We start from the raw sequence: 42,174 nt of genomic DNA, 5'->3' as shown, positions 1-42,174 counted from the left end.
CCGGCCGGCATGCCGGCCGCGGGCAACGCCGCGCCGGCTGCCTCGGGAGCGCCGCTTGCCGGCGCCGCCGGCGGCTCGGCCAGTCCCGGCGGCTCGGGCAGCGCCGCCAGCTCGGGCGGCACCGGCAGCACCGGCAACAGCAGCGTGAACAGCACCAACTCCGAGCTCGAAAGCGCGATGGCGCAGACCCAGCAGAAGGATCCGACGCTCTACGCGAAGACCATGAAGGACGCCCAGAGCGGCAACGGCAACGAACTCGTCAAGGACGAGCTGCAGGCCTACAAGGAAGGCGCGATCAGCAAGGACCAGGCGATCAAGGAGGTGCAGGGCGCGCAGGGCCTGGCGAACCAGAACGGCGGCGGCAAGATCAACAAGGACGTGCGCAACCAGGCCGAGCAGGCGCTCGGCGGCAACTACATCGGCAAGGGCCAGACGCGCGTCGAGCACGCCATCGTCAAGGGGCTGGAGAGCTTCACGCCGCTGGGCGCGATCATCAAGGGCGCCAAGGACAAGACCGCCAAGGCCGGCCCCGAGAACATCATCCAGGCCGGCCAGGCGGTCACCCAGCAGGCCTCGCAGACGGCCATCCAGCACATGCAGGAAGCCGATCCCGAACTCGCCGCCAAATTCCAGCAGGATGCGCAGAAGGGCGACGGCAACGCGATGGTCGACGACATGGTGCAGTTGAAGGGCGAGGAGCAGGCCGGCCAGGTGCCGAACAGCTTCAGCGACCAGGACGCGCAGATGCTCGGCAGCCAGGTCGGCAACTACGGCAAGGGCAAGGTCAATGCGCAGGAAGAGCAGAAGTTCACCGACACGTTCGGCGCCGACACGCTCTATCGCGGCTCGACGCGCGGCGCGAAGCTGTTCGACAAGGTCGAGAACACGGTGGGCGGGATCATGGGCAAGGTGGTCGAGCCGGTGACCGATACCGTGGGCGGGGTCGACAAGCTGGTGCATGGCGACATCAAGGGCGCCTTCAAGGAGTTCGGCAACGCGCTGGGTGCCGCCGCCACCGACGCGGCCATGGTGGTGGCGCCGGAGGCGGCGCCCGAGCTGGAGATCGGCGCGATGGCGGCGGAGGGCGCCAGTGCCGCGGCCAGCGCCGATCGCGTGCTCGACCCGATCCTGGGCGGCGCGAAGGCGCTCGGCAAGGCGAACGACCATGTCAACGACGCGAACAACGCGCTCAACATGATCACCGGCAACAACAACGGCAATCACGACGGTCTGGCCTGAGGCGCGCCGGCGGGCGGCGCGCGAGGCGGGGGCGGCCTGCTCCGGCACGGCGCGCGGCGCCTGCCGCGGGCCTCGAACCACGCGAGCGCGGGGTGTTATCGCGCCGGCCTCACAGCACGTTGAGCATCGCCAGCGCGGTTTCCTGCAGCGAGGGCAGCACGCGTGCGAGGGCGGCCTCGGCCGTCTCGCCGCCGATCGGCATGTTGGTGCTGAGCGCGGCCACCACCTCGCCCTGGCGGTTGCGCAGCGGCACCGCCACGCCGCGCACGCCCACCTGCAACTGCTGCTCGATTACCGCGTAGCCGTCGTCGCGGGCCTGCTCGATCTTCTGCCGCAGCCGCGTCTTGTTGGTCAGCGTGTGCGGCGTGTAGGGCGGCAGCTCGGTGGTCGCGAGCCAGGCCGCCACCTCGTCCGGATCGTGCCGGTGCGCGAGCAGCACCACGCCGGCCGAGGCCAGCGGCGCCGGCACGCGCGCGCCGAGCACGAAGCCGGTGCTCATCACGCGCGACACGCCGTTGCGCGCGATCACCACCAGCTCCCAGTCGTCGAGCACGCTGACATAGGCCGATTCGTTGAGCGTCGCGCTCAGTTGCTGCAGGTAGGGCTGCACCATGCGCGGCAGCCGCGCCGAGTCGAAGTAGGACCAGCCCACCCGCAGCACCCGCGGCGTGAGGCCGTAGAGCCGCCCGTCGGTCTGCACGTAGCCGAGCGACTCGAGCGTGAGCAGGTAGCGTCGCGCGGCGGTGCGCGTGAGGCCGGTGCGCGCGGCCGCCTGGGTGGGCGTCATGCGCGCGTGCTCGCTGTCGAACGCCTCCAGGATCATCAGGCCTTTTTCCAGGCCGGCGATCCAGTCGCGTTTGTCGAGAGGGGCTTTCTTCATGGGCCGGGTCCGGGAGAGGCACGGCGGCCGGTGCGAGGCCGGGCCGCCGTGGCGGGCGCGCGCGTTTCAGGCGGCATGCAGGCTCGCTTCAGGCGTGCTTCAGGCCGGGCGCATGCGCGCCGCGACGATCACCGAGATCAGGCAGCCGGCGGCCAGGTAGCCGGCCACCAGGTGCCAGGAGCCGCCGCCGACGCTGACCAGCGCCACCGCGATGAAGGGCGTGAAGCCGCCGCCCACCACGCTGGCGAACTGGTAGCCGACGCCCGCGCCGCTGTAGCGGTACTCGGCGCCGAACAGCTCGGTGAAGAGCGGCTGCTGCACGCTCACCACCATGTCGTGCGCGATATTGGCCAGCATCACCGCGAAGATCACGATCCACACCGTGGCGCGCGCCTCGAGCGCGACGAAGAAGGGCACCGCCGAGGCCAGCCCGATCAGCGCGCCGGTGATGTAGACGCGACGCAGGCCGAAGCGGTCGGCCAGCCAGGCGAAGCAGGGGATCGTCACGCAGCTGATCGCGCCCACCAGCAGGCCGATGTTGAGGAACAGCTCGCGCGACATGCCGAGATTGGCGGTCGAGTAGCTGAGCGCGAAGGCGGTGACGATGTACATCGTGAACAGCTCGGCCAGGCGCAGCGCGACGATATAGAGGAAGGCCTTCGGGTGGCGCGTGAGGGCCTCGATCACCGGCATCTTCAGCTTGCGATGGCCCTGCTCGACCTTCTCGACGAATTCCTGCGACTCCTCCATGCTGGCGCGCACCCACAGCCCGATCAGCACCAGCACCACGCTCATCAGGAACGGGATGCGCCAGGCCCAGGCGCGGAACGCCTGCTCGCCGAGCGTGTGGTTGAGCAGCGAGACCAGGCCGGTGGCCAGCACCAGGCCCACGCCGTAGCCGACCTGCACGCCGCTGCTGTAGAAGGCCTTCTTCTTCGCCGGCGCGCTTTCCACCGCCATCAGCGCCGCGCCGCCCCATTCGCCGCCCACCGCGAAGCCCTGCAGCGCGCGCAGCACCACCAGCAGCACCGGCGCCCACCAGCCGATGGTCTCGAAGGTCGGCAGCAGGCCGATCGCCACGGTCGAGATGCCCATCATCATCACCGTCAGCACCAGCATGCGCTTGCGGCCGAGCCGGTCGCCGTAGTGGCCGAACACCACGCCGCCGAGCGGGCGGAACAGGAAGCCCACGCCGAAGGTCGCGAACGCGGCCAGCGTGCCCATGGTCGGGCTGACCTTGGGGAAGAAGGCCGCGTTGAACACCAGGGCGGCGACGATGCCGTAGAGCAGGAAGTCGTACCAGTCGACGACGGCGCCGACGAAACTGCCCAGCGCCGCCTTGCGCGCCTGGTTGCGGGCGCGGCGCGCGCCGGCCTGATCGAGTGAATCAAAAGCGGGGGTCATTGGCTGTCTCCTGTCGTCCCGGGGCCGGCCGCGGGCCTGGCCGGCTGCATCGCGTCGCGCCTGACTGTCGTCGCGACGAAAATGCTCGCAGCATAGGGGCGCGGCGTGCTCGCGACAATGCGTGGCGAACGCCGGCGCGCGATTATCGTTCAAATCCGTGCGATGATCGATCGTTTTCCGGGTTAGCACTAGGCGCGAGAGAGCGGGCCGCCGATGCTGCTGGATGCGCCCGATTGCCGAGCGACGCCGGTACATCGCAGACTGGCGGTTGCGCGAGGCGCGGCCCGATTGCCGCGAATGTTTGGGCAGTAATGAACTATCTGGTTAAAATCGCGGCTGCGACGGAACCAGCCGTCGCGCCACGCAGCCCCGCAACACTGTCTGTTCCTGGAGACCACGGATGTCCAGCCACTTTCCCGCGTCGACGGCCTCGGCGCGCCCCGTCCCGTCGGACGCGAACCCGCTCGGCATGGCGGGGCTCGAATTCATCGAGTTCGCGGCGAGCGCGCCCGACGCGCTCGCGCACTGCTTCGAGCAACTGGGTTTCAAGGCGATCGCGCGGCACGTCAGCAAGGCCGTCACGCTGTACCGGCAAGGACAGATGCACTTCCTGCTCAACGCCGAGCCCGATTCCTTCGCCTCGCGCTACGCCGGCGAATACGGCATGGGGATCTGCGCGATCGGGATCCGCGTCGACAGCGCGCAGCGCGCCTTCGACCGCGCGCTCGAGCTCGGCGCCTGGGCCTTCGAGGGCGAGCGGATCGGCCAGGGCGAGCTGGCGATCCCGGCGATCCAGGGCATCGGCGACTCGCACATCTATTTCGTCGATCGCTGGCGCGGCCGCGGCGGCCTGTCGGGCGGCGTCGGCGACATCTCGATCTTCGACATCGATTTCCGGCCGATCGACCCGGCCACCGCCCAGGCCGACCTGCAGTACGCCGGCACGGGGCTGGTCCAGGTCGATCACCTGACCCAGACGGTCGGCGCGGGGCGCATGCAGGAATGGCTCGATTTCTATCGCGACCTGCTGCATTTCCGCGAGATCCACGAGATCAACGCGAACTGGCATGTGTCGGAGGAATCGCGCGTGATGGTGTCGCCCGGCGGCGAGGTGCGCATTCCGCTCTACGAGGAAGGCACGCGGCGCACCCAACTGATGCACGACTACCTGCCCGATCATCCGGGCGAGGGCGTGCAGCACATCGCGCTGGCCACCGACGACATCCTCGCCTCGGTGGATGCGCTGGTCGCCAACGGCGTGAGCTTCGTCGAGCCGCCGGCCGCTTATTACGACTCGATCGATACGCGCCTGCCGGGCCACGGGCTCGACGTGGCGGCGCTGCGCAAGCGCGGCATCCTGGTCGACGGCGAGATCGTCGACGGCGTGCCCAGCCTGTTCCTACAAACCTTCGTCAAGCGCCGGCCCGGCGAGATCTTCTTCGAGATCGTCCAGCGCAGCGGCCATCATGGTTTCGGCGAGGGCAACCTCGGCGTGCTGGCCAGGGCCAGAAAGGCAACGGGCGCCTGAGGCGCCCGTCGACCGGGATTTCCGCTACCCGGATTTCCCGCTTCATGGCGGCGCGCGGTTCTCGCGCGCCGTTTCGTTCTTCTCGCCCGGTTTCCCTCGGCCTTACGCGACCTGCTTGTAGCGCGGCGCGGCGTGCACCTGCGAGATGTTCGGCAGGATCGCCTGGCGCGCGCCTTCGTAATTGCGCCACTGGCCATCGTCGTGCAGGGTCGGGATGGTCACCGCCTCGCGCAAGTCGTAGCCCGCCAGCGCCGCGTCCACCAGCTCGTCCACTTCCATCACCGCCTGCAGCGAGTTCACGTCGGTCCCGGCGTGATCCCAGATCTCGGTGCGCGTGGCCGCCGGCAGCACCGCCTGCACATACACGCCCTTCGGTTCGAGCTCGAGCCGCAAGCCATGCGACAGGTAGGTCAGGAAGGCCTTGGTCGCGCCATACACGGTCAGGCCCAGTTCCGGCGCGAAGCCGACCACCGAGCTGATGTTGACGATCGCGCCCTGGCCCTCGCGCGCGAAACGCGGCGCGACGGCCGCGGCCAGCCGCGCCGGGGCGGTGGTGTTCAGCGTGATCAGGGTTTCGACCGCGTCGGGCGTCTGCTGCACGAAGCCGCCCGGGATGGTGGTGCCGGCGTTGTTGACCAGCACGCCGATCCTGGCGTCGTCGGCCAGGCGCGCCTCGACGCGGCGCAGGTCCTCGGGCTTGGTCAGGTCGGCGTTGAGGATCTCGACGTTCACGCCGTATTCGGCGCGCAGGCGGTTCGCGACCTCGGTCAGGCGCGAGAGATTGCGCGCGACCAGCACCAGGTCGTGGCCGCGTTTCGCGAACCGGTCGGCATACACGGCGCCAATGCCGGTGGAGGCACCGGTGACGAGCACTGCGGGAAGCTTCGACATGCTGTTTCTCCAGGAAGGAAATGGGGGTAAGACCGGCATCGATTTATTCATGATGGCCGTCATGTTTTTAATCATGATGTCGATCATGTATCATGTCAAGCATTGGATGGGAGGTGCGTATGAGAGTGAGTCGGGAGCAGGTCGCCGAGAATCGGCGGCAGATCCTCGCGGCGGCCAGCCGGCTGTTCCGCGAGCGCGGTTTCGATGCGGTGACGGTGGCCGAGGTGATGAGCGCGGCCGGGCTGACGCACGGCGGTTTCTACGGCTACTTCAAGTCGAAGGAAGACCTGATCGCGCAGACCCTGGCCGAGGTGGTGAAGGGCAGCGAGGACCTGCGCGGGCTGAACGTGCTGGAGTACGCCGCTACCTACCTGACGCCCGACCACCGCGACCATCCGGCCGCCGGCTGCCCGCTGGCGGCGCTCGGCGCCGAGGCCTCGCGCCAGGCGCCCGAGGTGCGTGGCGCGCTGGGCGGCGGGCTCGGTCGGCAGGTAGCGCGCTTCGCGGCTAGTATCGAGAGCGCCGACGAAACGCTGGCACGACGCGCCGCGATCGGCAGTTGGGCGGCCATGGTGGGCGCGGTGATCCTGGCGCGCCTGTCCGACGATCCGGCGCTGTCCGACGAGATGCTGCGCGAGACGCGCGCCTGGATCGAGCAGAACGTGCCGCATGCCGGGCCGGTGCCCGAAGCGTCGCCGTCGGCTGTTTGAGATCTGGCAGGCAGGCCGTCATCCCTTGCGGATTGACGGCCTTATTTTTGTCCGGGTAATATTCTGCGCTAATCCGATCACCCTGCCTGGCAACCAGGCCTCGATGTAGACGCCATGTCCGATCCAGTCTTTCTTCCACGCTATACCGGCTTCGATGGCGTGACCCATCTCGTCTCCGGGGATCTCGCCACGGTAGCGGTGGCGATCCGGCACGCGACGCGGGCGCCGGCGCCGGGCCCGGTGCTGCTGTTCGACAACGCGACCGGCCGCTCGATCGACGTCGATCTGCGCGGCAGCGACGAGGAAATCCGCGCGCGTTTCGCCGCGGTGGACAAGCAGCTCGAAGGGAGCGCCGGGGTGGAGCCGCCGCCGGGACAGCCCGAGGCGGCTGACACCGGCGAGGCCGGCAACGCACCGCGTGGGCGCGGACGTCCGCGGCTCGGCGTGGTGGCGCGCGAGGTCACCTTGCTGCCGAGGCATTGGGACTGGCTGGCCGCCCAGCCGGGCGGCGCGTCGGTGGCCTTGCGCAAGCTGGTCGACGAGGCGCGGCGCGAACATGGCGAGCGCGATCGCCGGCGCCTCGCCAACGAGCGTGCCTACCACTTCATGTCGGCGCTGGCCGGCGATCTGCCCGGCTTCGAGGAAGCCTCGCGCGCGCTGTTCGCCAGCGACATGCCGGGCTTTCGCGATCGGATCGAGGCCTGGCCGCGCGACCTGCGCGAGCATCTGCTGCGCCTCGCCGAGCCCGAGGCGCAATGGCGCTGAATCCTCAGTAGCGCGGCGCGGCGGCGGCCGTCAGCGGCCTCGGCTTCAGGCCGTCGCCAGCGTGGCCGCGAGCCGGTCGAACTCCGGGCCCCAATCGGCGCGCCAGGCCTGCCGCGTCGCCTCGTCCACCCAGGCGCCGTCGATCCCATTAAGCATGAATTCGCGCAAGGCCTCGATGCCGAAGCCGAAATGGCTGTGCATCAGCTCCCAGGCCTCGCTCGGGTTGACCTTGTGCAAGGTCGGGTCGTCGGTATTCGGGTGGATCTTCAATCCGAGCCCGGGCATCCGGCGGATCGGGTGCTGCTCGGCCCACTGCTCGGGCGCCAGCGTGCGCAGGTAGTAGGAATTGGTGGGCACCACCGTGAACACCGTGCCGCGCGCCGCATGGCGCTCGGCCAGCGCCGGGTTGTCGACGATCGTGTAGCCGTGGTCGAGCCGGTCCACCCGCAGCAGCTCGAGCGCGGTCTCGACGTTGCGCCAGGGCATGCCGAACTCGCCGGCATGCGCCGTGGTCCGGAAGCCGGCTTCGCGCGCCTCGCGATAGGCCTTCCAGAACAGCTCGGGCGGCCGGTCGTTCTCGCGGTAGTCGATGCCGATCCCGGCCACTTCCTCGGCGCGGCAGGCCTTCATCCAGTCCACCATCTGCACCGCCTCGTCGGGATCGGCCTCGCGGTCGATGCTCGGGATCAGCCTGGCGCTGATGCGAAAATCGCGCGCGGCGTCGCGGATCGCGGTGACGATCGCGGCCTGCGCGTCGGCATAGGCGATGCCCGACACGCGCACCGTGCCGGTCGGATTCCAGAAGAACTCGCTGTGGCGCACGTTGTGCGCGGCCGCGTCCTCCAGGTATTCGTAGGCGAGGCGGCGCAGGTCGTCGGCTCGCGTGAGCAGGTGCTGGTCGAGCGCGCGCAGCACGCGCAGCACGCCCACCGGCTTCTCGCCGCGCGTGTAGAAGGCCTCGATCTCGGCGCGCTCGATCGGCGCGCGGGTGCGCTCGGCCAGCTCGATGAAGGTCTCGCGCCGCACCGCGCCCAGCAGGTGGCAGTGCAGCTCGACCTTGGGCAGGGCGCGGAAGAAGGCGCGATGGGCCGGCGTCAGGACGATGCCGGTGCGCGCGGCCGGCACGTTGCCGGGTGTCTCGTTCATGGGAATCTCGTTTCTCGTTATCGGTATTGCCTGGATCCTGCAGCAACAGCGGGTGATGAAGGTCGTGAACCCGCAGCTCTCAATGCGGCTTCACGACGGTCCAGAAGTAGTAGCCGAGCGGGACCGCCAGCAGCACCAGCCCCACCGGCACCTCGCGAAAACGCCCGGCCAGCAGCTTGACCAGCACGTAGCAGAGCAGCCCGCCGGCGATACCGGTGCCGAAGCTGTTGGCCATCAGCGTGAGCAGCACCATCGACAGCACCGGCAGCGCGTCGGTGAAGTCGTCGAAGCGGGTCTGGCGGATGGTGCCGAACATCGACAGGCCGATCAGGATCAGCGCCGGCGCGGTGGCCTCCTTGGTGACCATCAGCGCGACCGGCACGAACAGCAGCATCAGCGCGAACATCGCGGCGGCCGCCAGCGAGGACAGCCCGCTGCGCCCGCCGGCCTCGACCCCGGCCGCCGACTCGACCAGCGCCGTCAGCGCCGGAATGCCGAGCAGCGGACCCAGGGTGGCGGCGATCGAGTCGACCAGGAACGGGCGATTGATGTTGGGCAGGTTGGCGTGTTCGTCGAGCAGGTTCGCCTTGGCGCCCACCGCCAGGGTGGTGCCGAGCGTCGAGAAGAACTCGGCCGCGAAGAAGGCGAACAGGTAGGGCAGCGAAGCGAGCGTGAGCGCGCCGGGCAGGTCGAGCTGGAACGCCACCGGGGCGATCGAGTGCGGCCAGGAGAGCCAGGCCGCCGGCAGGTGGGTCACGCCGAGCGGCACGCCGGCCGCCGCCGCGATCAGGATCGCCCACAGGATCGCGCCGGGCACCTTGCGGCCCTGCAGGACCACCGCGGCGGCCAGGCCGATCAGGGCCACGCAGGTGCCGGGGCGCGTGAAATCGCCGAGCGCGAGGGTATTGGTCTTGGCGTTGACGATCACCATGCCCGCGTTGCGAAAGCCCAGCACGGCGATGAACAGGCCGATCGAGGCGCCCAGGCCGAGCTTGATCTGTGCCGGCACCAGCCGCATCACCAGGCTGCGCGCGCCGGCCAGGGTCAGCGCCAGGAACAGCAGCCCCGATACGCAGGCGATGCCGAGCCCGGTCTGCCAGGGCACGTGCTCCGCGCCGGCCAGGGTGACGCCGACGATCACCGAGCCGCCGATGCCGGGCCCGACCAGGAACGGCAGGTTCGCATACAGCCCCATCAGCACGCTGGCCAGCACGAACACGATGATGGTGGCGGTGGTGGCGGCGCCGCGATCCATGCCGCCGCTGGCCAGCAGCGAGGGGATCACCACCAGCAGGTAGGCCGCCGCCAGGAAGGAGGTGAGGCCCGCCAGCACCTCGGTGCGCACGCTGCTGCGGCGCTCGCGCAGCGCGAAGCGCCGTTCGAGCCAGTTGTCCGGCGCCGCTGCCCGCGGGCCCTTGCTTGCTGCCATGTTCGTCTTCATCCTGTCTGAATTATTTGGCGCCGCCCATCCCGCCTATACTGCGGCCCATCCCGTTCAACCGCCGGCCTGCCGCGCTTTCCCGACGATGCCGTCCAACCGTTCTCCGCTGCTGCCCGCGCTGACCCTGCGCCAGGTGCAGTACTTCGTGGTGCTCGCGCATGCGCGCAGCTTCACGCAGGCTGCGCAGTCGCTGTCGCTGACGCAGCCGGCGCTGACCGCCGCGATCCGGCAGATCGAGTTCCTGCTCGGCGGCCCGCTGTTCGCGCGTTCCTCGCAGGGGCTCACGCTGACGGCCGCCGGCGCGAGCATCCTGCCGCTGGCCGAGCGCCTGCTGAACCAGGCGCGCGGCAGCTTCGACGACATGGCGCGCACCTTCAGCGAGCGCACCAAGACCGTGCGCATCTCCTTCATTCCTTCCGTGGCGGGGCGCCTGCTGCCCGCGCTCAAGGCCTTGCGCTCGCGCCATCCCGAGCTGCGCTTCGCGCTGACCGACAGCCCGAACCCGGCGCTGACGGCCGCCGTGCGCGACGGCTCGGCCGATCTCGGCATCGGCGTGCACGAGCCCGAGGACAGCGACGAGACGCTGCGCTACGAGGACCTGTTCGAGGACGAACTGGTGGCCGTGCTGCGTCGCGACGATCCGCTGGCGCGCCGCAAGTCGGTGCCCTGGGCGCGGCTGGCCGATCGTGAGCTGGGCGGCTTCGTGCGCGGCAGCGTGATCGACGCGCTGGCCCGCACCGGCGGCGCGCAGAAGCTGCCGCTGGAGCTGGCCTACCGGATGGAATACACCGAGCCGCTCTATGCGCTCGCGCGCAACGGCCTGGCGGTCGCCATCCTGCCGAGCCTCTACACCCTGCACCTGCACGATCCCGAGCTGGTCGCGCTGCGCCTGGACAAGCCGCGCGTGACGCGCGCGATCTCGCTGATCTCCCTGCCCGGCGACGATCGCGGCCCGCACGTGCGGCTGTGCCGCGAGTGGCTGCGGCGCGGCTTGTAGCGCGTCGGCTGGTTCCTTGCGGCGGTCCACATGCCGAACCGTGCAGATCGCCGAAGCCAAGCCTGCGGCCGCCGCCGAGCGGCGCCAACGACCCGCGAGATGCTCCCCACGTTCCGCGCGACGCGCCCTCAGGGAAGCGTCGCGATCTTCTCGCGCAGCGTCGCGTAGAAGCGATCCGCATCGACCTCGGTGATCCAGGTCGCGTTCGGCTTGCGGCCGCTGTGCCCGCTCCAGTCCACCACCGTCTCGCCGAGTGTCCACTGGCCGGTGGTCTCCACCTCGACATTGACCAGCTTGCCCTTGAACAGCGAGGGATCGACCAGGTAGCCGGTCGCGCTCGGGTCGTACATCGGCGCCGACTCGACGCCGCGCCGCTTGTTCTGGTAGGCCACCTCGGCCGCCATGATGTCGGCCACGACCTTGCCGCAGCGGTTGCCGAGCGCGCGGAACGGCTCGATGCGCGCCGGCGTGATCGGCGCCTTGACCGCCACGTCGCGCGGCAGCACCACGATCGGCACGCCCGAGGCCAGCACGATGCGGGCCGCTTCCGGGTCGACATAGACATTGAACTCGGCGGCCGGCGTGATGTTGCCGCGCTCGAAGAAGGCGCCGCCCATCAGCACGATCTCGCGCAGCGCGTCGCGGATCTCGGGCGCCTCGGTCAGCGCGGTGGCGAGATTGGTCAGCGGGCCCAGCGCGCAGATCGTCACGCTCTGTTTCGGCGCCGCGCGCAGCGTCTCGACCAGGTACTGCACCGCGTGCTGCGGCGCGACCGGCGCCTGCGGCTCGGGCAGCTCGACGCCTTCCAGGCCGGTCTTGCCGTGCACGTTGGCGGCCGTGATCAGCTCGCGCATCAGCGGGCGCGGGCAGCCGGCGTAGACCGGCAGCGACCGGGTGCGTCCCGCCCAGTCGCGGATGATGCGCGCATTGCGTTCGGTCAGATCGAGCGGCACGTTGCCGGCCACCGCCGTCAGCGCGCGCACGTCGAGCCGGTCGCTGGCGCCGAGCGCGAACAGGATCGCGATGGCGTCGTCCTGGCCCGGATCGCAGTCGATGATCACGCTGCGCCGTTCGCCGGCGGCAAAGCCGGCGAGCGGCAGCAAGGTGCCGGCCGCGAGCGCGGTGCCGGTCTTGAGGAAGGAGCGCCTGCTGGTGTTGGACATGGTTTTCCGGAGTTAGAAGACGTGACGGATGCCGAGCGTGGCCACCATCTGGCGATTGGTGGTCGAGCGCGCGAAGGCGAAGATCTGCGCATGGGACGCGTCGCCCGCGGCCTGCTGCACGATCACCGTCAACGCGATGTCGGTGGCCTTCGACAGGAAGTAGTCGGCCTGCAGGTTGACCTGGTGCCACTTGGGCTTCTGGTTGATCACGTCGTAGGTGCCGCGCGTGAAGCCATAGGCCGCGCCCAGGAACAGCGCCGGCGTCATGGTGTAGACCACGTTCACGCCCATGTTCTGCAGATGCAGGTGCGAATTATCCAGGTAGTCGTAATGCACGTCGGTAAACAGCGCGGCGAACTGCGCATGGCCGATCGTGTAGAAGCCGCCGGTGCCGGCGATGCGCTGGCGCTTGGCGAAGACAGACGGGTTCGTCGCGCTCTTGTCGAAGATCAGGATCGGCGAGGCGTAGTCGTTCGAGATCGCGCCGTCCGGGTTGCTCGGGCTGAACGGGTTGTTGTACTGCGCGTAGACGGCGCTCCAGCGCAGCGGGCCATGCTCGTAGCCGAGCCCGAAGCTGTAGGCGTTGTTGTTGGCGAAGCCGGTGGCGTTGCTGAAGCCGTATTGCGCGGTGCCCTTCAGGCCGAACCATTCCGGGCTCACGTACTTCACCGAGTTCTGCACGCGGATGTCGTTGTAGCCGTTGTCGTTGTCGCCGATGTTCACGCCGTTGCTGGCGATGATGATCGGGCCGATGTAGTCGTGGATCGCATCGTACTGGCGGCCGAAGGTGAGGGTGCCGTAGCGCTTGTCCGCCAGGCCCACCAGCGCGGTGCGCCCGAACATGCGGCCGTTCTGCGAGGCGGTGCCGGTCATCACGTTGAAGCCGTTCTCGAGCTGGAAGATCGCGCTCAGCCCGCCGCCCAGATCCTCCTTGCCCTTCAGGCCCCAGCGCGGATTCTGGTTGGTGCCGGACAGGGCTTGCCAGGCGTTCTTGCCGCCCTGGTTGGTGGCGTAGCCGACGCCGGCCGAGATCAGGCCGTACAGCGTCACGCTGCTCTGCGCCGATGCCTGGATCGCGACCGCGCCGAGCACCGCGAGTGAGGCGAGTTTGAGAGAGGTCTTCATGCGTGTGGTGGGTGCGAGTCGTTCGAATGATTGGGATTGCTTGGGAACGGGCTCGACTATACGAAGCCGGGATGAATAAAAAAAGTTTGTGATTTTTATGAATCCATCAATTCGATTTATGGGGATGGCGGAGGATGCACGGTGCCGGGCATGGCGACGTCGTGCCGGCGCCGGACCGCGCGAGCGAGGCCCGGCGCGCGCTTGCGGGCGGCGCGGCGGTTCGCGGGGAGAGGGGGGAGCGGGCGCGCCGGCGGCTTGGCCGCTGCCGCGCGCCCGAGGATGGTGCGCGGCGCACGTGGATGGCGCAGCCAGACGCGTCGGGCCGGGGTGCCCGACTGTGGTTCGATGACAACGCCCGCCGACGGCGGGCATGCACGATCTTCGTCGATGCCGGAGCGAGGCAGCGGGCGCCGCCTCGCCATCGCGGTCAGTTCAGGCGCTTGAGTTCGCCGTCGTCGGCATACCAGTCGACGGTCTTGCCGCTGGTGTTGACGGTCACCGCGCGCGGCTCGCTGAACTGGTCGAAGGACTCGATGCCGGTCTCGCGGCCCACGCCGCTGTTCTTGAAGCCGCCCCAGGGCGAGGCCGGGTCGAGCCGGTGGTGATCGTTGATCCACACCATGCCGAATTCGAGCTTCGAGGCGACCCGGTGCGCCCGCGCGACGTCCTGCGTCCACACCGAGGCGGCGAGGCCGAACTGGGTGGCGTTGGCGATGCGCAGCGCGTCGGCCTCGTCGTCGAAGGGCATCACCACGGTCACCGGCCCGAACACTTCTTCCTGGCCGATTTCCGAATACGGGTCGACGTCGTACAGCACGGTCGGCTCGATGAAGAAGCCGGCGTCGAGCCCGGCCGGCGTGCCGCCGCCCGTCAGCAGCTTCGCGCCGGCCTGCTGCGCGCGCTCCAGCATCGCCAGGATGCGCTGGCGCGAGCGCTCGGAGATCACCGGCCCGAGCTGGGTCTTCAGCTCGGCCGGGTCGCCCACGCGAATGCCGGCCGCCTTGGCGCGGAAGCGCTCCAGGAAGGCCGCGTAGATCGACTTCTGCACCAGGATGCGCGCGCCGCACACGCAGGTCTGCCCGGCGCCGATGAAGGACGCGAAGGCCGCGCCGTTCACCGCGCGCTCCAGGTCGAAATCGTCGAACAGCATCACCGCGCCCTTGCCGCCCAGCTCGAGCGTGGTCAGCGCGAAGTTGCGCGCGGCCGCCTCGCCGATCGAGCGGCCCACCTCGGTGCCGCCGGTGAACACCACCTTGCGGATCAGCGAGTGATTGGCGAGCGCGGCGCCGGCCTCGCGGCCCTCGCCGTTCACCACGTTGACCACGCCCGGCGGCACGCCGGCTTCCTGCAGCAGGCGCACCAGCCGCACGGTGGTCAGCGGGGTCTGCTCGGAGGCCTTGATCACCACGCTGTTGCCGGTGGCCAGCGCGGGCGCCAGGCTCTTGGAGAGGATCATCAGCGGATGGTTGAAGGAGGTCATCAGCGCCACCGTGCCGAGCGGCACGCGCTGCGTGTAGCAGAGGTAGGGGCCCTCGATCGGGATCACGTCGCTGCGGCGCGTCAGCGCGAGCGCGGCGAAGTAGCGATAGAACTGCGGCAGCCGCGAGATCTGCGCGCGCGTCTCGGTGATCGGCCGGCCGTTGTTGAGCGTCTCCAGCTTGTAGAACTGCTCGAGATCGGCCTCGAACAGGTCGGCGAAGCGGTTCAGGATGCGCGCGCGCTGCTGGATCGGCAGGTCGCGCCAGGCGCCGCCCTCGAAGGCGCGATGCCCGGCCTGCACCGCGCGATCGACGTCGCGCGCGCTGGCCGCGGCCAGCACGCCGATCTCGGCGCCCGTGGCGGGATTGAGGATCGGCAGGGTGCGGCCGCCTTCGGCGGTGGTCCATTGGCCGTCGATGAGCAGCGGCGCGTCGAGCGAATTCGGGTTGGAGGTGTCCATGAGTGTCCTTGGGGCAAAACGATTCATTTCAGGGAGGCGGCGCGCGCCTCGACGTGCTGCGCGCCGGGCGCGTCGGGCATGTCCGGCGCGTCGGGCAGAAGGTCCTCGAGGCGTTCGCCGCTGGGCTCGACGCCGAGCCAGGCGACCACCACGATCTGGATCGCGAGCAGGCCGATCATCAGGGCCAGCACGCCGACGATGCCGTAGCGCGAGAACAGCGCCACCACGATGAAGGGCGTGACGATGGTGGCGCCGCGTCCGAGCGTGTTGCACAAGCCGGAGGCGCGCAGCCGCACCGCGGTGGGGAACAGCTCGGGCACGTAGACGGCGAACAGCAGGGCCACCAGCACGTAGATCGGGATGGTGAGCAGCAGGCCGATCACCGGCAGCAGCGTGGGGCTGGCGACGAAGGGGTAGATCGCGCCGAACAGGATGGCCGCCAGCGAGGCGCCGATGATGGTCGGCTTGCGGCCCCAGGCATCGGCCGTGAATGCGCCGATCGCGCTGCCGATCGGCGCGCCGACCGACATCACCAGCGCGAAGCCGAACGATTTCGCGATGCTCATGCCCTGGTGCACGAAGAAGGTCGGCAGCCAGGTCACGAAGCCGTAGAGCAGCGTGTTGATCACCACCAGGGTCACGCAGCCGACGATCATGCGCGGCAGCAGCGAGCCGGCGAACAGCGAGCGGAACGAGGCGGGCGAGGGCGCCGCGGCCCGCGCGGCGACCGGCATCGGCAGCGGCTGGCCGCCGCGCGAGGCGGCCACCTCGGTCTCGATGCGCGTCATGATCGCCTCGGCCTCCTCGTCGCGGCCGACCGACTCGAGCCAGCGCGGCGATTCCGGCAGCGACTTGCGCGCGTACCAGACGCCGAGCGCGCCCAGGCCGCCCACCACGAACATCGCGCGCCAGCCCAGCGAGGGGATCAGCAGCAGGCCGATCAGCCCCGCCACCGGCAGGCCGCTCACCACGAACACGGCCATCAGGCCCTGCAGGCGGCCGCGCCTGGCCGGCGGCACGAATTCGGCCAGCGTCGAATAGCCGACCACGTTCTCGGCGCCCAGCCCCAGCCCCATCACGAAGCGGCAGGCGATCAGCAGCGTCATGTTCGGCGCGAGCGCCGCGCCCAGCGAGGCGATCCCGAAGATCGCCAGGTTGGCCTGGTAGGTGAAGCGCCGCCCGAAGCGGTCGCCCAGGAAGCCGGTGACGAGCGAGCCGAGCATCATGCCGAGGAAGGTCAGCGAGACGAACAGCGCGTTCTGCGTCAGCGTCGAGAAACCGGATTGCAGCGTCGCGCCGAGCACGGTCGAGGCGACATAGATATCGAAACCATCGAAGAACATGCCGATGCCGATCAGCCACATGATGCGGCGATGAAACGGCGACATCGGCAAGCGGTCGAGCCTGGGGCCTGCATTGACGATCATGCTTGTCTCCATCCGGCGCGGTGCCAGCGGCCCGCGCCTGTTTCGTTGCGGCGAACCTCGCGCGGGCGGCTCAGCGGGCCTGCATCAGTCGCAGGCTGCTGACCGTCAGCATGTCGGTGGCGGCCCGGAAGTTCTCCTCGATGCTGCTCTCCAGCGCGCCGTGGAAGAATGCCTTGCACTGGCGCGCGCCGGTGTCGTCGAGCGCGCGCACGCGTTCGACCAGCCGCTCGGCTTCGGCGGCCAGCGCCTCGCGTTCGCACACGCGCGTGACCAGCCCGGCGCGCAGGGCTTCCTCGGGCGTGATCGCATCGCCGAACAGCAGCATCGGGAACAGTGCCTTGGGCAGCGCGTAGCGGCCCGCGTAGGCCATGATCGCGGCGGGCGGCAGGCCCTTGCGCATTTCGGGGAAGGCGAGCCTGGCGCCGGCAGCCACCAGGGTGAAGTCGCACAGCATCGCCAGGCCCAGGCCGAAACCCATCGCATCGCCCTGCACCTCGGCGATCGAGATCAGCGAGCTGGCCCGCAACAGGCGCTTCATCTCGATCAGCCGCGCCACTTCCCGGCGGATCGACACGGCATCGGTGCCGGCGCGTTCGCGGCCGAGGCAGAACGGCTCGCCGCTGGCGCGGATCCGCAGCACGCGCGCCACCGGCTCCAGCGCCTCGGCGCGCAGGGCCGCCGACATCGCCTCGAACATCGCCGCGGAAATCTCGTTGCCGTGCTCGGGGCGGTTCAGCGTGAAGCTCAGCACGTGCGCCTGCCGTTCGATCAGAACCGGCTCAGACAAAGGGTTTCGGTCCATCTCGTCTCCATGTGTATAATCTGTATACAGCGTATTCAGTAAACCCTCGAGGTGTCAATGCCCAATCCAAAAAGCGTCCGAAAGCCGTCTGCGAGCGGCGAATCCGAAGCGGCGGCCAACTCGCTCGGCTCGATCGCGAAGCGTCACCACGCGCGCCTGCGCATGATCGAAGCCTCCGGCGATTCCCTCAGCGAGGGCCTGGTGGTGCCGGCCTTGCGCGAGGCGATTGTGGAGGGCGTGCTCGCGCCGGGCAGCCGTTTGTCCGAAGTCCAGGTCGCCAAACAGCTGGACGTGAGCCGCACGCCGATGCGCGAGGCTTTCGCGCAACTGGAGCGCGAAGGGCTGGTGACGATCGTGCCGCGCGTGGGCGCCTATGTGCGCAACGTGACGCCGCGCGACGTGGAGGAGATCTACACGGTGCGCGCGGCGCTCGAATGCCTGGCGGTGCAACTGGCCGCGGAGCGCATCACGGCGCTGGGCGGCGCCCAGCTCGACGAGGTGATCGCGGCGATGCGTGCCAGCGTCGAGGCGGATGACGCCGGCGCCTATGTGGACGCGCTCGATCGTTTCTACGCGATCGTCATGACCATCGCCGACAACCGCACCTTGCAGGCCAACCACGCGGCCCTGATCGGGCCGGTGCGGCGCCTGCGGCGCATCGCGATGGCGCGCGGCGGCCGCATGCGCGCTTCGTTCGAGATGGCGCTGAGGATCCGCGAGGCGATCGTCGCGCGTTCGCCGGAAGGGCCCGCGCTGATGCGCGAGCAGTTGCGCGGCGCCTGCGCGGCCGCGCTCGAGGTGCTCGGTCAGGGGGATTTGGCCGAGCTGGGCTGAGGATGCGCGCCGCGCGGCGCGATTCATCGATGACGGTCTCTCCGGCGGACCGGCGACAGCCGGGTTCGCCTCGAAAAAGCCGGGCGCCTTGGCGCCCGGCCGGTCAAGCAAGCCGGATCGGCTTCACTCTCCTCTTTTTCGCGATCAGAACGGCAGGGCCGGCAGGCTCGGCAGCTTGATCGCGTGCACGCCGATCGCCGAGGCGTCGTAGCGCTCGGCGCCGCCGCTCGGCGTGTTGACGATGAAGGGCACGCCGGTCTGGTCGGCGCGCACCAGTTCCGTCGAGCCGCCGCCGTCGAGGTTGATCGCGTCGTCCGCGCCGATCGCCTTCATCAGCTGGGCCGATTGCGCGTTAGTGGTGCCGGTCGAATAACCGGGCAGGCGCCCGTCGATTACCACGAAGTACAGATAGCGGCCCTGGTGCGAGAGGCCAACCAGGGTGCGCGGGTTCGGATTGAGCGGGTCGCCTTCGTTCGGGCTTTGCGCGCTGAGGTCCTCGCCGTTCTTCAGCAGGATCGCCGAGCCGGCCACCGCGGTGTCGATCAGCTTCAGGTCCTGCGCCGAGATCTGCGGCGCCTGCGCGATATAGGCGCGGCCCTGGCGCGTGATCGCCAGCACCGCCTCGCTCTGGGTCGGATCGCTGGTGAGCGGGCTCACCACCTGGCCGTGCGAGACCAGCAGGCCGATCACCGTCTTCGGCTCGGGCGTGGCCGCGCAGCAGGGCGCGAAGAAGTTCGCGTTGATCGCGAGACGCACGCCGGTGCGGGCCGCGAATTGCGAAATGGTTTCCGCGGTGGTCATCAGCGGGCCGCTATGGCCGGTGGTCTCCACGCTCACGCCCGGCGCGCGCAGGTCGATGCGCATCACGTAGGCGCGGCTGAGGGTCGGCTTGCCGCCCGCCGTGGCGGGGTTCGAGGGCACCGTCGCGGTTTCGGCATCGACGCCGAGATAGACGGTCGAATATCCGCTTTGGGTGATCTGGGTAGTGGGATCGGGCAGGGCGGCCTGCGCGCCGGCCGAAGCCAGGCCGAGCAGGGCCGCGGCGGCGAGGGACTTGAGGGTCATCGAAACGGGGAATCGAACACGGGGCATGTCGTTAATCTCCATTGACGGCAGCGGCGACGAGCGTGCCGCCGCTTGCCGTGCCCCAGACCTTAGCGGCGCGGCATTACTGCGATGTGATTTCTTCCGATCATTTGGCTTTCGGAGTCGACGTGCATGTCGGGTAATGCGAAGCGAGGGGGGATTTCGGGTGGGGGAGTTTGTTCTCTCAATCGAGTCGTTGAGATAAGAAAACTTATCTGCGTAGTAACGAGATGCAGCCGGCACGGCAAGTCGACCGGGATTTGACCTGCTTTGGAAACTCAATCAGACGAATCAATCAGATTCATCTGAAATTCAGAACTTGGGCGATTTTGCGTCAAGAACTTGGCAATTGTTGACAGTTATCTTTCATCGCTTCGGTAAGCTCGCGTCCCATAACTAACGAAATGGACGCAGGCCACGTCGAAGAGAATGAACAAGAATGCACATCGCCTGGTGTATTCCAGGCTTCGGGGGATGGTGGTGGCCGTCGCCGAGACGACCACGGCCGAGGGCAAATCCGCAAGCGGCGAGGCGCGGCGGGTCAAGCGATCGTCAGACATGCGCGCTGCCGCGGTGCTGGCCGCCTCGACGGTGGCGGGTGTTCTGTCGACGCCGGTCCAGGCGCAAATAGTCGGGGCCGGGCCGAGCGCGCCGGCGGTGATCCAGACGCCGAACGGGCTGCCGCAAGTCAATATCAACAAGCCAGGCGGCAGCGGTGTGTCGGTCAACACCTACAACCAGTTCGACGTGCAGAAGGCCGGCGCTATCCTGAACAACTCGGCCACGATGGTCCAGACCCAGCTTGGCGGATGGATCAACGGCAACCCGAACTTCGGGCCGAACGATGCGGCGCGCATCATCGTCAACCAGGTCAATAGCCCGAACCCCTCCCAGATCCGCGGCGCGCTGGAGATCGCAGGCGCCCGTGCCGAACTTGTCCTGGCCAACCCGTCCGGCATCTACCTGGATGGCGCGGGCTTCATCAATACCAGCCGCGCGACCCTGACCACGGGCATGCCGTTCTACGGAGCCGACGGCTCGCTGGCTGGCTACAACGTCAACCGCGGCCTCGTGACCGTTGCCGGGGCGGGCCTCAATGCCTCCAATCTCGATCAGGTCGACATCATTTCCCGCGCCGTGCAGGCCAATGCGGCGATCTACGCGAAGAATCTGAACGTGATCGCCGGCACGAACCAGGTCAATCACGACACGCTTGCCGCGACGCCGATCGCCAGTGACGTTCCTGCTCCCGCTGTCGCGATCGATGTGGCCCAGTTGGGCGGCATGTATGCCAACAGGGTGTTTTTGGTGGGCAACTCGGCAGGCGTCGGTGTCGCGAACGCAGGGACGATCGCGGCGCAGGCAGGCGATCTGACGCTGCAATCGAATGGCCGTCTGGTGCTCACGGGCAAGACGACGGCGAGCGGCAACCTCGCGTTGTCGGCCGCGAACGGGATACAGAACAGCGGTACGACTTACGCGCAGCAGTCGCTGTCGGCAAGCATTGGCACTGATCTCACGAACAGCGGGACACTGGCGGCACAGCAGAATACGAGCGTGAATGCCGGCAGCGTCAATTCAACCGGCACGCTCGGCGCGGGCGTGAACAACGACGGGGCGGTCGGCCAGGGCGGCGACCTGAACCTGACGGCCTCCGGCCAGTTGAGCGCAACGGGCCAGAATGCAGCCGGTGGCAATGCGTCACTGACCGGTGCCAGTGTGAATCTCGCCGGCAGCCAGACGACAGCAAACGGCAATCTCTCGCTGACCGCGACAGCCGGCGATGTGAACCTGTCGAGCGCGACGACCAGCGCACAAGGTACGGTCAACGCGAAGGCTTCCGGCACGGTGATCAACGACCACGGCAGCATGTCGAGCGGCGCGGGCACGATGCTGAGCGGCGGTGCCTTGTCGAACCAGGGCGGCAAGGTCTCGTCGCAAGGCCCGTTGTCGGTCGACGTGACCGGCCAGATCGCCAACCAATCCGGCGAGCTGGTTTCCGAGAGCACGGCGGACATCCGTGGCGGCGCCATCGCGAACCACCAGGGCACCCTGCAAAGCGCGGCTGGCATGACGGTGATTGGCGCGTCGCTGGACAACACGGCAGGTCGGATCACGTCGCTCAATGGCGATGGCCTGTCGCTGACGACCAGCGGTCAATTGACCAACGCAGCCGGCACGACGGCGAACGGCGCGCAAGGCGGTGTCATCGGCGCCAATGGCGATGTTAGCGTGCTAGGCGGCAACATCGCGAACCACGGGACGATCACGTCCAACACGAATCTGCGTGTCGCGGGCCAGTCGATCGACAATGGCGCTGGCACGCTACGAGCAGCGCGGAGCATTGCAGTCGATGCCGGCGCGCATCTCACGAACAATGGCGGCTCGATCGGCGCCCAGGTGGCAACGGTCAGCGCAACCACGCTCGACAACAGCGCCGGCACGGTACAAGCCGATCAGGTTTCGCTCACCGCGGTCGATCTCGCGAACCACGCCGGCACGATCACGCAAACCGGCACCGGCGCGATGCGCGTGAGCGTTTCGGGCACGCTCGACAATGCCAGCGGCACGCTGCAAACCGACAGCACCGACCTCATGCTCGCCCCGGCCTCGCTGGTGAACGACGGTGGCACGATCACGCATGCCGGCACCGGCAAGTTGACGCTGGGAAGCGGGGCGGGCTCGGTGTCGAACGTTGGTGGTGCGATCGCGAGCAATGGGCGCGTCGTCACGCAAACCGCCACGTTGAACAACACGTCGGGCTCGATCAACGCGCAGAACGGACTGACGGCAAGCGTCGCCGGCACGCTGAACAATGCGAGCGGCAAGCTGTTGTCGAACACGGATCTGAGCGTCGCGAGCGGTACGCTGGCGAACGACGATGGCCAGGTCGGTGCGGGCACGAGCGCAACAATCCACACCGGTTCGATGACGAATCAGGGTGGCTCGATCGTCGCGCCGAACCTGTCGGTCACCGCCGATTCGAGGCTCGACAACAGCGGCGGCAGGCTCGAGGCCAATCAGCTGGCGCTGACGGCCGCTAATCTCGCGAACCACGGCGGTACGATCACCCAGTATGGATCGTCGGCGATGGGGATGAACGTCAGCGGCACGCTCGATAACTCGGCGTCCGGCGTGATCCAGACTAACGCCACCGACCTGACGCTCACGCCGGCCGAGCTGAACAACGCGGGCGGCACCATCACGCACGCCGGGACCGGGACGTTGACGATCGCGCCGGGCAATGGAGCCAATGTGCTGAACAACGCCTCGGGTACGATCGTGACCAAGGGGCAAGCGGTCGTCAACGCTGGCAGTTGGAACAACGCGGGCGGTATCCTCGCCGCGCAACGCGGTATCGACGCGACCATTTCGGGCGACGTGAACAACGCGCAGGGTTTGTTGCGATCGGACGCGACCTTGTCGTTGAAGAGCGGCGGTGCACTGTCGAACCAAGGCGGGCACGTCCAGGCCGGGCAATCGAGCGCGGGTGACACCAGCACGCTCGCCGTTCAATCGGCATCGATCGACAACGCGGATGGCGCCATTGTCGACCTCGGCACCGGCAAGATGACGGTGCAGGGCGGCAGCCAGATCACCAACAGCCATGCTGGCGGCGTGGCGGGCATGGGCACCATCACCGGCAACGGCGATGTGACGGTCAGCGCGGCGTCGATCAGCAACAGGCAAGGTGGCCAGCTCAGCGGCGCATCGCTTCATGTCCAGGGCGGCGCCTTGGACAACAGCGGTGGCACTCTTGGCAACGTCGCGAATTCGAGCGGCGACGTGAACGTCACCACAACCGGCGCGATCACGAATACGAACGGCCAGATCAGTTCGACGCACGACCTGGCGGTCGCCGCGGCCACGCTGCAAGGCGGCGGCACCTACAGCGCGACGCATGACGCCAACGTGCATCTCCAAGGCGACTACACGGTAGCGTCCGATACCCAGTTCAATGTCGGTCACGATCTCGCGTTCACCTTGCCCGGCACCTTCACGAACAACGCGAGCCTGCAGTCGGTCAACACATTGAGCGTCGACGCAGGCAACATCGTCAACGCGGGCGCCTTGACGGCCGGCGGCTTGCTGCACACGCAGTCGACCAACCTGACCAATACCGGCGCGCTGGTGGGCGGCAGCGCCTCGCTGAACGCGACGAATACGATCTCGAACCTCGGGCCGACCGCGTTGATCGGGGCATCGGACAGCAACGGCACGCTCGACATCCTCGCGCACGACATCGAGAACCGCGACGACACGACCGCGACCGACTCGATGGCGACGGCGGCCATCTTCGGCATGGGCAAGGTCGTGCTGGCGGGCGGCAAGGACGCGAGCGGCAGCTATACGAACGCCGCGCTCGTCAATAACGTGTCGGCCCTGATCCAGTCCGGCGGCGACATGGAACTGCACGCGGACAAGGTGACGAGCACGCGCCGCGTGATGAAGACGTCCACCAGCCAGATCGACCCGGCATCGCTCGCGCAGTTCGGCGTTCCGATCAACGGCCGCACGGGACAGATCGGCGTGAAGGATCCGGACAGCATCGGTGGGGTCTACACCGAGCCGCCTCATGGCGGTCAGTGGAACAGCGTTTATCAGTTCACGACCTACTATGCGGACAGCGCGACGGCGACGACTGTGACTGACCTCAGCCCGGCCGCTCAGATCGTGTCGGGCGGCAAGATCGATGCGTCGTCGGTCGGTACGCTGCAAAACTACTGGAGCAACATCGCGGCGGTCGGCGACATCAAGATGCCCGCCCGCTACGACGCCGACGGTTGGGCGGCGTCCGGCCAGAAACTGCCGGGCGTGACGGTCTCCTATTCGGGGCAATACCACTACAACAACTACGACAACACCGAGCACGACTGGCAACTGCCGTTCGGCAACGCGCCGTTCGTGACGGGGCGCCCGGGCGGCTACACACAGGCGGCGCCAGCCTCCCTCAAGGACTACACGCTGCCGGGCTATTTTTCGACGCTGAGTTCGAACGGCACGATCTCGGGCACGGGCGCCAGCGTCAATAACACGGCCGGTAACGCATCGATTCCGCCGCTCGGCCTGCTGCCGGGGCAATCGGTGCCAGGACTCACGCCGACCAAGCTGAGCGGTAACGCGAGCGGCGCGAAATCGGGGGCGTCGTCGGTGCACGGCGCGCCGTCCGCGCCGGTCGATCCGATCCTTGCCAGCGCGACGGCACTTAACGTCCTGAACAACCTCGCCATTCCTCAGGGTGGCTTGTTCAAGCCGACCGCCGCGCCGAACGCGAGCTATGTGATCGAGACGAACCCGGCGTTCACGAACCAGAAGAACTTCATCTCCAGCGACTACTTCTTCAGTCAGATCGGTGTCGACCTGACGCATATCCCGAAGCGCCTGGGCGACGGCTTCTACGAGCAGCAACTGGTACGCAATCAGGTGACATCGCTGACGGGCAAGGCGGTGCTCGGACCGTATGCGGACCTGCAGACGATGTATGAATCGCTGATGGCGGCCGGCGCCGATCTGTCGAAGTCGCTCGATTTGCCGATCGGCGCGAGCCTGTCGGCCGATCAGGTCGCCAAGCTGACCAGCAACGTGGTCCTGATGGAAACGCGCGTGGTCGACGGCCAGTCGGTGCTGGTGCCGGTCGTGTATCTCGCGCAGGCCAGCCAGCAGAACGTCAATGGCCCGCTGATCGCCGCAACCAACATCGATCTCCAGAACGCGCAGTCGTTCACGAACAGCGGCACCATCAAGGCGGACAATACGCTGGCGATCCAGGGCAAGCAGATCGACAACGCATTCGGCGCGCTGCAAGGCGGCGGGCTGATGGCGCTTTCGACCGAGAACAACATCGATCTGACATCGGCGAACGTGAAGGCCGGCAGCCTGCAATTGGACGCGGGCAAGGACCTGATTCTCGACACGGCGACGAAGACGAACACGCGCGTGAGCCGGGACGGCGCGACGAGCGTGGTGACGACGCTCGGGCCGACCGCCAAACTCGACGTTGCGGGCGATGCTTCGATCACGACCGGTGGCAACTTCCAGCAGAACGCGGGCGACCTGTCCGTCGGCGGTAATCTCGGCATGAATGTCGGCGGCAACTGGGATCTCGGTGCCGTGCAGACGGGCGAGCACAAGATCGTGCAGCGGGCCAATGGTGTGTCGAATACCGATATCAACAAGGTGACCGGTAGTTCGGTCAGCGTCGGTGGACAATCGAGCATCGGTGTCGGCGGCGATTTGACCGCGCGCGGCGCGCAGATCGACCTGGGCCAGGGTGGGACGATCGCGGCCAAAGGCAACGTGACGCTCGGCACGGCGAGTGCAACCTCGACCGTGAACAGCAACAGTTCGGGCAGCGACAGTCACGGCAGCTATGCCGAGACGCTGCACACGTCCGACCAGGCACTGACCGGCACGACGCTGAAGGGAGGCGATACGGTCACGCTTGCATCGGGCAAGGATCTCACGATCAGTGGCAGCACGCTCAGCTTGAGTACAGGCAATGCGAATCTGATGGCGAGCGGCGATGTGAATATCGGCTCGGCAACCGAAACGCACGAGCTGAACTCGCACGAAACGCACAGCCATAGCAATGTGGTGAGCGGCGTGAAGATCGCGAGCGGGATCGACCAGACGGCGGCTTATAGCCAGGGCAGCACGGTGTCGGCCGACGGCATCAACGTCGTTAGCAACCGCGACATCAACGTGACGGGCAGCAACGTGGTGGGCACGAACGACGTCACGTTGCAGGCCAAGCGCGACGTCAACATCACGACCTCACAAGACACGACTCAATCGTCGAGCTATTTCGACAAGAAGGAATCGGGCCTCCTCACGAACGGCGGTCTGTCGGTGACGGTGGGTTCGCGCTCGGCCGCGCAGCAGGACCAAAGCAGTTCCGTGATGAACAAAGGGAGTGTGATCGGATCATCTCAGGGCAATGTCACGATCCAGGCTGGAAAAAACGCGACGATGACGGGGAGCACGATTGTGGCGGGCCAGGATGTCGGAGTCGCCGCGCAGAACGTGACCGTGAACGCCGCGTACGACACCTACAAGGACGCGCAGTCGCAGCAGTTCAGCCAGTCGGGTTTGAGCGTCGGATTGGGCGGCGGCCTGGTCGGACTCGGTCAGTCGATGGCAGGCGCCGTCCGCCAAGGCCAGCAGTCGGGCGATTCGCGCCTCGCGGCGGTACAAGGCGTGGCGGCAGCCGAGCAGGCATACCAGAACCGCGGCGGGATCAAGAGTGCCGCCAATGCCCTGTCGAACGGTAACGTCAGCGAGGCCGCCAAGGGCGTTCAGGTACAACTCAGCATCGGGTCGAGCCATAGCAGCAGCAATGCGACGACATCGCTTTCGGATGCGAAGGGGGCGTCGATCATCGGCAATGGCAACGTCTCAATTGTCGCGACCGGCACCCCGGACGCGAACGGAAATGCCCAAGCAGGTACCGGCAACATTGCGATGACCGGAGCGTCGGTACTCGGCAAGAACGTCGTACTTGATGCCAACAACGCGATTACGTTGCAGAGCGCGCAGAGTACCGAGCAGAGCACCAGCTCGAACAGTTCGACCGGCTGGAATGCGGGCGTGGCGATCGGCGTGGGCAAGAACACCGGCATCAGCGTCTTCGCGAATGGCTCCAACGCACATGGCCAAGGCAATGGCGATGGCGTCACGCAAACCAACACCACGGTGGCGGCCGGCAACAATCTGACGATGACCTCGGGCGGTGACACCACGCTTACCGGCGCACGGGTATCGGGTGATAAGGTCAAGGTCGACGTCGGCGGCGATTTGACGATGACGAGTCTTCAGGATACGTCGAACTACAGCAGCAACCAGCACAACACGGGGGCGAGCGGTAGCTTTACGTTCGGCTCAGGTGGCGGTGTCGACGCATCGATCGGCCATACCAGTATCGACGCGAACTATGCGTCGGCGAACCAGCAATCCGGCATCGTGGCAGGCAAGGGAGGGTTCGATGTCAACGTGGCGGGCCACACGCAACTCAACGGCGCGCAGATCGCGAGCGCCGCGCCGGCCGATAGCAACACGCTGACGACCGGCAGTCTCGGATTTACCGACATCCAGAACAAGATGTCGTATTCCGGATCATCGGAGGGTTTTTCGATCTCGGGAGGGCCGACTTTCGCACAGACGGGTGACAGCGCGAGCGGCGTCACGCACGCGGCGGTAAGTCCGGCGCAGATCGTCGTGAAGTCGGACGAACAGAACGGCACGGATAGCACGGCTGGCCTGTCGCGCGACACCGCGAACGCGAACCAGACGGTGGAAAACACGTTCAACCTGCAGAAGGTCCAGAACAACCTGGCGTTTGCGCAGGCGTTCGGCAAGGTCGCGACTTTCGCGGTGGCGGAAGCGGCGACGCAGTTGGAAAACAGTAATCCGCAGATGAAGGCGCTGTTCGGCGAAGGCGGGGCGGGACGCGACGCGCTGCATGCAGCCGTGGCGGCGATCGGCGCGGCGCTGTCGGGGGGGAACCTCGGTGGCGCGGTCGCTGGTTCGCTGGCCGGAGACGTGTTGCAGTCCTTGGCGCAGCCGATCATTGATCAGACCGTGAGCCAGTTGCCGCTGAGCGCGCAAGCTGCGGCGCGCAATGCACTGAACGAGATCGTGGCGACGGCCGGCGGTGCGGCGGCTGGTGCAGTCGCGGGTGGCGGTTCATCCGGTGCGCTGGCTGGTGCTGGGTCGGCCAGCAACAACGAGCTTTACAATCGGCAGCTTCACGTAGAAGAGGTGAAGGTCGTCGAACAACTCGCGAAGGAGAAAGCGCAAGCGGTATGCCGCGGCGATTCAAGTTGCGTGGCGAAGGCAACGACCTACTGGACCGACATGCTCGAGCGCGCGGCGAAGGGAATGGTCGACGACACAGCGAACAAGGAGAACATGGCCTATCTCCAAACGCTGATCCAGACGGCGAACAATCCGACCAGCGAAGGCGCGATGGGGGGCCTCAGCTCCTACCTGGCGAACCTTCAGGCGGCTCAAGACATGCTGTCGCAGTATATGGGCAAGCCGATTCTGGTGCGCGGTTCGCCGATCATCTCCGATGGGTCGGCACAGACGTATTTCAGTGCGACGCCCGCGCAGCGTTCCGACGAATATCTGAATTCTGCATTGGGCTCGTTGCCTGGTTCGATCGCGCCAGGCGCAAGCCAGCGTGATCAGGGTCGGTTGAGTAACTTCGCCACGCAAAACGGCTCGGTTAAACCGGATTACACGATCGAAGAAACGGTCATCGGCGGTATCCTTACGAACAAGATCGCGTCGACGACCGCGCGCGTGGGTGAGTCGGTTGACGTTTGGTTGGCGGGGACAGTGAATCCGACAGGCAAAGGGTTCATTAGCACCGGCAAGGTAACGATGGAGAGCATGCCGGTGAAGCTGAATGCCGCGGAACAAGGCGTGCTGTCACAACTCGACCAGCTTCCGTCTACGGAACTTCAGGGCCAGGCCCGGGAATATGTGGCCAACAATTACTTCGTACGTAACGGCTTCGCGCCACTGGATGGTAAATGCGGCGTCAATTGCTTCGATGGAGTCTACATCAAGGGTGACAAAGTGTACGTCAATGAAGTCAAGCCGCTGAACTCCAACGGATCAATAAAATTGAACCCTGAGAACGGCAGTCTGCAAACACAGATGAACGATGATTGGATTAATTATTCTATTGATAGATTGTCAAAGTCAAAGGATGCAAATCTAGTGCGAACAGCCGAAATTATCGACAAAGCAAAAAGTGGTGGGAATTTAGTAAAAGTTGTGACTGGGGTCGGCGATGGCAGAATGGTTTTGGTGAAACCGAATTGGAGTACGCCATGAGTGGCAATGAAAAAAGAGACGATCTAGAACGAATCATTTCGTTCCATGAGAAAGCAATGCTGGATAAAATCGAGGGTCTAAGTTCCGGGCGGCGGAGAAAATTTCAGCGTGGCGCTGTACTTTCCAGCGTGTCGCGTTATCACAAGGCCATCGGTGTTCGATCATACTTTATCGATAATGACGTCTCCGGTTTTAAGCAAAACTATTCCCTGTCGATCAAGCTGGCGCTGGCGAGTGTAGGCGAAGCCGGAGGTTGTTCTTTCGACACGGGGGCGGAAATTGAGGTTGCCCTGCTATCGGATAACGTTGACATGTTGGATCAGGTTTTGCGTTTGAAGCAGGAACAATTCGCGCGACACCGGCATGACCCACTCAGCAACGATTTTCACCTCTACATGATTCATCTTGCTATTCGTGGCGACGATGAGCAGATTGCAGAGATGATCGGGAGAATCGCAAAAAATGGACGAAAGCCACTCAGGACCGAGTGCGCTGAGCAGCGAGACTTCTATTCACTGCTATTGAAGCAGGATAAACCTGCCCTGGAGGACCTGATCCAGACCAAGCATGCTTCGATCAAAAGTCACGATCCAATCGATGAAGATTTCATCTCCTATTACGGGGCGCTTGAAACGAAGCTGTGTTGGCATCGCGGCATTACCGTCCAGATAGATCATCCGCTGATTCCGATGGAACTGATGCCGGTCAAGCCTCTTGATCACTACGATGATGTCTACGATTTCCTGAAGCCCGGCTGGGTGCCTCCTCCGCGAGGACTGATCGGCCGCGTTTTCCGGTGGTTTAAAACCTGATCGGTCGACGTCGCCGACATTGAGGCAACAATGAAGAAAGTCAAATGGCCCTTGGCCCTGTCGTTTGTCATTTCTACGCTTCTCGCCGCATGCGAGACCGTGCCTCCAGACGCACCTCCGCGTCCTCCACCCAAGCCTGAAATGGAGCCCGTGTTGCCGTCGTGGTCGAGCACGATCTGGGTTATGGGCTTTTGGAAATGGAGCGGCACCGAATGGGTATGGATTCCAGGGCACCTTGCACCCAAGCCATAAAATCGAACTAACAAAACCGCATCTATGACTATCCGTACCCCGGTTGTGCTGCTGTCGGCCGCATGGCTGATACCGATGGCCGTGTCGGCACAAGAAGCCCCGCGCCCAATCATCCCAGGCAACGACCAGCAAACCCGACAACAGGAACAGGCACGAGAGCGCGAACGGGCCGTCTCCGCGCCGGGTGTACGTTCGGCCGCGACGGTGAGCGCCGAGTTTCCCCCGCTACCATCGGAAACGCCGTGCTTTCGCATCGATCGTTTATCCCTCGACGTCCCCGATGCGCTGCCCGCTTCCCTGAAATCGCAAGGCGCATCGGCATTGCCGATGGACCGCTTCGCCTTCGCGCGTGAGTGGCTCGACCACTACGCCGGGCAGTGCGTCGGCAAGCAAGGCCTCGGCATGCTGGTCAAGGGCCTGTCGCAAGCCATCCTGGCACGCGGCTACGTCACGACGCGCGTGCTGCTGCCCGAACAGGATCTCTCCACCGGCACGCTGAAGCTCTCGCTGATCCCCGGCGTGATCCGCCATGTGCGCTTCGCCGATGAAAAGCTCCGCGGCACCTGGAAGACCGCCTTCCCGACCGGCGACGGCGAACTGCTCAACCTGCGCGAGCTCGAACAGGGCCTCGAGCAAATGAAGCGCGTGACGAGCCAGGACGTGTCGATGCAGATCGTTCCCGCCGACGTGCCGGGTGAGAGCGACGTCGTACTCGACGTGAAGCGCGGCAAGCCGTGGACGGTCGTCGCCTCGATCGACAACTCGGGTACGCGAGCGACCGGCCGTCTGCAGGGCAACCTGTCGCTCGGCATCGACAATCCCCTGGGCCTGAACGACATCTTCAACATCGGCGTGAGCCAGGATCTGGAGTTTGGCGACAAGCGCTTGGGCTCGCACGGCTGGAACGGTTTTTATTCGATCCCGTGGGGCTACTGGACCGCGTCGCTGTCCGCTTACACGAACACCTACTACCAGCAGATCGCCGGCGTGAACCAGACCTTCATCGCGAGCGGCAATTCGAAGACGATCGATTTCAAGCTGAACCGTGTGCTGTCACGCAGCCAGAACGACGTATTCGGCGCGCAGTTTCGCTTGTCGCGCCGGTTCGGGCAAAGCTTCATCGAAGATACGGAAATTCCGCAGCAGCGCCGCAACAACACGTTCGTCGAATTCGGCCTGACCGATCGACACTACTTCGGCCACGCACAGTTCGACGGCACGCTCGCGTACCGGCAGGGTATTGGCGCACTCGGCGCGCGGGACGACAGCCTCGCAGCCGATGGCGGCCCGACCTACCGCTACCGGATGACCGTGCTCGACGCCAACCTGTCGGTGCCGTTCGCGATCGCGCAGCAGCCGTTCCGGTACGTGACGACGTTCCACGGTCAATACACCGGCAACACGCTGTACTACATCGACGACCTGACGATCGGCAGCCGCTACACGGTGCGAGGATTCGACGGCGAAACGATGCTGGCGGCGTCGCGCGGCTTCTATTGGCGCAACGAGCTGCAGGCGCCGATCGGGCAGAGCGGACAGGCGATCTACGTGGGCCTCGACTACGGTCGCGTGTGGGGGCCGCAGCCGATCGTGCTGGTGGGCACGCAGCTCGCGGGCGCGGTGATCGGCATCAAGGGCAGCGTCGCGACACGCCTCGGCGCCTACGGCTACGACCTGTTCGCCGGTACGCCGGTCTACAAGCCATCCGGCTTCCCGACCGCGCGGATCACGATCGGTTTCCAGGCGACGGCGCAGTTCTGATCTGACGGCGAGCGCTCCCATCGTTCAAGATCGCGCCTGCCCGGCTGCACCGAGCCGGCCGCCGCCGCCCGTGGCCTGATTTTGTTATTCCCATCATTTTGTTCGATTCCGGAAAATGAAAATCAATCCAATCCGGCATTCGCTTTATCGAATCAAATATTGGGGGAAATGATAGCTATCAGGAATGCCAGTGCGCAGTTGACGGAAAGCTTTCTAATCGCTCAATCTGAACCCGTCATCTGGCCGCGATTATTTCCGTGATAACGAAATGGATAGCTCGCGGACGCCGTGCCGGCCGCGTCGGGCGGCTGCCGGGTGGCCCATGTCGGCAATTCGCGCGCATTCGCGAATCATCCGTTTTTCATCGACTCCGCATTTCGAATAAATCATGAAAAAATCACGGTCTCTGAAAGCAATCGTCTGCATCCTGGCTTCCGCCGGTGTTTGCCTGATCGCCAATCAGGCGCACGCGCAAGCCGCCACCGGCGCCCCGATCCTGAAAGCGGCGGCGGCCTGCAATTTCAAGGTCTGGAGCCGCGGCGTCAATTACCAGAAGGGCGACATCGTGCTGTACCAGGCCAACGGCCAGTACTACAAGCTCGTCAACGTGGGCACCAACGGCAGCGACGGCACCGATCCGACCATCAGCACCTGGTACTGGGCGCCCACCACCTGCGACGGCGGCACCTCGCCCGGCAACGGCACCGATTTCCCGCTGAGCCGCGCGACCTTCGAGCAGATGTTCCCGACCCGCAACAGCTTCTACACCTACGACGGCCTGGTCGGCGCGCTGAAGAGCTACCCCGATTTCGCCGGCGAGGCCAGCCAGGACGTGCGCAAGCAGGAAATCGCGGCCTTCCTGGCAAACGTTTCGCATGAAACGGGCGGCCTGGTGTACATCCGCGAATCGAACCAGGCGAACTGGAACAGCTACTGCAGCAGCGGCAATTGCGGCGGCAAGCAGTATTACGGCCGCGGCCCGATGCAGCTGAGCTGGGACTACAACTACAAGGCAGCCGGCGATGCGCTGGGCCTGAACCTGCTCGGCAACCCGGATTGGGTGGCCACCGACGCGACGATCTCCTGGGCCACCGCGATCTGGTTCTGGATGACGCAATCGGGCGCCGGCACCATGACGCCGCACCAGGCCATGGCCAGCGGCCGCGGCTTCGGCGAGACGATCCGCTCGATCAACGGCTCGCTCGAGTGCAACGGGCGCAATCCGGCCCAGGTGCAGAGCCGGGTCGATGCCTACAAGCGCTTCGTCGGCCTGCTCGGCACGACCACCGGCAGCGGCCCGACCGGCTGCTGAGGCGAATCTCCGGCGAGCGGCGCCGCATTCGCGCGGCGCCCGCCAGCCGGTCACGGATAGCAGATACAGGGCCGGGCTGCCTGCAGCGCCGGCCCTTCGTCCGTCATGGCGCGCCGCGGCGATCTTGCGGTTCGTGACAAGTCGTTGACGGTCGCGCCGATTTTCAATAAAAAGGGATCGCTGAAGCCACCGTGTCCATTTTCCACCGGGCCATCATGACAACGACTCGAGGCATCTTCGTCGCGACACCCGCTTATGGTTCGAGCTGCTTCATGCCTTACGTGAGCGGCCTGCTGTCGCTGCAGCGTGCCTGCCTGGAAGCCGGCATCGCCTTCGAATTCTTCTACGTGAGCGGGACCGCGCTGCTGCACGAGCAGCGCAACGTGCTGATCCAGCGCTTCCTCGGCGAATCGACGCTCTCGCACCTGCTCTTCGTCGACGCCGACGTCGGCTTCGAGGGCCGCGACGTGCTGCGCATGTTCGAGCTGGGGGCCGAGATCGCGATCGGCCCGTATCCGGCCAAGCAGATCAACTGGGAGGCGGTGGTGGAGACGGCGCGGCGCCGTCCCGAACTGTCTGCGCAGCAGGTCGCGCGGGTGGCGGCCGATTATCGGCACACCGTCTTCGCGATCGGCGAGGGCGCCTTGAGCCAGGGCGAGCAGCCGGTCGAGGTATCGGCGGGCGGCGCCGGCATGATGATGATCGAGCGCGCCGTGTTCGGCCGGCTCGCCAGCGCCTATCCCGACAAGCGTGTCGTGATCCCCTCGAACTACCGGCATCTCCTGCCGCATTCCACGCACCTGCACGAGCACTTCGAATTCCTGCATGCGCCCGACGACGGGCGCCCCTTGTCCGAGGACCTGTCGTTCTGCCGGAAATGGCGCGACCTGGGCGGGGCGATCTATGCCTGCCCCTGGTTCCATACCACGCATACCGGCAGCTACGCGTTCGACGGCGACCTGCCGGCGCTGCTCGGGCGTCTCTGAGGCGGGGTTCGCGCAGGCCGATCGTGCCTGCCGCGCCCGACGGCGAGCCCGGCTCGCGCCAGACTCAGGCGAGCCGGAACACCGATACCGCCGAACGCAGCCTGCCCGCCTGCTCGTCCAGCGAGGTGGCCGCGGCCGCCGCCTGCTCGACCAGGGCCGCGTTCTGCTGCGTGACCTCGTCCATCTGCGTGACCGCGCGGCCCACCTGGTCGATGCCCGTGCTCTGCTCGGCGGAGGCAGCCGAGATCTCGCCGATGATGTCGGCCACCTGCCCGATCGAACGGTCGATCTCGTTCATCCGTTCGCCGGCCAGTTGCACCAGCCGGTTGCCGTCGCCCACCTTGTCGACCGACACCTGGATCAGCTCCTTGATGTCCTTCGCGGCCGAGGCGCTGCGCTGCGCCAGCGAGCGCACCTCGGCGGCCACCACCGCGAAACCGCGGCCCTCCTCGCCGGCGCGCGCCGCCTCGACGGCGGCATTGAGCGCGAGGATGTTGGTCTGGAACGCGATGCTCTCGATCACCGAGGTGATGTCGGCGATCCGCGCGGACTGCTCGGCGATGCTCGACATCGTATCGACCACCTGGCGCACCGCCTCGCCGCCGAGCGAGGTCGCCTCGGTGGCGCTGCCCACCAGGCCGTTGGCATGCCGCGCGTTGTCGGCGTTCTGCTTCACCGTGCCGGTGATCTGCTCCATGCTGGCCGCGGTTTCCTGCAGCGAGGCGGCCTGCTGCTCGGTGCGCTGGGACAGGTCGAGATTGCCCTGGGCGATCTCGCCTGCGCCATGCGCGATCGCCTGGCTGGCGGTGTGGATCTCGGCGATCATCGCCGCCAGGCGCTCGCGCATCCCGGCCAGCGTGGCGATCAGGCTGCCCGGCGCGGCGCGCGAGACGTCGAACTCGAGCTGCAACTGGCCGTTGGCGATGTGGCTGGCGATCTCGGTGGCATGGGCCGGCTCGCCGCCGAGCGTGCGACGCACGCTGCGCACCATCATGTAGGCGATCGCCGAGACGATCACGGCGATCAGTACCGTGATCGCGGCGAGCAGGCCGGCGATCCGGTAGTAGGCCCGATCGATATCGTCATAGAAGAAGCCGGTGCCGACCAGCCAGTTCCACTCGGGAATCCGCACCACGCCCTGCAGCTTCGGCTCCGGTTCGGTGTTGGCGTTGCGCTTGATCAGCAGGTCGACCAGCGCGAAATGCGACTTCGCCAGCGCGGCGGCATAGGCCTCGCGATCGCTCAGGCCGCTGGCGGTGTGGTTGTCGGTGGTGCGCTTGCCGACGAAGTCGGGGTTGATGTGGACCAGGTTGATATTGTCGGCATCCTTGACCCAGTAGTAGCTCTTCTGGTCGACGTTCAGCGCGGCCAGCGCGTCGCGCGCGCCTTGTCGTGCCTGCTCGGCACTGAGTTGGCCGCGCGCCTGCCGCTCGCGGTAACTGTCGACCAGATGCTCGGCCTTGCCCAGCAGGATCACGATCTGGTCGCCGCGGCTGTCGATCAGGGCCTCGCGCATCACGCTCAGCGCGGTGGCCGCCATCAGGAGGATCCCGGCCAGCGCCGTGATCACGAGTATCGACAGTTTGGTGGACAGCTTCATGCGTTTCGCGCCTCGCCTGGATGATGTGGTCGATTCCTATAACGGCCTGGAAGGGAGGCGCCTTTAGATCCGGCGGTCGTGTGTAAACCCGCACTGGGCGCGGGAAATGGAGATTTCTCCTTAGACGTATGACGAAGATGGACCGGTTTGTCCAGTCTCAGGCCGCGGCTTGCCGGCGCCGTATCCAGCGCGCGTCGAGCGACCAGGCGCCGCCGCCAGACAAGGCGATCGACAGCGCCACGGCGCCCATCAGCACCGGATATTCGATGCCGCGTTCGAGCCAGGGCCAGGTGGGGCCGAGCACCCAGGCGATGCCGATCATCTCGGCGCAGATCGCGCAGGCCACGGCGCGCGTGCCGAGCCCGAGCATCAGCAGCACCGCGCCCGCGGTCTCGATCAGCATCACCAGCACGGCGAGCTGCTCGGCGAAGGGCAGGCCGGCGCCGTCGCGGATCAGGCGGATCGAATTCGTCATCGGATCGGCCATCGCGCCGTGTGCGCTATGCAGCAGCTTTGGCAGGCCGTGGGTGAGCAGGATCGCGCCGAGCGAGATGCGCAGCACGGCGCGCGCGCCGTCGGAGGACAGCGAGGGGGAGGTGGGGGTGGTCGGCATCGTCGGCTCCAGGCGAGGCGAGCATGGCGAGCGCGCCGCAATGACGGCGCGCCCGCCATGGCGATGTGCGGCTCGGAATGCTCAGGCGGGCTGCTTGGGCGTGATGCCCATCTTCGCCAGCGTCAGCGTCTCGTCGGCACGGCCCCAGCCGCCATCGACGACCTCGTCGACGAGCACCATCGAATACGGGCGCACGCCTTCACCGAAGTATTCGACGAACATCGCGGTGGTGCGGTGAATGATCTCTTCCTTGGTGGCGGCATCGAGGATTCCTTCGGGGAACTTGAAATTGGCGAATGGCATGGTGGCGGTCCGGATGGGTGGGCCGATCGCTCGGCCGGGATGCCGCGCAAGACGCGCGGCGTGGAAGGTGCGCGGCGGATCGGGCCGCCGCGCGTCGAGACAGTCGAGACAGTCGAATCAGGCGTAACCGCCGTTCACGCGCAGCACCTGGGCATTGACCCAGGCGCCGTCGGGGCCGGCCAGGAAGGACACCGCCGAGGCGATGTCCTCGGGCTCGCCGAGCCGCTCGAGCGGCGCGAGCTTGGCCAGCTTGGCGACCTGCTCGTCGGTCTTGCCGTTGAAGAACAGCTCGGTGGCCACCGGCCCCGGCGACACCACGTTGGCGGTGATGCCGCGTCCGCGCAGCTCGTTGGCGAGCACGCGAACCAGGCCCTCGACGCCGGCCTTGCTGGCGATATACGGCCCGTAGCCGGGGAACGAGAGCGCGATCACGCTGGTGGACAGCGCGATGATCCGGCCGCCGCGCTGCATGCGCTTGGCCGCCTGGGCCAGCACCAGGAAGGTGCCGCGCAGGTTGGTGGCGATGGTGCGATCGAAGGCCTCGAGCTGCTCGGTGTCGATGGCCGCCATCGACATCACGCCGGCGCTGTTGACCACCACGTCGACGCTGCCGAAGCGCTCGACGGTGGTGTCGAACAGGCGCGCGACATCGGCCTCGCTGGCCACGTCGCCCTGCACGGCGATGGCGGTGCCGCCGGCCTCGACGATCGCGCCGACGGTTTCCTGCGCCGCCGCCGCGTTGCCGGCGTAATTGACGACCACGGCGAAGCCGTCGGCGGCCAGGCGGGTGGCGATGGCGCGGCCGATGCCGCGCGAGCCGCCGGTGACGATCGCGGCGCGAGTGGGGGATGCATTCATGCTTGGGCTCCTGGGTTCGAGAGGGCTGGCTTGCCCGTCAGGAATGCATTCTTCGCCTTTCCCGCGCCCCGATAAATCCACGCGGCTTGCGAACACAATTCAACCGGCATCAATAATTGCGCGGTCGATTGGGGGAAATTACGGCAATTTCTTGGTGTCGATGCTGATAAAGTGACGCTCACATTCAACCCGAATCAACAATCGCGCCCATGGACCGTCTCGATACCCTGCAGTTGTTCACCCGGATCGTGGAAACGGGCAGCTTCAGCCGCTCGGCCGACATGCTCGGAATTCCCCGCGCCAGCGCGACCCACGCGATCAAGCAGCTGGAGGCGCGGCTCGGCACGCGCCTGCTGGAGCGCACCACGCGCCAGGTGCGGCCCACGCCGGACGGCAGCGCGTTCTACGAGCGCTGCGTGCTGGTGCTGACCGAGCTCGACGATGCCGAAGCCTCGCTGCGGCAGGTGGCCTCGAATCCGCGCGGGGTGCTGCGCGTGGACATGCACGGCACGCACGCCACCACGATCGTGATCCCGCGCATCGACGACTTCCATCGCCGCTATCCCGAGATCGAGCTGGTGGTCAGCAGCGGCGACCGGCTGGTCGACCTGGTACGCGAGGGCGTCGACTGCGTGGTGCGCGGCGGCCGCCCGCACGATTCCTCGCTGGTCGCGCGGCGGCTCGCGATGATGCCGCAGGTGATCTGCGCGAGCCCGGCCTACCTGGCGGAATTCGGCATGCCGAAACATCCCGACGAGCTGCCCGGGCACCGCGCGGTGCGCTTCTTCTCGAGCAACGGCAACATCGACTACCCGTTCTCGCTGGTGGTGGACGGCGAGGTGCGCGACTACGACATCGGCGGCTGGATCTCGGTCAACGACGCGGAGAACTACGTGGTGGCCGCCGAGCGCGGCTGCGGGCTGATCCAGGTGCCGCGCTTCCATCTCGAGGGCGCCTTGCGCGACGGGCGGCTGGTCGAGGTGCTGCCCGGGTGGCGCAGCCCGGACCTGCCGCTCACGGCGCTGTACCCGTATCGGCGGCAGCTCTCGCCGCGCGTGCGCGTGTTCGTCGACTGGCTGCGCGAGATCTACACCGAGCTGTTCGGCCCGGCCTGAGGGCGCGGCTGGCCGGCGGCGGCCTTATTCCGCGCGCGGTTTAGCATCGAAAGAATCGGACTTTGGCGGCCCCGGTCGCGCGGATAAGATCGCGGCTCCCGCAGCCTGAGCGTTCCGCGCACGACAATAATGAATCGATCCGCCGCCTCGACATCTTCCGCAGCCTCGCCCAGCCCGTGTTCCCGTGTTCGCCTGCCACTGCTCGCCGCGGCCATCGCCGGGGCGGTGGCGCTGGCCTCCTGCGGCGGCAGCGACAGCGAGGTGGCGAGCGGCCCGAGCGCGCCTTCGACGCCGCCGGCCGCGCACAAGCGCGCCAACATCCTGTACATCATGGCCGACGATCTCGGCTATTCCGACATCCACGCCTTCGGCGGCGAGATCAACACGCCGAACCTCGACGCGCTGGTGGGCTCGGGCCGGATCCTCGCCAACCATCATGCCGGCACGGTCTGCGCGATCACGCGCTCGATGCTGATCTCGGGCACCGACCACCACCTGGTCGGCGAGGGCACGATGGGCGCGCCGACCGATGAACGCCGCGGCCTGCCCGGCTACGAGGGTTACCTGAACGACCGCTCGCTGTCGGTCGCGCAACTGCTCAAGGATGCTGGCTATCACACCTACATGGCCGGCAAGTGGCACCTCGGCTCGGGCATCGTCGGCAGCGCCAGCGGCAGCGGGCAGACGCCCGACCAATGGGGCTTCGAGCACAGCTACGCGCTGCTCGGCGGCGCCGCCACCAATCACTTCGCGCACGAACCGGCCGGTTCGCGGAACTACACGGAAGACGGCCGCTACGTGCAGCCGGGCCAGCCCGGCCAGGCGGGCGGCGCCGGCGGCAATCCGGCGGTGTTCTATTCGACCGATTTCTATACGCAGAAGCTGATCGCCGATATCGACGCGAACCACGGCGACGGCAAGCCCTTCTTCGCCTACGCGGCCTATACCTCGCCGCATTGGCCGCTGCAGGTGCCGGACCCGTGGCTGCACAAGTACGCGGGCGTCTACGACGCCGGCTACGACGCGATCCGCAATGCGCGCATCGCGCGGCAGAAGGCGCTGGGCCTGATCCCGGCCGACTTCCAGCCGTTCGGCGGGCTGCCCGAGACGCTCACGCGCTCGCCCGCCACCGCCAACAACGGCACGCCGGCCGCGCAGTACATCAGCGCGGTGCATCCCGCCTCGGCCGGCTACAGCGACTACGGCCAGGGCAAGGTGGACAAGGCCTGGGCCAGCCTGTCGCCGGCCGAGCGCCGCGCGCAGGCGCGCTACATGGAGATCTACGCGGGGATGGTCGAGAACCTCGACTACAACATCGGCCTGCTGATCCAGCACCTGAAGGACATCGGCGAATACGACAACACCTTCATCATGTTTCAGTCGGACAACGGCGCCGAGGGCTGGCCGATCGACTCGGGCGCCGATCCCACCGCCACCGACACCGCCAACGCGCAGGACCCGGTGTATTCGGCGCTCGGCACCGACAACGGCCAGCAGAACGCGCAGCGCCTGCAATACGGGCTGCGCTGGGCCGAGGTCAGCGCCACGCCGCTGCGCCTCAGCAAGGGGTATTCGGCAGAAGGCGGCGTGTCGGTGCCGGCCATCGTGCACCTGCCGGGGCAGGCGAGCGCCCGGCCGACGCTGAACCTGTTTACGCACGTCACCGACGACACCGCCACCTTCCTCGACGTGGCCGGCGTCACGCCGCCCTCGCAGCCGGCGCCGCCGCTGATCAACACGCTGACCGGCGTCGACGCGAATCGCGGCAAGGTGATCTACGGCGATCGCTACGTCTACCCGGTCAGCGGCAAGTCGCTGCTGCCGGTGCTGGCCGGCACCGCCACCGGCGAGGTGCATACCGCGCCGTTCGGCGACGAAGCCTATGGCCGCGCCTACCTGCGCAGCGCCGACGGCCGCTGGAAGGCGCTGTGGACCGAGCCGCCGCTGGGGCCGGCCGACGGCCACTGGCAGCTCTACGACCTGAAGGCCGACCGCGGCGAAACCAACGACGTCTCGGCGCAGAACCCGTCGATCGTGCAGACCCTGTTCGAGCAGTGGAACGCCTATATGGCCAGCGTGGGCGGCGTGGAGCCCTTGCGCCCGGTCGGTTATTACTGAGCCGCGATCGATGCGTTTCGTGACGAAAACCGCGCTGGCCGGCGTCGCGCTGTTCGCCGCCGCCTTCGCGCTCTCGTATGCGGCGGCGGGCTGGCAGGCCACGCCCGATGCCGCGTTCGACGCGGCCAACCGCGGCCGGCCGCTGGCGCCGCTCGGCAGCGAGTCGCGCTGCGAGCGTTATGGCGGGATTCCCGCCGGCTGGCGTGAGGATCCCGAGGCGGGCATGGTCCATCTGCATGCCGGCGCCTTCGTGTTCGGCAGCACGCGCGGCTATCCGGACGAGCGGCCTGCCGGCGACGGGCGCACCCGCGTCGGCGGTTTCTGGATCGACCAGACCGATGTCACGGTGGCCCAGTTCGACAGCTTCGTGCGCGCCACCGGCTACCTGACCGAGGCCGAGCGGCAAGGCGGCGCGGCGGTGTTCCACGTGCCCTCGCGCGAGGAACTGGCCGCGCGCGACCTGGCCTGGTGGAGCTGGGTGAAGGGCGCCTCGTGGCGGCACCCGACCGGCCCCGGCAGCGGCGTGGACGGGCGCGGCAACCTGCCGGTGACCCTGGTCACGCTGCACGATGCGCTGGCCTATGCGCGCTGGCTCGGCCGAGATTTGCCGACCGAGGCGGAATGGGAATACGCGGGCAACGCGGGCCGCGACGGCGCCGATCTCGATGCCGCGCCGGTTGGCCGCGACGGCAAGCCCGCGGCGAACTACTGGCAGGGCGTGTTTCCGGTGATCGACACGGCCGAGGACGGCCATGCCGGGCTCGCGCCGGTGGGCTGTTACGCCGCCAACGATTTCCGGCTCTACGACATGATCGGCAACGCCTGGGAATGGACCCGCGATGCCTACAGCGGCCCGCATCAATCGCATACCAACGGCGACACCGCCGCCGTCGCGCCGGCCTCGCGGCCTCGCGACACGCCGATGGTGATCAAGGGCGGCTCCTTCCTCTGCGCGCGCGATTACTGCGTGCGTTACCGCGCCTCGTCGCGCGAGAGCCAGGAAGCCGACCTGGCCGCCTCGCATATCGGCTTCCGGACCATCCTGAGGGACGCTTCGTGAGCGGCCTCGGCAAGCCGGCCTCGCGCCGGCTGATGGCGGCGCGCGTGCTCGGCATCGCCTTGTGCTGCGGCTGGAGCGCTGCGTGGTCCTTGCCGCCGGCGCCGGCCGTCGCTTCCGCCACGGCCGGGGCGACACGCCCGGCGGCGCCGCTGCGCATCGGCGTG

General features: G+C 67.1%; 30 protein-coding genes. 15 read left to right on the top strand and 15 right to left on the bottom strand.

All coding sequences use genetic code 11. The features are described from left to right. Positions 1-1,239 (top strand): hypothetical protein (locus F3J18_RS16100; RefSeq protein ID WP_166913318.1); only part of this gene is annotated, 1,239 nt, incomplete at its 5' end. Positions 1,240-1,348: 109 nt separating this feature from the next. On the opposite strand, the gene F3J18_RS16095 is transcribed toward F3J18_RS16100, so the two are convergent. Together F3J18_RS16095 and shiA are read right to left on the bottom strand one after the other, a co-directional pair. Further along, complete coding sequence (locus F3J18_RS16095) at positions 1,349-2,119, bottom strand: IclR family transcriptional regulator C-terminal domain-containing protein (protein WP_036056322.1); 771 nt, start codon at positions 2,117-2,119, stop codon at positions 1,349-1,351. A gap of 99 nt (positions 2,120-2,218) precedes the next feature. Next, on the bottom strand, positions 2,219-3,523 hold the full coding sequence (shiA, locus tag F3J18_RS16090; protein WP_025101234.1) for a shikimate transporter: 1,305 nt from the start codon (positions 3,521-3,523) through the stop codon (positions 2,219-2,221). 400 nt (positions 3,524-3,923) lie between these two features. Between shiA and F3J18_RS16085 the strand changes: the two genes are divergently transcribed. Continuing rightward, the gene (locus tag F3J18_RS16085) at positions 3,924-5,051 is read left to right on the top strand and encodes a VOC family protein (protein ID WP_025101233.1); all 1,128 of its coding nucleotides are present in this window, start codon (positions 3,924-3,926) and stop codon (positions 5,049-5,051) included. Between the two features lie 102 nt (positions 5,052-5,153). Here the strand turns inward: F3J18_RS16085 and F3J18_RS16080 are convergent, their stop codons facing one another. Next, a complete protein-coding gene (locus F3J18_RS16080; protein ID WP_166913317.1) occupies positions 5,154-5,942 on the bottom strand; it encodes an SDR family oxidoreductase in 789 nt (262 codons plus the stop codon). A gap of 119 nt (positions 5,943-6,061) precedes the next feature. On the opposite strand from F3J18_RS16080, the gene F3J18_RS16075 reads away from it, so the two are divergent. After that, entirely contained in the window at positions 6,062-6,652 is a 591-nt protein-coding gene (locus tag F3J18_RS16075) for a TetR/AcrR family transcriptional regulator (protein ID WP_025101231.1), read from the top strand. Between the two features lie 114 nt (positions 6,653-6,766). Beyond that, on the top strand, positions 6,767-7,417 hold the full coding sequence (locus F3J18_RS16070) for a DUF2239 family protein (protein WP_166913316.1): 651 nt from the start codon (positions 6,767-6,769) through the stop codon (positions 7,415-7,417). Positions 7,418-7,462: 45 nt separating this feature from the next. Here the strand turns inward: F3J18_RS16070 and add are convergent, their stop codons facing one another. Next, positions 7,463-8,563, bottom strand: a complete 1,101-nt coding sequence (add, locus tag F3J18_RS16065) for an adenosine deaminase (RefSeq protein WP_166913315.1) — start codon at positions 8,561-8,563, stop codon at positions 7,463-7,465. Positions 8,564-8,642: 79 nt separating this feature from the next. Further along, positions 8,643-9,992 carry an NCS2 family permease gene (locus F3J18_RS16060; RefSeq protein WP_166913314.1) on the bottom strand — a complete coding sequence of 450 codons (1,350 nt, stop codon included), beginning with the start codon at positions 9,990-9,992 and terminating at the stop codon, positions 8,643-8,645. 97 nt (positions 9,993-10,089) lie between these two features. Here F3J18_RS16060 and F3J18_RS16055 point away from each other — a divergent pair, with 97 nt between their 5' ends. Next, positions 10,090-11,001 carry a LysR family transcriptional regulator gene (locus F3J18_RS16055; RefSeq protein WP_025101227.1) on the top strand — a complete coding sequence of 304 codons (912 nt, stop codon included), beginning with the start codon at positions 10,090-10,092 and terminating at the stop codon, positions 10,999-11,001. 128 nt (positions 11,002-11,129) lie between these two features. On the opposite strand, the gene F3J18_RS16050 is transcribed toward F3J18_RS16055, so the two are convergent. From F3J18_RS16050 to F3J18_RS16030, 5 genes are all read right to left on the bottom strand, one after another. Continuing rightward, positions 11,130-12,164 carry a nucleoside hydrolase gene (locus tag F3J18_RS16050; protein ID WP_166913313.1) on the bottom strand — a complete coding sequence of 345 codons (1,035 nt, stop codon included), beginning with the start codon at positions 12,162-12,164 and terminating at the stop codon, positions 11,130-11,132. A 12-nt stretch (positions 12,165-12,176) separates the two neighbouring features. After that, positions 12,177-13,289: a porin gene (locus F3J18_RS16045; protein WP_166913312.1), complete on the bottom strand. Its 1,113-nt coding sequence runs from the start codon at positions 13,287-13,289 to the stop codon at positions 12,177-12,179. A 427-nt stretch (positions 13,290-13,716) separates the two neighbouring features. After that, positions 13,717-15,228 (bottom strand): aldehyde dehydrogenase, encoded by a 1,512-nt coding sequence (locus tag F3J18_RS16040; RefSeq protein WP_166913311.1) that lies wholly within the window; start codon positions 15,226-15,228, stop codon positions 13,717-13,719. 23 nt (positions 15,229-15,251) lie between these two features. Further along, a complete protein-coding gene (locus F3J18_RS16035; protein WP_025101223.1) occupies positions 15,252-16,655 on the bottom strand; it encodes an MFS transporter in 1,404 nt (467 codons plus the stop codon). A gap of 70 nt (positions 16,656-16,725) precedes the next feature. Further along, positions 16,726-17,457 carry an enoyl-CoA hydratase/isomerase family protein gene (locus F3J18_RS16030; RefSeq protein WP_025101222.1) on the bottom strand — a complete coding sequence of 244 codons (732 nt, stop codon included), beginning with the start codon at positions 17,455-17,457 and terminating at the stop codon, positions 16,726-16,728. A gap of 57 nt (positions 17,458-17,514) precedes the next feature. Here F3J18_RS16030 and F3J18_RS16025 point away from each other — a divergent pair, with 57 nt between their 5' ends. After that, a complete protein-coding gene (locus tag F3J18_RS16025) occupies positions 17,515-18,291 on the top strand; it encodes a GntR family transcriptional regulator (protein ID WP_166913310.1) in 777 nt (258 codons plus the stop codon). Positions 18,292-18,435: 144 nt separating this feature from the next. On the opposite strand, the gene F3J18_RS16020 is transcribed toward F3J18_RS16025, so the two are convergent. Further along, positions 18,436-19,356 (bottom strand): phosphodiester glycosidase family protein, encoded by a 921-nt coding sequence (locus tag F3J18_RS16020; RefSeq protein ID WP_025101221.1) that lies wholly within the window; start codon positions 19,354-19,356, stop codon positions 18,436-18,438. Positions 19,357-19,806: 450 nt separating this feature from the next. Here F3J18_RS16020 and bcpA point away from each other — a divergent pair, with 450 nt between their 5' ends. The 6 genes from bcpA to F3J18_RS15990 all read left to right on the top strand — a co-directional run bounded on the left by bcpA (position 19,807) and on the right by F3J18_RS15990 (position 34,343). Then, complete coding sequence (gene bcpA, locus F3J18_RS16015) at positions 19,807-29,220, top strand: contact-dependent inhibition toxin BcpA (protein WP_166913309.1); 9,414 nt, start codon at positions 19,807-19,809, stop codon at positions 29,218-29,220. Continuing rightward, positions 29,217-30,032, top strand: a complete 816-nt coding sequence (locus F3J18_RS16010; RefSeq protein WP_240154559.1) for an Imm49 family immunity protein — start codon at positions 29,217-29,219, stop codon at positions 30,030-30,032. The genes bcpA and F3J18_RS16010 overlap by 4 nt, the downstream gene beginning before the upstream one ends. A 30-nt stretch (positions 30,033-30,062) precedes the next feature. Continuing rightward, positions 30,063-30,284: a CDI system lipoprotein BcpO gene (gene bcpO / locus F3J18_RS16005; protein WP_166913308.1), complete on the top strand. Its 222-nt coding sequence runs from the start codon at positions 30,063-30,065 to the stop codon at positions 30,282-30,284. 24 nt (positions 30,285-30,308) lie between these two features. Further along, positions 30,309-32,045 carry a ShlB/FhaC/HecB family hemolysin secretion/activation protein gene (locus F3J18_RS16000; protein ID WP_166913307.1) on the top strand — a complete coding sequence of 579 codons (1,737 nt, stop codon included), beginning with the start codon at positions 30,309-30,311 and terminating at the stop codon, positions 32,043-32,045. A gap of 388 nt (positions 32,046-32,433) precedes the next feature. Further along, positions 32,434-33,357: a glycoside hydrolase family 19 protein gene (locus F3J18_RS15995; RefSeq protein WP_025101407.1), complete on the top strand. Its 924-nt coding sequence runs from the start codon at positions 32,434-32,436 to the stop codon at positions 33,355-33,357. A gap of 215 nt (positions 33,358-33,572) precedes the next feature. After that, entirely contained in the window at positions 33,573-34,343 is a 771-nt protein-coding gene (locus F3J18_RS15990) for a hypothetical protein (protein WP_152554527.1), read from the top strand. A gap of 64 nt (positions 34,344-34,407) precedes the next feature. Here the strand turns inward: F3J18_RS15990 and F3J18_RS15985 are convergent, their stop codons facing one another. The 4 genes from F3J18_RS15985 to F3J18_RS15970 all read right to left on the bottom strand — a co-directional run bounded on the left by F3J18_RS15985 (position 34,408) and on the right by F3J18_RS15970 (position 37,717). Next, on the bottom strand, positions 34,408-35,943 hold the full coding sequence (locus F3J18_RS15985) for a methyl-accepting chemotaxis protein (RefSeq protein ID WP_166913306.1): 1,536 nt from the start codon (positions 35,941-35,943) through the stop codon (positions 34,408-34,410). Positions 35,944-36,100: 157 nt separating this feature from the next. Next, complete coding sequence (locus F3J18_RS15980; RefSeq protein WP_166913305.1) at positions 36,101-36,556, bottom strand: DoxX family protein; 456 nt, start codon at positions 36,554-36,556, stop codon at positions 36,101-36,103. Positions 36,557-36,637: 81 nt separating this feature from the next. Further along, positions 36,638-36,859, bottom strand: a complete 222-nt coding sequence (locus F3J18_RS15975; protein WP_025101403.1) for a tautomerase family protein — start codon at positions 36,857-36,859, stop codon at positions 36,638-36,640. A 117-nt stretch (positions 36,860-36,976) separates the two neighbouring features. Beyond that, positions 36,977-37,717 carry an SDR family oxidoreductase gene (locus F3J18_RS15970; RefSeq protein WP_036038659.1) on the bottom strand — a complete coding sequence of 247 codons (741 nt, stop codon included), beginning with the start codon at positions 37,715-37,717 and terminating at the stop codon, positions 36,977-36,979. Between the two features lie 209 nt (positions 37,718-37,926). On the opposite strand from F3J18_RS15970, the gene F3J18_RS15965 reads away from it, so the two are divergent. The 3 genes from F3J18_RS15965 to F3J18_RS15955 all read left to right on the top strand — a co-directional run bounded on the left by F3J18_RS15965 (position 37,927) and on the right by F3J18_RS15955 (position 42,010). Next, positions 37,927-38,832 (top strand): LysR family transcriptional regulator, encoded by a 906-nt coding sequence (locus tag F3J18_RS15965; protein ID WP_025101401.1) that lies wholly within the window; start codon positions 37,927-37,929, stop codon positions 38,830-38,832. Positions 38,833-38,961: 129 nt separating this feature from the next. Then, complete coding sequence (locus tag F3J18_RS15960; RefSeq protein ID WP_166913304.1) at positions 38,962-40,950, top strand: arylsulfatase; 1,989 nt, start codon at positions 38,962-38,964, stop codon at positions 40,948-40,950. A gap of 10 nt (positions 40,951-40,960) precedes the next feature. Beyond that, on the top strand, positions 40,961-42,010 hold the full coding sequence (locus F3J18_RS15955) for a formylglycine-generating enzyme family protein (RefSeq protein ID WP_166913303.1): 1,050 nt from the start codon (positions 40,961-40,963) through the stop codon (positions 42,008-42,010). Positions 42,011-42,174 lie beyond the last annotated feature (164 nt).

The organism is Burkholderia sp. Ax-1720 (genome assembly GCF_011753035.1).
In the GTDB taxonomy this organism is placed as follows: Bacteria; Pseudomonadota; Gammaproteobacteria; order Burkholderiales; family Burkholderiaceae; genus Burkholderia; species Burkholderia gladioli.
This window is presented reverse-complemented; position numbering and strand designations above follow the sequence as displayed.

Excerpts from the sequence above, each read along its gene's own strand:
- F3J18_RS15975 (WP_025101403.1), bottom strand. The coding sequence starts at position 36,859 with ATGCCATTCGCCAATTTCAAGTTCCCCGAAGGAATCCTCGATGCCGCC.
- add (WP_166913315.1), bottom strand. The coding sequence starts at position 8,563 with ATGAACGAGACACCCGGCAACGTGCCGGCCGCGCGCACCGGCATCGTC.
- F3J18_RS16050 (WP_166913313.1), bottom strand. The coding sequence starts at position 12,164 with ATGTCCAACACCAGCAGGCGCTCCTTCCTCAAGACCGGCACCGCGCTC.
- F3J18_RS15955 (WP_166913303.1), top strand. The coding sequence starts at position 40,961 with ATGCGTTTCGTGACGAAAACCGCGCTGGCCGGCGTCGCGCTGTTCGCC.
- F3J18_RS15965 (WP_025101401.1), top strand. The coding sequence starts at position 37,927 with ATGGACCGTCTCGATACCCTGCAGTTGTTCACCCGGATCGTGGAAACG.
- F3J18_RS16095 (WP_036056322.1), bottom strand. The coding sequence starts at position 2,119 with ATGAAGAAAGCCCCTCTCGACAAACGCGACTGGATCGCCGGCCTGGAA.
- F3J18_RS15985 (WP_166913306.1), bottom strand. The coding sequence starts at position 35,943 with ATGAAGCTGTCCACCAAACTGTCGATACTCGTGATCACGGCGCTGGCC.
- bcpO (WP_166913308.1), top strand. The coding sequence starts at position 30,063 with ATGAAGAAAGTCAAATGGCCCTTGGCCCTGTCGTTTGTCATTTCTACG.
- F3J18_RS16085 (WP_025101233.1), top strand. The coding sequence starts at position 3,924 with ATGTCCAGCCACTTTCCCGCGTCGACGGCCTCGGCGCGCCCCGTCCCG.
- F3J18_RS15970 (WP_036038659.1), bottom strand. The coding sequence starts at position 37,717 with ATGAATGCATCCCCCACTCGCGCCGCGATCGTCACCGGCGGCTCGCGC.
- F3J18_RS16045 (WP_166913312.1), bottom strand. The coding sequence starts at position 13,289 with ATGAAGACCTCTCTCAAACTCGCCTCACTCGCGGTGCTCGGCGCGGTC.
- F3J18_RS15995 (WP_025101407.1), top strand. The coding sequence starts at position 32,434 with ATGAAAAAATCACGGTCTCTGAAAGCAATCGTCTGCATCCTGGCTTCC.
- F3J18_RS16040 (WP_166913311.1), bottom strand. The coding sequence starts at position 15,228 with ATGGACACCTCCAACCCGAATTCGCTCGACGCGCCGCTGCTCATCGAC.
- shiA (WP_025101234.1), bottom strand. The coding sequence starts at position 3,523 with ATGACCCCCGCTTTTGATTCACTCGATCAGGCCGGCGCGCGCCGCGCC.
- F3J18_RS16070 (WP_166913316.1), top strand. The coding sequence starts at position 6,767 with ATGTCCGATCCAGTCTTTCTTCCACGCTATACCGGCTTCGATGGCGTG.
- F3J18_RS16035 (WP_025101223.1), bottom strand. The coding sequence starts at position 16,655 with ATGATCGTCAATGCAGGCCCCAGGCTCGACCGCTTGCCGATGTCGCCG.
- F3J18_RS16080 (WP_166913317.1), bottom strand. The coding sequence starts at position 5,942 with ATGTCGAAGCTTCCCGCAGTGCTCGTCACCGGTGCCTCCACCGGCATT.
- F3J18_RS16010 (WP_240154559.1), top strand. The coding sequence starts at position 29,217 with ATGAGTGGCAATGAAAAAAGAGACGATCTAGAACGAATCATTTCGTTC.
- F3J18_RS16060 (WP_166913314.1), bottom strand. The coding sequence starts at position 9,992 with ATGGCAGCAAGCAAGGGCCCGCGGGCAGCGGCGCCGGACAACTGGCTC.
- F3J18_RS16000 (WP_166913307.1), top strand. The coding sequence starts at position 30,309 with ATGACTATCCGTACCCCGGTTGTGCTGCTGTCGGCCGCATGGCTGATA.
- F3J18_RS15990 (WP_152554527.1), top strand. The coding sequence starts at position 33,573 with ATGACAACGACTCGAGGCATCTTCGTCGCGACACCCGCTTATGGTTCG.
- F3J18_RS15960 (WP_166913304.1), top strand. The coding sequence starts at position 38,962 with ATGAATCGATCCGCCGCCTCGACATCTTCCGCAGCCTCGCCCAGCCCG.
- F3J18_RS16055 (WP_025101227.1), top strand. The coding sequence starts at position 10,090 with ATGCCGTCCAACCGTTCTCCGCTGCTGCCCGCGCTGACCCTGCGCCAG.
- F3J18_RS16075 (WP_025101231.1), top strand. The coding sequence starts at position 6,062 with ATGAGAGTGAGTCGGGAGCAGGTCGCCGAGAATCGGCGGCAGATCCTC.
- F3J18_RS16020 (WP_025101221.1), bottom strand. The coding sequence starts at position 19,356 with ATGACCCTCAAGTCCCTCGCCGCCGCGGCCCTGCTCGGCCTGGCTTCG.
- F3J18_RS16025 (WP_166913310.1), top strand. The coding sequence starts at position 17,515 with ATGCCCAATCCAAAAAGCGTCCGAAAGCCGTCTGCGAGCGGCGAATCC.
- F3J18_RS16030 (WP_025101222.1), bottom strand. The coding sequence starts at position 17,457 with ATGGACCGAAACCCTTTGTCTGAGCCGGTTCTGATCGAACGGCAGGCG.
- bcpA (WP_166913309.1), top strand. The coding sequence starts at position 19,807 with ATGAACAAGAATGCACATCGCCTGGTGTATTCCAGGCTTCGGGGGATG.
- F3J18_RS15980 (WP_166913305.1), bottom strand. The coding sequence starts at position 36,556 with ATGCCGACCACCCCCACCTCCCCCTCGCTGTCCTCCGACGGCGCGCGC.